General features: G+C 75.3%; 43 protein-coding genes and 1 other RNA gene (2 of these 44 running past the window's edge). 13 read left to right on the forward strand and 31 right to left on the reverse strand.

Annotated elements, in window-relative coordinates; genetic code table 11:
- The 8 genes from LPA54_RS13540 to LPA54_RS13575 all read right to left on the reverse strand — a co-directional run.
- A protein-coding gene (locus tag LPA54_RS13540) for a DUF6571 family protein (RefSeq protein ID WP_228977182.1) crosses the window boundary here: on the reverse strand, positions 1 to 404 show its 5' portion. It extends 1,741 nt beyond the left edge of the window; 404 of the gene's 2,145 nt are visible here — the first part of the coding sequence; it begins with the start codon at positions 402 to 404; its stop codon lies beyond the left edge, outside the window.
- Positions 405 to 412: 8 nt separating this feature from the next.
- Entirely contained in the window at positions 413 to 835 is a 423-nt protein-coding gene (locus tag LPA54_RS13545) for a hypothetical protein (RefSeq protein WP_228977184.1), read from the reverse strand.
- 184 nt (positions 836 to 1,019) lie between these two features.
- Positions 1,020 to 3,326, reverse strand: coding sequence for a xanthine dehydrogenase family protein molybdopterin-binding subunit (locus LPA54_RS13550; protein ID WP_228977187.1), 2,307 nt, complete (start codon positions 3,324 to 3,326; stop codon positions 1,020 to 1,022).
- On the reverse strand, positions 3,323 to 4,939 hold the full coding sequence (locus LPA54_RS13555) for a 2Fe-2S iron-sulfur cluster-binding protein (RefSeq protein WP_228977189.1): 1,617 nt from the start codon (positions 4,937 to 4,939) through the stop codon (positions 3,323 to 3,325). The genes LPA54_RS13550 and LPA54_RS13555 overlap by 4 nt, the downstream gene beginning before the upstream one ends.
- Positions 4,936 to 5,829: a xanthine dehydrogenase family protein subunit M gene (locus LPA54_RS13560; RefSeq protein WP_228977191.1), complete on the reverse strand. Its 894-nt coding sequence runs from the start codon at positions 5,827 to 5,829 to the stop codon at positions 4,936 to 4,938. The genes LPA54_RS13555 and LPA54_RS13560 overlap by 4 nt, the downstream gene beginning before the upstream one ends.
- A 506-nt stretch (positions 5,830 to 6,335) precedes the next feature.
- Positions 6,336 to 8,039 (reverse strand): beta-N-acetylhexosaminidase, encoded by a 1,704-nt coding sequence (locus tag LPA54_RS13565; protein WP_228977193.1) that lies wholly within the window; start codon positions 8,037 to 8,039, stop codon positions 6,336 to 6,338.
- A gap of 243 nt (positions 8,040 to 8,282) precedes the next feature.
- Entirely contained in the window at positions 8,283 to 8,579 is a 297-nt protein-coding gene (locus tag LPA54_RS13570) for a DUF3039 domain-containing protein (protein ID WP_228977194.1), read from the reverse strand.
- A gap of 30 nt (positions 8,580 to 8,609) precedes the next feature.
- Positions 8,610 to 9,170 carry a YqgE/AlgH family protein gene (locus LPA54_RS13575; RefSeq protein WP_228977199.1) on the reverse strand — a complete coding sequence of 187 codons (561 nt, stop codon included), beginning with the start codon at positions 9,168 to 9,170 and terminating at the stop codon, positions 8,610 to 8,612.
- A 387-nt stretch (positions 9,171 to 9,557) separates the two neighbouring features.
- On the opposite strand from LPA54_RS13575, the gene murA reads away from it, so the two are divergent.
- Positions 9,558 to 10,898, forward strand: a complete 1,341-nt coding sequence (murA, locus tag LPA54_RS13580; protein ID WP_228977200.1) for a UDP-N-acetylglucosamine 1-carboxyvinyltransferase — start codon at positions 9,558 to 9,560, stop codon at positions 10,896 to 10,898.
- 481 nt (positions 10,899 to 11,379) lie between these two features.
- Here murA and LPA54_RS13585 read toward each other — a convergent pair whose 3' ends face one another.
- From LPA54_RS13585 to LPA54_RS13625, 9 genes are all read right to left on the reverse strand, one after another.
- Entirely contained in the window at positions 11,380 to 11,661 is a 282-nt protein-coding gene (locus LPA54_RS13585; RefSeq protein ID WP_058944816.1) for an HU family DNA-binding protein, read from the reverse strand.
- A gap of 355 nt (positions 11,662 to 12,016) precedes the next feature.
- Entirely contained in the window at positions 12,017 to 13,441 is a 1,425-nt protein-coding gene (locus tag LPA54_RS13590; RefSeq protein WP_228977202.1) for an NAD-dependent malic enzyme, read from the reverse strand.
- 375 nt (positions 13,442 to 13,816) lie between these two features.
- A complete protein-coding gene (locus tag LPA54_RS13595; protein ID WP_228977204.1) occupies positions 13,817 to 16,105 on the reverse strand; it encodes a UvrD-helicase domain-containing protein in 2,289 nt (762 codons plus the stop codon).
- Positions 16,106 to 16,196: 91 nt separating this feature from the next.
- Positions 16,197 to 16,991, reverse strand: a complete 795-nt coding sequence (locus tag LPA54_RS13600; RefSeq protein ID WP_228977205.1) for an anti-sigma factor — start codon at positions 16,989 to 16,991, stop codon at positions 16,197 to 16,199.
- The gene (locus tag LPA54_RS13605) at positions 16,988 to 17,623 is read right to left on the reverse strand and encodes a sigma-70 family RNA polymerase sigma factor (RefSeq protein ID WP_228977207.1); all 636 of its coding nucleotides are present in this window, start codon (positions 17,621 to 17,623) and stop codon (positions 16,988 to 16,990) included. Before LPA54_RS13605 ends, LPA54_RS13600 begins: the two co-directional genes overlap by 4 nt.
- A 26-nt stretch (positions 17,624 to 17,649) precedes the next feature.
- The gene (locus tag LPA54_RS13610) at positions 17,650 to 18,240 is read right to left on the reverse strand and encodes an ABATE domain-containing protein (RefSeq protein ID WP_228977294.1); all 591 of its coding nucleotides are present in this window, start codon (positions 18,238 to 18,240) and stop codon (positions 17,650 to 17,652) included.
- A 398-nt stretch (positions 18,241 to 18,638) separates the two neighbouring features.
- Positions 18,639 to 19,907, reverse strand: coding sequence for a uroporphyrinogen-III synthase (locus LPA54_RS13615; RefSeq protein ID WP_228977209.1), 1,269 nt, complete (start codon positions 19,905 to 19,907; stop codon positions 18,639 to 18,641).
- A 75-nt stretch (positions 19,908 to 19,982) separates the two neighbouring features.
- Positions 19,983 to 21,437 carry a NarK/NasA family nitrate transporter gene (locus LPA54_RS13620; RefSeq protein WP_228977210.1) on the reverse strand — a complete coding sequence of 485 codons (1,455 nt, stop codon included), beginning with the start codon at positions 21,435 to 21,437 and terminating at the stop codon, positions 19,983 to 19,985.
- Between the two features lie 138 nt (positions 21,438 to 21,575).
- A complete protein-coding gene (locus LPA54_RS13625; protein ID WP_228977211.1) occupies positions 21,576 to 22,544 on the reverse strand; it encodes a LysR family transcriptional regulator in 969 nt (322 codons plus the stop codon).
- 85 nt (positions 22,545 to 22,629) lie between these two features.
- Here LPA54_RS13625 and LPA54_RS13630 point away from each other — a divergent pair, with 85 nt between their 5' ends.
- Positions 22,630 to 24,012, forward strand: a complete 1,383-nt coding sequence (locus LPA54_RS13630; RefSeq protein WP_228977212.1) for an MFS transporter — start codon at positions 22,630 to 22,632, stop codon at positions 24,010 to 24,012.
- A complete protein-coding gene (locus LPA54_RS13635; RefSeq protein ID WP_228977213.1) occupies positions 23,984 to 24,472 on the forward strand; it encodes a GNAT family N-acetyltransferase in 489 nt (162 codons plus the stop codon). Before LPA54_RS13630 ends, LPA54_RS13635 begins: the two co-directional genes overlap by 29 nt.
- Positions 24,473 to 24,656: 184 nt before the next feature.
- Here the strand turns inward: LPA54_RS13635 and ssrA are convergent.
- The 5 genes from ssrA to ftsE form a co-directional block, all read right to left on the reverse strand.
- Positions 24,657 to 25,027, reverse strand: a transfer-messenger RNA (tmRNA) gene (gene ssrA / locus LPA54_RS13640).
- Between the two features lie 97 nt (positions 25,028 to 25,124).
- Entirely contained in the window at positions 25,125 to 25,604 is a 480-nt protein-coding gene (gene smpB / locus LPA54_RS13645; RefSeq protein WP_228977220.1) for an SsrA-binding protein SmpB, read from the reverse strand.
- An 18-nt stretch (positions 25,605 to 25,622) separates the two neighbouring features.
- Positions 25,623 to 26,873, reverse strand: a complete 1,251-nt coding sequence (locus LPA54_RS13650; RefSeq protein WP_228977223.1) for a S41 family peptidase — start codon at positions 26,871 to 26,873, stop codon at positions 25,623 to 25,625.
- A 69-nt stretch (positions 26,874 to 26,942) separates the two neighbouring features.
- Positions 26,943 to 27,860: a permease-like cell division protein FtsX gene (gene ftsX, locus LPA54_RS13655; RefSeq protein ID WP_228977225.1), complete on the reverse strand. Its 918-nt coding sequence runs from the start codon at positions 27,858 to 27,860 to the stop codon at positions 26,943 to 26,945.
- 72 nt (positions 27,861 to 27,932) lie between these two features.
- Positions 27,933 to 28,622: a cell division ATP-binding protein FtsE gene (ftsE, locus tag LPA54_RS13660; protein ID WP_058945500.1), complete on the reverse strand. Its 690-nt coding sequence runs from the start codon at positions 28,620 to 28,622 to the stop codon at positions 27,933 to 27,935.
- A 276-nt stretch (positions 28,623 to 28,898) separates the two neighbouring features.
- Here ftsE and LPA54_RS13665 point away from each other — a divergent pair, with 276 nt between their 5' ends.
- Positions 28,899 to 29,093 (forward strand): hypothetical protein, encoded by a 195-nt coding sequence (locus LPA54_RS13665; RefSeq protein WP_228977227.1) that lies wholly within the window; start codon positions 28,899 to 28,901, stop codon positions 29,091 to 29,093.
- A 209-nt stretch (positions 29,094 to 29,302) separates the two neighbouring features.
- Here the strand turns inward: LPA54_RS13665 and LPA54_RS13670 are convergent, their stop codons facing one another.
- The 4 genes from LPA54_RS13670 to LPA54_RS13685 form a co-directional block, all read right to left on the reverse strand.
- Positions 29,303 to 30,322 (reverse strand): hypothetical protein, encoded by a 1,020-nt coding sequence (locus LPA54_RS13670; protein WP_228977229.1) that lies wholly within the window; start codon positions 30,320 to 30,322, stop codon positions 29,303 to 29,305.
- A 441-nt stretch (positions 30,323 to 30,763) separates the two neighbouring features.
- A complete protein-coding gene (gene prfB / locus LPA54_RS13675; RefSeq protein WP_228977234.1) occupies positions 30,764 to 31,870 on the reverse strand; it encodes a peptide chain release factor 2 in 1,107 nt (368 codons plus the stop codon).
- A 127-nt stretch (positions 31,871 to 31,997) separates the two neighbouring features.
- Positions 31,998 to 33,257 carry a serine/threonine-protein kinase gene (locus tag LPA54_RS13680; RefSeq protein WP_228977235.1) on the reverse strand — a complete coding sequence of 420 codons (1,260 nt, stop codon included), beginning with the start codon at positions 33,255 to 33,257 and terminating at the stop codon, positions 31,998 to 32,000.
- A gap of 123 nt (positions 33,258 to 33,380) precedes the next feature.
- Positions 33,381 to 35,114 carry a serine/threonine-protein kinase gene (locus LPA54_RS13685; protein ID WP_228977296.1) on the reverse strand — a complete coding sequence of 578 codons (1,734 nt, stop codon included), beginning with the start codon at positions 35,112 to 35,114 and terminating at the stop codon, positions 33,381 to 33,383.
- Between the two features lie 416 nt (positions 35,115 to 35,530).
- On the opposite strand from LPA54_RS13685, the gene LPA54_RS13690 reads away from it, so the two are divergent.
- The 6 genes from LPA54_RS13690 (at position 35,531) to LPA54_RS13715 (ending at position 47,176) form a co-directional block, all read left to right on the forward strand.
- On the forward strand, positions 35,531 to 39,250 hold the full coding sequence (locus tag LPA54_RS13690) for an FHA domain-containing protein (protein WP_228977236.1): 3,720 nt from the start codon (positions 35,531 to 35,533) through the stop codon (positions 39,248 to 39,250).
- An 836-nt stretch (positions 39,251 to 40,086) separates the two neighbouring features.
- The gene (locus LPA54_RS13695; protein WP_228977237.1) at positions 40,087 to 41,463 is read left to right on the forward strand and encodes an ABC transporter substrate-binding protein; all 1,377 of its coding nucleotides are present in this window, start codon (positions 40,087 to 40,089) and stop codon (positions 41,461 to 41,463) included.
- A gap of 4 nt (positions 41,464 to 41,467) precedes the next feature.
- A complete protein-coding gene (locus LPA54_RS13700; RefSeq protein ID WP_228977238.1) occupies positions 41,468 to 42,853 on the forward strand; it encodes a carbohydrate ABC transporter permease in 1,386 nt (461 codons plus the stop codon).
- Between the two features lie 79 nt (positions 42,854 to 42,932).
- Complete coding sequence (locus LPA54_RS13705; protein ID WP_228977239.1) at positions 42,933 to 43,865, forward strand: carbohydrate ABC transporter permease; 933 nt, start codon at positions 42,933 to 42,935, stop codon at positions 43,863 to 43,865.
- A 145-nt stretch (positions 43,866 to 44,010) separates the two neighbouring features.
- On the forward strand, positions 44,011 to 44,682 hold the full coding sequence (locus LPA54_RS13710) for a hypothetical protein (RefSeq protein ID WP_228977241.1): 672 nt from the start codon (positions 44,011 to 44,013) through the stop codon (positions 44,680 to 44,682).
- A gap of 226 nt (positions 44,683 to 44,908) precedes the next feature.
- Positions 44,909 to 47,176 carry a bifunctional glycosyltransferase family 2 protein/CDP-glycerol:glycerophosphate glycerophosphotransferase gene (locus LPA54_RS13715; RefSeq protein ID WP_228977242.1) on the forward strand — a complete coding sequence of 756 codons (2,268 nt, stop codon included), beginning with the start codon at positions 44,909 to 44,911 and terminating at the stop codon, positions 47,174 to 47,176.
- Between the two features lie 113 nt (positions 47,177 to 47,289).
- On the opposite strand, the gene LPA54_RS13720 is transcribed toward LPA54_RS13715, so the two are convergent.
- From LPA54_RS13720 to LPA54_RS13735, 4 genes are all read right to left on the reverse strand, one after another.
- Positions 47,290 to 48,933, reverse strand: coding sequence for a glycosyltransferase family 2 protein (locus tag LPA54_RS13720; RefSeq protein WP_228977244.1), 1,644 nt, complete (start codon positions 48,931 to 48,933; stop codon positions 47,290 to 47,292).
- Positions 48,930 to 51,170: a CDP-glycerol glycerophosphotransferase family protein gene (locus LPA54_RS13725; protein WP_228977246.1), complete on the reverse strand. Its 2,241-nt coding sequence runs from the start codon at positions 51,168 to 51,170 to the stop codon at positions 48,930 to 48,932. Before LPA54_RS13725 ends, LPA54_RS13720 begins: the two co-directional genes overlap by 4 nt.
- A 117-nt stretch (positions 51,171 to 51,287) precedes the next feature.
- A complete protein-coding gene (locus LPA54_RS42855) occupies positions 51,288 to 52,826 on the reverse strand; it encodes a bifunctional glycosyltransferase/class I SAM-dependent methyltransferase (RefSeq protein WP_228977248.1) in 1,539 nt (512 codons plus the stop codon).
- Positions 52,823 to 54,109, reverse strand: a complete 1,287-nt coding sequence (locus tag LPA54_RS13735) for a glycosyltransferase family 39 protein (RefSeq protein WP_228977250.1) — start codon at positions 54,107 to 54,109, stop codon at positions 52,823 to 52,825. The genes LPA54_RS42855 and LPA54_RS13735 overlap by 4 nt, the downstream gene beginning before the upstream one ends.
- A gap of 247 nt (positions 54,110 to 54,356) precedes the next feature.
- Between LPA54_RS13735 and LPA54_RS13740 the strand changes: the two genes are divergently transcribed.
- From LPA54_RS13740 to rfbD, 3 genes are read left to right on the forward strand one after another with little or no spacing between them, the layout of a single operon-like run.
- Positions 54,357 to 55,427 (forward strand): glucose-1-phosphate thymidylyltransferase, encoded by a 1,071-nt coding sequence (locus LPA54_RS13740; RefSeq protein ID WP_228977252.1) that lies wholly within the window; start codon positions 54,357 to 54,359, stop codon positions 55,425 to 55,427.
- Complete coding sequence (gene rfbB, locus LPA54_RS13745) at positions 55,424 to 56,410, forward strand: dTDP-glucose 4,6-dehydratase (protein WP_228977255.1); 987 nt, start codon at positions 55,424 to 55,426, stop codon at positions 56,408 to 56,410. Before LPA54_RS13740 ends, rfbB begins: the two co-directional genes overlap by 4 nt.
- On the forward strand, positions 56,407 to 57,306 hold the full coding sequence (gene rfbD, locus LPA54_RS13750) for a dTDP-4-dehydrorhamnose reductase (protein ID WP_228977298.1): 900 nt from the start codon (positions 56,407 to 56,409) through the stop codon (positions 57,304 to 57,306). The genes rfbB and rfbD overlap by 4 nt, the downstream gene beginning before the upstream one ends.
- Here rfbD and LPA54_RS13755 read toward each other — a convergent pair.
- Positions 57,287 to 57,671: the 3' portion of a dTDP-4-dehydrorhamnose 3,5-epimerase family protein gene (locus LPA54_RS13755; RefSeq protein WP_228977256.1), read on the reverse strand. The gene runs 227 nt beyond the window's last position; the window shows 385 of its 612 coding nt (coding positions 228-612); its start codon lies off the right edge, out of view — the gene reads right to left on this strand; the stop codon is at positions 57,287 to 57,289. The two genes, rfbD and LPA54_RS13755, sit on opposite strands and share 20 nt — an antisense overlap.

The raw sequence follows: 57,671 nt of genomic DNA on the forward strand, positions 1-57,671 counted from the left end.
GGTTGGTGGCGGACGCTGTGCGCCGTGGCGGCGTCGACCTTGCTGAAGTCGTACGTCGCGACACCGCCTTCGGAGACCTTCATGCCGGCGGCGACGGCGTCGGCCACGGCCGACTTCAACCGTGCCTGCAGCCGTACGAAGGTGCCATGGGCGTCGCGGAGGAGGGATTCCACGGCGCGGGCCTGCTTCTGCGCCGCCGCGTACTCCCGGCTCGTCACTCCCAGCGGCTGGAGGGAGGCGTCGGCGCTCAGCCCGCGCCACTCGGTCCCGACGGAAAGGCTCCGCACCCCCTCGTCGAAGGTGTCCGCCAGCGGCTTGTACTTGGCCGCAGTCGTCTTCCAGCTGTCGGCGGCGCTGGTGAGGACGGAGAAGTCCATGTCCAGGATCTGCTGGTAGGTCGGCACGGCTCCCCCTACAGACCCGAGATGTTGGACTGCGGTCGCCGCAGGCCGTGTCCGACGTCGAGGTCGGTGCCCAGCAGTTGGGTGGCCGCGTTGCGCAACTGGGTCTTGTTCGTCACCAGTCGTCCCACGAGGCGGTTGACCTGGTCCTCCCACTTCTCGTGTGCCTTCTGCAGGCCGGCGGCCGTGTCCCAGCCGGCGAAGGCCCGCGCGGCGGCGCCCATCGCCTCGTCCACGGTGTCCCCCGCCTCACGCGTGGGCTTCTCCAACCGCGTCTCGATCGTGTCGGCGAACGCCCGCTTCCTCGCCGGCGCGGACTTCAGGTCCGCCGTACCGCCGCCTCCCGCCTCGGGCGGCAGTCGGTTGAGCCTCATGCCGGTCCGCCGCTCCGCCGCTGCCTGCTTGAGACCGCCCCACTCGTCCTCGAACGACACGTCCGCCCCCTTTGATCCACTGCGGCCTTCCACCCTAGATGTTCCGTGAGCCGCCAGCCGCAGGGCTGCCCGCCCACCGGCGCGGTGTCGCGGCGTGGATGACCGGAACCGCGCGGCCACCGGCCGGATCCGTGCGTGCCGACGGGGGGGCGACCGCGGTGGGCGCGGGTGCCGTGTGCCGGGGCTACGGGGTGGTGACCACCGCGGACTGGGGGCGGATGGGGAGGCGGTTGACCGGGCGGCCCGTGGCGGCGCGGACCGCGGAGGCGATGGCCGCCGGGGACGTCACCACCGGGACCGCGCTCGCGGCCTTCGCGCCGAACGGGGCGACCACGTCGCGTTCCTCGACCAGTCGGACGATGTGGATGTCCGGGGTGTCGAGAGCCGTGGGGAGGGCGTACCCCGTGAGGTCGGGGTGGCGGACCAGGCCACGCGGGGTGCGGAGGTTCTCGGTGAGGGCCGCGCCCAGGCCCTGGGTGACGCCGGCCTCGATGCGGGTGGCGAGCTGCGCCGGGTTGAGGACGCGGCCCACGTCCTGGGCGACGGCCAGTTCGACGACGCGGACGGAGCCCAGCTCCACGTCGACGTCGACGACCGCGCGGATCGCGCAGAACGCCAGGCCCACGAACGCGTCGCCCTGCCCGGCCTCGTCGAGCGGTTCCGTCGGGTGGGGGCGGCACTGGGCGGTGGCCCACAGCTCCTTGCCCTCCAGCGCCTCGGCGACCGTCGTCGACAGGACGCCGTCGTACGAGGTGATCTTGCCGTCGGCGATCTGGAGGAGCTCCGTCGACATGCCGAACTTGTGGGCGAGGGGCTGGAGGAGCTGGGTGCGGACCATCTTGGCGGCCCGTTCCACCGCCCCGCCCGACACCCAGGTGTGCCGGCCGTGCGTGGCGGGGCCCGCCGGGGGCTGGTCGGTGTCCACGGGCGCGACCTGCACGTCCTCCACGCCCAGGACGTCCTGGACGATCTGGCGGGCGAGGGTCGTGAAGCCCTGGCCGGTCTCGACCGCCGCGCACAGCACCGTCGCCACGCCGCCTTGGACCTTGACCGTCGCGGTGGACACCTCGTCGGTGCCCTCGGCGCCCAGCATGTGCACCATGCCGAGGGCGTAGCCGACGCCGCGCCGCACCGCGCTGGGTTCGCCGGCGCCCTCGGGGCCGCCGGGCAGGAGCCAGTCCTCCTCGGCGGTGTCCATGGGCAGCGGGGGCAGGGGGTACTCGCGTACGGCTTCGAGGAGTTCGGCCACGGGCGCCGGGCAGGTGACGGTCTGGCCGGTGGGCAGGAGGTCGCCGGTGGCGAGGACGTTGCGCAGGCGCAGTTCCGCCGGGTCGAGGCCGAGCTTCGCCGCGAGCTTGTCCATCTGGCCCTCGTACGCCGCGCACACCTGCAGGGCGCCCTCGCCGCGGACGTGGCCGGAGGGCGGGTTGTTCGTACGGACCACCCACCCCTCGACGAAGGCGTGCGGCACGACGTACGGGCCGCAGGCGAAGGCGACGGCCGCGGCGAGCGTCTCGGCGGACGAGTCGGCGTAGGCGCCGCCGTCGAGGAGGATCTGCGCCTCCACCTTCACCAGTCGGCCGTCGGCGTCCGCGTGGTGGCGGTAGCGCAGCAGCGTGGGGTGGCGGTGGGCGTGGCCCAGGAACGACTCCTCGCGGGTGGCGGCCAGCTTCACCGGCGCGCCCGTGCGCAGGGCGAGCAGGCCGAGCGGGATCTGGAAGCCGGGGTCCTCGCGGTCGCCGGTCGCGCCGGGGACGCCCGTGACGACGAGCTTGACCCGGTCCGGCGGCAGGCCGAAGCAGGCGGCGGCGAGGTCCCGGTCGGTGTGCGGGTCGGTGGAGGCGGTGTAGATCTCCACGCCGCCGTCCGGGCGGGGCACGGCGAGGCCCGCTTCGGCGCCGATGGGCGCGGGGTCCTGCCGGCCGATGCGGTACAGCCCCTCCACGATGACCTCGCCCGTCGCGTCGGGGTCGCCGTAGCGGAGGGGGATGTGCCGGATGAGGTTGCCGTCGGGGTGCAGGGGCGGCGCGGAGAACGCCTGCTCGGGGTCGGTGACCGGGTCCAGCACCTCGTAGTCGACGATGATCGCCGCGGCGGCCAGGCGCGCGGTGTCGGGGTGGTCCGCGGCGACCGCCGCGATGGCCTCGCCGTGGTGGCGGACGAGGTCGGCGGCGAAGACGGGACGGTCGGCGACGGTCCGGCCGTACGCGGTGTCGCCGGGCACGTCGGCGTGGGTGACGACGGCGCGCACGCCGGGCATGGCCGCGGCGGCGGACGTGTCGATCGACCTGATGCGGGCGTGGGCGTGCGGCGAGCGGAGGATCGCCGCCCACAGCAGGCCCTCGGCCCACAGGTCCGCGGCGTAGGGGAAGGTGCCCTCCGTCTTGGCGCGGGCGTCGGTCGGCGTCAGGGACGTGCCGAGACCCTGGCGGGGCTGCTCCTGCGGGGGGGCGTCGACCGCCGGGATGGCGGTGGCCGCGTCGTTGCTCACGCCGTTCCTCCGTCGTGCGCGTGGGGGAGCTGGTGCGGGATGCGGACCTCGCGGTGGGGCTCGTCGGTGCCGCCTGCGGAGCCGCCGGTCCGGGGGGCTGCCTGGCGCTCGGCGACGACCTCCCGTACGGCCCGGAGGGCGCCCTGGTAGCCGGTGCAGCGGCACAGGTTGCCGGAGAGGGCCCGGCGGGCCTCCACGTCGCTGGGCGCGTGGTTGCCCTCCAGCAGGTCGTGCACGGTCATGGCCATGCCCGGGATGCAGAAGCCGCACTGGACGGCGCCGCAGCGGGCGAGGGCACGCTGCACGTCGGAGGGCTCGCCGCCGGCGGCCAGGCCCTCGACGGTGCGGACCTCGCTGCCCGCGGCGGTCGCGGCGGGCACCAGGCAGGAGGCGACGAGCCGCCCGTCGACCTGGACGTTGCACGCGCCGCACTCGCCCTGCGAGCAGCCGTCCTTGGCGCCGGCGAGGCCGAGGCGCTCGCGCAGGACGTACAGCAGGGACTCGCCGATCCACGCGTCGGTGACGGGGCGGTCGGCGCCGTTGACGCGCAGGACGTACGAGACGTGCGGGTGCTCGTCGCCGGGCGCGACGGGGACGGGCTGGGCCTCGGTCGCCGCTGCCGGGGCCGCGTCGGGGGCCGCGTCGGGCCGGTCGTCGGGGGCCGCGTCGGGGCGGTCGTCGGGGGCGGTGCCGGGGTCGGTGGGGCCGTCGGGGGCGGGGGCTTCGGTGCTCGTGGAGCCGGGGTCGGCTGCCTCGGCCGGGGGCTCCGCGGCGGCGGCCCCGGCGGTCGGCGCCGGGGCGGTGGCCGGGGTCGGCTCGGTGGCGTCGCTGCCGGCGGCGGCGTGGTCCGGTGCGGCGTGGTCGGGCAGGGGGTGCCCGGGTGCGTTGAGGTCCGGCGCGGCGTGGTCGGATGCGGCGTGCTCGGATGCGGCGTGGTCGGGCTGCCCCGGCGCCTGTCCGGCGGGCGCGGTCCCGTCCGGGTGCGGTTCCGGCGCGGCGGGGTCCTGCGGGCCGTGGCCGGTGCCGTGGTCGGTGCCGTGGCCGGTGCCGTGGTCGGGGAGGTAGGCGGTGCCGTGGTCCGTCGCGTGGTCGGTGCCGTACGCGGTGCCGTAGTCGGTGCCGTACGCGTACCCGGCTTCCGGTGCCGGCCCCTGCGGCGGCGCGGCCGGGTCCTCCGCGGGCTCCGGGCGGGCGGGGACCGCCCAGGGCGCCGCGGCGCCGCCGGGCAGCGTCGCCGGGGCGGTGCCGTCGGCCCAGGCGGGCAGCGGCCGGTCGCCGCCCTGGCTCTGCGGCGTCCCAACGTGGTACTCGCCGGACTCCTCGGGCAGGTCACCGCGGGCGACGGGCACGGCCCACTGGCCGGTCGGCTCGGAACCGCCGGTCGGCGCGGGGTCGGCGGGCAGGGCGTCGTGGAAGTTCCACTGCGCCGTGGCGTGCGGGTCGGGGATGTGCGGCGGTACGTAACCGTGTCCGGGGGCCTCCAGCGGGACGCCGTCCAGGCCCACGTCGGGCGGGAGGTGGACGAAGGCGGTGGCGTCGCCGTCGTACTCCCCCTGCGGGGTCGGCTGCCAGCCGCCCCGCTGCTCCGGGTTCCCCGTCTCGTCGGTGGTCACGACAGCGCCCTCCCCAGTGCTCGTCGGGCCAGCACGGAGACCGTGCGGCGCAGTTGCAGTACGGCGGGCGGCAGCGGGGGCGGCGCCTCGCCGTCGGCGGCCGGCGGCTGGTCCGGGACGCACGCGGCCGCGACGTACTCGCCGAACGCCACCAGGGCCTCCGGCGTCAGCCCCCGCTCGCCGTCCCAGTCGACGAGCGAGGCGATCCAGTGCTCCGCCTCCAGCGGCCGCAGCGGCATCGGGGCGATCGCGCCGACCGCGCAGCGCACCGCGCGGCGCGCCGGGTCGAGGACGACCGCGACCGAGGCGAGGGCCCGGCCCGGTCCGGTCCGGCCGGTCGCCTTGAGGAAGACCTGCGGGGCGTGCAGCAGCGGGACGCGGACGAAGGCGACGAGCTCGCCGGGCTGGAGCATCTCGCGGCCGGCGAGGAGGTGCGAGACGGGCACCTCGCGGCCGCCGGCGGGGCCCGCGACGACGAGGTCGGCCTCCAGGGCGGCCAGGACGGGCAGGGAGTCGCCGGTCGGCGCGGCGGTGACGACGTTGCCGCCGAGGGTGCCCGCGTTGCGGATCTGCGGCGGTCCGGCCGCGCGCGCGGCCGCGGCCAGGGCGGGGATGAGCGCGGCGAAGTCGGGGCGGCCCATGCGGGCGTGGGTGAGGCCGGCGCCGAGGAGGGCGTGGCCGTCCTGGTACTGCCAGCCGCGCAGCTCGTTGATGCGGCCGAGGCCGACGAGCCCGGCGGGGCGCAGCCGGCCCTTGTTGACGGCGGCCATCAGGTCGGTGCCGCCCGCGACGGGCACGGCGGCGGGCATGGCGGTGAGTGCCGCCACGGCCTCGTCGAGCGAGGTCGGCAGCGTGACGGAGTGCGCCGTCCGCGGTGCGTGCGTGGTCAACCCAGCTGCCCCTTCCCGGTGTCCCGGCTGTCCCGGCTGTCCCGCCTGTGTTGCCGTACCGTACGTGCTCACAGCCCGGACGTGGAAACTGTGGCACATCTTCGGGGACGACCGGCGCGAGGGTCCGCGAAGGACGGATCCGCCCGCGACCTCCCGTGACCTCCCGGGACCGCGCGGATGGTGCGGTTTGCCCGCTTTTCGAGCGCGGGGGGGTGGCCAGCCCCGCAACCTCCGCGCGCGGATGGCTCCTGACGGACTCTCACCGGTCGGGTGGCGGGTGCGGTGGGGGGCCGTTTCCGGACACGTGGGTCGTACCGCCACCGCGGTGGTGGGTGCGGCGGGGCCGCTCGGGCTCACCTCCTCGGGGTCGGCGGGCTCGGGTCCCGGTCGAGGGCACCCGGCCTTCCCCGCCGACCCCTGCGGGGGCGAACCCGCCCGACCCCGCCTCCCGTCCCCGGACGCGTGCGGGTCGTGGCGGGCGGCCGGGCGCGGTCCGGCTCCCGGCGTCACACGTTCGGGGGCGCCCCCTCGATCGGGCGTCCGACCACCCCGGGGCGCCGCTGCCAGGGCGCCGGCCCCCCGGGCGGGCGGTAGGCGACGCCGAGCGCGTCGAGGCGCCGGTAGTGGGTGGCCATGCGCCGGGTGAAGTCGGGGAAGTCCCGGTCGGCGGGCGCGGGGAGGGTCGCGGTCCAGACGGCCTCGGCGAAGGCGGCGAGCCGGGGGAAGGTCTGGTAGTCGACGCGGGATCGGCTGTCGAGGACCTCGGTCCAGACGTTGGCCTGCGCGCCGAGGACGTGCGCGGCCGCGTCGGCGGGCAGGCCGGGCGGCAGCGGGTCGAAGCGGTACACGTCCTCCAGGGTGCGGACGTACCCGATGGGCACGGGCTCGTCGGGGCCGGCGTCCTGGCGGTGGTCCAGGTACACGTGCTGCTCGGGACACATGACGACGTCGTGGCCGGCCCGCGCGGCGGCCACCCCGCCCGCGTACCCGCGCCAGGAGGAGACGGCGGCGCCGGCGGAGAGACCGGTGGGCAGCGCGCCGGGCGGCGCCGCGGCCGGGTACGGGTGGGCCGGGCCGCCCTCCAGGATCTCGTCCCAGCCGATGAGGCGCCGGCCGCACGCGGCGAGCCACCGGTCGAAGTGCCGGACGAACCACGCCTGGAGGCCGTCCTCGTCGCCCACGCCGAGTTCCGCGACGCGGGCCCGCGCGGCGGGGGACGCCCGCCACTGCCCCTTGGGGCACTCGTCGCCGCCGACGTGGACGAACGGGGAGGTGGCGGCCGGGAAGAGGTCGAGGACCTCCTCCAGCACGCCCTCGTAGAAGCGGAGGGTCTCCTCGGTGGGGGCGAGGACGTGCGGGCTGACGCCCCAGGTGTCCCACACGCCGAGGGCCGAGGTGTCGACGACGTCGGTGTTGCCCAGGTGCGGGTAGGCGGCGATGGCCGCCTGCGAGTGGCCGGGCAGGTCGATCTCGGGGACGACGCGGACGTGCCGGTCGGCGGCGTACGCGGCGATCTCGCGGAGGTCGTCCCGCGTGTAGAAGCCGCCGTGCGGGGTGTCGTCCCACAGGGGTGAGGCGCGGTGCCCGCGCTTCGTGCGGGGGCGCCAGGCGCCGACCTCGGTGAGGCGGGGGTGGCGGCGGATCTCCACGCGCCAGCCCTGGTCGTCGGTGAGGTGGAGGTGGAGGACGTTGAGCTTGTGCGCGGCGAGGAGGTCGATCTGGCGCAGCACGTCGTCCTTGGGCAGGAAGTGCCGGGCCACGTCGAGGAGGAGTCCGCGCCAGGCGAAGCGCGGCCGGTCCTCGATCCGCGTGGCGGCGACGCGGGGGGACGTGCCGGGGCGCACGGGGGCGCGACGGAAGGCGTCGGGGCCGAGGAGCTGGCGGAGGGTCTGGGCGCCCCAGAAGACGCCGGCCGGGTCGCCGCCGGTGATGTCGACGGACCCGTCGGCCGTGGTGGTGAGCCGGTACGCCTCGGGGCCGAGGCCCGGGTCGAGTCGGAGGGCCACGACGCCGCCCGGGTCGGGGGCGCCGTCCGGGCCGGGGGGCGCGGGGGGCAGGGGGAGGCCGAAGGCGGCGCCGAGGGTCGCGCGCAGCCAGCGCTCGGTGGTCCCGGTCCCCGGCGCGGCGGCGAGCACGGTGGAGGCGTCGAGCACGGCGTCGGCGCGGTCCGGGTGGCGGGTGTGGGAGGCGGGTGCCGGAATGAGGTCCATCACGTCGACCCTCCAGGGCGTTGCATCGTGTGCAACGGACGTTTCGCAGCGGACAACCGGCTGGAGCCTAGGCCGGGCCGCCGACCGAGGACAAGGTCGCGGACATGCGAAGGGCCCCCGGGGCGGCCGCGCACACGTGGTGCGCCGCCGCTCTTCCGGGGGCCCCGCACGGCTCCGGCGGAGGCGGGTGGACCGGTGGGCTCGAAGGCCGAGGTCCGCGGGCCGTCGCCCGCGGACCGCAGGCTACTTCTTGTCCTTGCCGCCGCCCTTGCCCTTGTCCTTGTCGCCGCCCGCGCCCATGGACTCGTAGATCTCCTTGCACATGGGGCAGACGGGGTACTTCTTCGGGTCCCGGCCCGGTACCCACACCTTGCCGCAGAGCGCCACGACGGGAGTGCCGTCGAGGGCACTCGCCATGATCTTGTCCTTCTGGACGTAGTGGGCGTAGCGCTCGTGGTCGCCGTCGCCGTGCGACACCTGCGGTGTCGGCTCTACGAGGGTCCCCGTACCTGCCCCGCGCTCGGGCTCGAGAGTGCTCATAACAGCCAAGGGTACTCACCCGGCGGGGCTTCAGTTCAGGCTCGGGTCGTCCGGATACGTCGCGATCATGGCGAGTTCGCTGCGCTGGCGGCGCAGCACCGCGCGCCAGAGGCCCTCGGGGTTCGGGGAGGACACGTCGCCCGGTTCGGACTCGACCACGAACCAGGCGCCGTCGCCCAGCTCGTCCTCCAGCTGGCCGGGCCCCCACCCCGCGTACCCGGCGAAGATCCGCAGGGAGCCGAGCGCGGGCCCGAGCAGCTCGGGCGGGGTCTCCAGGTCGACCAGGCCGATCGCGCCGTGGACGCGGCGCCAGCCGAGCGGACCCTCGTCGCCGGGGATCACGGCGAGGCCGAGCGCCGCGTCGAGCGAGACGGGGCCGCCCTGGAACACCACGCCCGGCTCGCCGGCGAGGTCCGCCCAGGGCTCCAGGATGTCCCCGACGCCGACCGGCGTGGGCCGGTTGAGGACCACGCCGAGCGAGCCCTCGTCGTCGTGGTCGAGCAGCAGCACCACCGCACGCTCGAAGTTCGGGTCGGCCAGGGCGGGGGTGGCGACGAGCAGCCGCCCCGCGAGCGAGGACACCTCGGTCATGCCAGACATGATCCCGCATGCGGGCCGCCCGCGGGGCGCGGGCGGGCCGGTCGGCCGAAGGGGTGTGGCGCCCGGGGGTGCGCGGGGAGTGGCTCCCGGAGCGCGTGGGGGGTGCCGGGGACGTGCCGCCCGGAGCGCGGGGCGGGGTGCCGGGTACCTGAGGGAAGGCGTCCGGACACGGTCCGTACGCGGCTCGGGACACAAACGGACGGTGACCGTCCGCAAGGCCCGGAGAACACAGGGTGTTGTGGCGAATTCATTACACGCTCCTCCGCTCCCCACCCTTACGGGGCAGGGGTGGAAGCGCCTTACCCTTTTCCCTGGCCCTTGCCCGACCCACCCCCGCGCTCCGCCCGGGGGCACACTCCCGACCGGAACGCGAGATACATGACCGGCACAGACGATGTACTGCTTGTCCACGGCGGAACCCCGCTGGAGGGCGAGATCCGCGTCCGCGGCGCGAAGAACCTCGTGCCCAAGGCGATGGTCGCCGCACTGCTCGGCAGCGGGCCGAGCCGGCTGCGCAATGTGCCCGACATCCGTGACGTCCGGGTGGTCCGCGGCCTGCTCCAGCTGCACGGCGTGACCGTGCGCCCCGGTGAGGAGCCGGGCGAGCTGGTGATGGACCCGACGCACGTGGAGTCCGCGAACGTCGCCGACATCGACGCCCACGCGGGTTCCTCCCGCATCCCGATCCTCTTCTGCGGCCCGCTGCTGCACCGGCTCGGCCACGCCTTCATCCCGGGGCTGGGCGGCTGCGACATCGGCGGACGGCCCATCGACTTCCACTTCGAGGTGCTCCGGCAGTTCGGCGCGAAGATCGAGAAGCGCGACGACGGCCAGTACCTGGAGGCGCCGCGGCGGCTGCGCGGCACGAAGATCCGGCTGCCGTACCCGTCGGTGGGCGCGACCGAGCAGGTCCTGCTGACGGCGGTCCTCGCGGAGGGTGTGACGGAGCTCTCCAACGCGGCCGTCGAGCCCGAGATCGAGGACCTCATCTGCGTCCTGCAGAAGATGGGCGCCATCATCGCGATGGACACCGACCGGACGATCCGGATCACCGGTGTCGACAAGCTCGGCGGCTACACCCACCGCGCCCTGTCGGACCGCCTGGAGGCGGCGTCGTGGGCGTCCGCCGCGCTGGCGACCGAGGGCGACATCTACGTGCGCGGCGCGCAGCAGCGCTCGATGATGACCTTCCTCAACACCTACCGGAAGGTGGGTGGCGCCTTCGAGATCGACGACGAGGGCATCCGCTTCTGGCACCCGGGCGGCCGGCTGAAGTCCATCGCGCTGGAGACGGACGTGCACCCCGGCTTCCAGACGGACTGGCAGCAGCCGCTGGTGGTCGCCCTGACGCAGGCCACGGGCCTGTCGATCGTCCACGAGACGGTGTACGAGTCGCGGCTGGGCTTCACCTCCGCGCTCAACCAGATGGGCGCCCACATCCAGCTGTACCGCGAGTGCCTGGGCGGTTCCGACTGCCGCTTCGGCCAGCGCAACTTCCTCCACTCCGCGGTCGTCTCGGGCCCCACGAAGCTGCAGGGCGCCGACCTGGTCATCCCGGACCTGCGCGGTGGCTTCTCGTACCTGATCGCCGCCCTGGCGGCACAGGGCACGTCCCGGGTGCACGGCATCGAGCTGATCAACCGCGGCTACGAGAACTTCATGCAGAAGCTGGTGGAGTTGGGCGCGAAGGTCGAGCTGCCGGGCGCCACCACCGTCTGACCGGCCACTGCCCGGGCCCCCGGCCGGGGTCCGGGGGTCGCCCCCGGGCCGGCACAGCATGCAGAAGCCGGTGGAGTTGGGCGCGAAGGTCGAGCTGCCGGGCGCCACGACCGTCTGACCGGCCACTGCCCGGTCCCCCGGCCGGGGGTCCGGGGGTCGCCCCCGGGCCGGCACAGCATGCAGAAGCCGGTGGAGTCGGGCGCGAAGGTCGAGCTGCCGGGCGCCACCACCGTCTGACCGGCCACTGCCCGGGCCCCCGGCCGGGGGTCCGGGGTGGCGGTGGGCGGTGGGGCATCCGGCGCCCGCCGGGCGGTGTCTGAGTGGACGTCACCTCGCACGTACGACGACGGCCCCCCGTGATCCACGGGGGGCCGTCGTCGTGGTGCGGTGCCGGCACGGGCCCTGGGAGGGCCGTACGCGGGCGAACGGAAGGGCGGTCACCCTCCGCAGGGTGACCGCCCTTTCCACACGCCTGGGGGCCTTACTTGCCCTTCGCGGCTTCCTTGAGCTTCGAGCCCGCGGAGACCTTCACGCTGTAACCGGCCGGGATGTCGATCGGCTCGCCGGTCTGGGGGTTACGAGCGGTGCGAGCGGCACGGTGGGTGCGCTCGAAGGTCAGGAAGCCGGGGATGGTGACCTTCTCGTCGCCCTTGGCGACGACCTCACCGATGGTCTCGGCGAGCGCGGCCAGCACGGCGTCGGCGTCCTTGCGGGTCACCTCGGCGCGGTCGGCCAGGGCGGCCACCAGCTCACTGCGGTTCATGTTGTTACTCCCGTGTTCTTCTTGCCTGTGAGGCGTGAGATCGAAGCCGATGCTGCCAGGGCCCTAGGACAGTGCTCGGACCCGGGTCTGCCGTCAGACCCTCGCGCCCGAATACGCATCCTGCCCCCACCAGCGGCGGGAAAGCCAATCCGGCACCCTCCGGAGTCACACGAAGAGCGCCACAGCCCGGTCCCGGTGACGTCCGCGCGGCCGTGCAACCGGCCGCGCGGAGACGTCTCGGAGACCTGCCGGCGACGAAGCGCCACCCTACGGGCGGGGGCGGACGCCCGCGCTCCGCGACGCGCCGGGGGCGGCACGGGGTGCGTTGCGCCACACCGTGCCGCCCGCCGGGGCGTCAGGCGGAGGGCTGGTCCGCCTGGGCCGCCTTCGCGGCGTTGCGTACGGCACCGGCCACGGCGCCCGCGACCTTGTCGTTGAAGACCGACGGGACGATGTAGTTGGCGTTGAGCTCCCCGTCGGTGACGACGTCGGCCAGCGCGGTCGCCGCCGCGAGCATCATGTCGGTGTTGACCGTACGCGACTGGGCGTCCAGCAGGCCGCGGAACACTCCCGGGAAGACCAGCACGTTGTTGATCTGGTTGGGGAAGTCGGAGCGGCCGGTGGCCACCACGGCGGCGGTCTGGCGGGCGATCGCCGGGTCGACCTCGGGGTCCGGGTTCGCGAGCGCGAACACGATCGCGTCGCCGGCCATGGCGGCGACGTCGTCACCGTCGAGGACGTTCGGCGCGGAGACGCCGATGAAGACGTCCGCGCCGACCACGGCCTCCTTCAGGGTGCCGGTGACGCCCTCGGGGTTGGTGTTGTCGGCGATCCAGCGCAGCGGCGACTCGGGGGCGGCGTCGACGAGGTCCTCGCGGCCCGCGTGGACGACGCCGTGGATGTCGGCGACGACGGCGTGCTTGACGCCCGCGGCGATGAGCAGCTTGAGGATGGCCGTGCCGGCGGCGCCGGCGCCCGACATGACGACCCGTACGTCCCCGATGGCCTTGCCGACGACGCGCAGGGCGTTGGTGAGGGCGGCGAGCACGACGATCGCGGTGCCGTGCTGGTCGTCGTGGAAGACCGGGATGTCGAGGGCCTCGCGGAGCCGGGCCTCGATCTCGAAGCAGCGCGGCGCGGAGATGTCCTCCAGGTTGATGCCGGCGAAGCCCGGGGCGATGGCCTTGACGATCTCGACGATGGCGTCGCTGTCCTGGGTGTCCAGGCAGATCGGCCAGGCGTCGATGCCGGCGAACCGCTTGAACAGCGCCGCCTTGCCCTCCATGACGGGCAGCGCGGCCTTCGGGCCGATGTTGCCGAGGCCGAGGACGGCGGAGCCGTCCGTCACGACCGCGACGGAGTTGCGCTTGATGGTGAGGCGGCGGGCGTCCTCGGGGTTCTCGGCGATGGCCATGCAGACGCGGGCGACGCCCGGCGTGTAGACCATGGACAGGTCGTCGCGGTTGCGGATGGGGTGCTTCGACGCCATCTCGATCTTGCCGCCGAGGTGCATCAGGAACGTGCGGTCCGAGACCTTGCCGAGGACGACGCCCTCGATGCCGCGGAGCTTGCCGACGATCTCGTCGGCGTGCGCGGTGGAGGTCGCCGCGATGGTCACGTCGATCCGCAGCTTCTCGTGGCCGGAGGCGGTCACGTCGAGGCCGGTGACGGAGCCTCCGGAGGACTCCACGGCCGTGGTGAGCTGGGAGACCGCGGTTCCGCTCGCGGGCACCTCCAGCCGGACCGTCATCGAGTACGAGACGCTGGGCGCCGTTGCCATGGCCGACTTCCTCTGCTTTCCCTAGCTTCGTTGCTACCCCCGGCGCGGCGGTGGCCGCGTGGGGGCCCTCCGATGGTCGCACCTACCTGCGAGTAGCAGGTAATACGGTCTTTTTGTTTTCGGAAACTGTTTTCCACCATACGAGAGAACGCGAGCAAAAAGGAAGCGGGTCCACGCCATCACCTCGGATGACGTGGACCCGCTTCCCACGTTGACGACACCGGCCCGCCATGCTCGCCTCGCGGCAAGTGGTCGCTCGTAGCGACTAAGGTTGGGCCCGGGGGCTTGGATCGAGCCGGTGCCGTATCCAGGCTAACAAACCCCTCCGGCAAGCGATTCCCACACCGCCGGATCCACCCCCGAACGGCCCCCCGCTCAGTCGCGCAGGAGGTCCGGCACCCCCGCCGCGTCCGGCTCGTCCCGGCGGCCCGAGACGACCGTGAGCTGCTGCGTGGCCCGCGTCAGCGCCACGTACAGCACCCGCAGCCCGGCCGGGGACTCGTCGGCGATCTCGGCTGGCGAGACGACGACCGTCGCGTCGTACTCCAGGCCCTTGGCCTCCAGGCTGCCCAGCGCCACCACGCGGTCGCCGAGCCCGGCCAGCCAGCCCGCGGCCTGCTCGCGCCGGCTCATGGCGACGACGACGCCCACGGTGCCGTCCACGCGCTCCAGCAGGCGGCGCGCCTCGTCCCGGACCACCTCACCCGGCTCCCGGTCGCCGACGGCCGTGAAGCGCGGCTCCAGGCCCGTGGAGCGGACCGCGCGCGGCGACTCGGCGCCCGGCATCGCCAGGGCCAGGACGCGGGCGGCCAGCTCGGCGATCTCGGCAGGGTTGCGGTAGTTGACCGTGAGGGTGAAGCGGCGGCGCGGGCGGCGGCCCAGGGCCTCGTCGCGCGCCTCGGCGGCCTCGTCCGGAGCCGACCACGACGACTGCGCCGGGTCGCCGACCACCGTCCACGTCGCGTGCCGGCCGCGGCGGCCGACCATCCGCCACTGCATGGGCGTGAGGTCCTGCGCCTCGTCCACGATGACGTGGGCGTACTCGGTGCGCTCCTGCGCCAGCCGCTCGGCCCGCTCGCGCTGCGTCTCCTGCCGTACCGGCATCAGCTCCTCCAGGCCGGTGAGCTGGTCCAGGGGGTCCAGCTCGCGTCTGCGGCGCGGCCGGGCCGGGGCGCCCAGGAGGGTGTGGAGCTCGTCCAGGAGGGCCACGTCGTGCACGGAGTACCCCTCGCGGCGCAGCGAGCGGGCCACCCGGCGCACCTCGCCCGGGTTGAGGACGCGGCGCGCCCAGCGGCCGAGCCGCTTCTCGTCGGCCATGGCGGAGAGCACGGCGCGGGGGGTGAGCTCGGGCCACCAGGCGTCGAGGAAGCCGGTGAAGGAGTCCTCGGTCGTGACGTCCTCGTCGAAGGACGAGCGCAGCTCGGCGGCGAGCTCCGGGTCGGCGTGCCGGGTGCCGGCGCCGGTCTTCGCGTACAGGGCGTCGAGGAGGAGCCGGCGGGCGCGCGGGCGCAGCAGGTTCACCGGCGCGGTGCCGCCGAGGGCGTCGTGCCGGATGCGGGCGAGCTCGTCGGCCTCCAGCTCGACGCGCCGCCCGAAGGCGACGACGCGCAGCCGGTCCGGGGCGTCGCCGAGCTCCAGGGCGCCGCGGGCGGCCCTGCGCAGGACCTGGAGCATCCGCGAGGAGCCCTTGGCGCGGGCGACGGCCGGTTCGTCGTACGCGGTGGCCTCCACGCCGTCGACGAGGCTGCCGACGGCGCGGACGGCGACCTGGCCCTCCTCGCCGAGGGACGGCAGGACGCCCTCGGTGTACGCGACGAGCAGCGGCGTCGGCGAGACGACGAGGATGCCGCCGGCGTAGCGGCGGCGGTCCTGGTACAGCAGGTACGCGGCGCGGTGCAGGGCGACGGCGGTCTTGCCGGTGCCGGGGCCGCCCTCGACGTACGTCACGGACGCCGCGGGGGCCCGGATGACCAGGTCCTGCTCGGCCTGGATGGACGCGACGATGTCGCGCATGGTGTGGCCGCGGGCCCGGCCCAGCGCGGCCATCAGGGCGCCGTCGCCGACCACCGCCAGCTCGGCGCCGCCGAGGGTCGCCGTCAGCTCCGGGCGCATCAGGTCGTCCTCCACGCCGAGGACCCGGCGGCCCTTGGAGCGGATGACGCGGCGGCGCACCACGCGGCCGGGGTCGACGGGCGTGGCCCGGTAGAACGGCGCGGCGGCCGGGGCGCGCCAGTCGATGACGAGCGGGCTGTAGTCGGTGTCGAGGACGCCGATGCGGCCGATGTGGAGCGTCTCGGCGATCTCCGCGGTGGCGTCCGGGCGCACGGCGTCGTCGGCGGGCTCGACGGAGGTGTAGGCGCCGTCGGGGCCCTTCTTGCCGTCCTTGCCGCGCAGCAGGTCGATGCGGCCGAAGAGGAAGTCCTCGAACTCGCTGTTCAGACGGTTGAGGTGGACCCCCGCCCGGAACACCTGGGCGTCGCGCTCGGCGAGGGCGCCGGGCGTGCCGACCTGCCCCTGCCGAGCCGCGTCGTGCATGAGGAACTCCGCCTCGTGGATCTTCTCCTCGAGGCGGCGGTACACCTGGTCCAGGTGGTCCTGCTCGACACCGATCTCGCGGTCCCGAATCGTGTCGACGACCACACGGTCGGCTTCCTGCGCGGCCACCAGGGGCCCCCTTCTGACGTGCACTGGGCAGCCGTCGAGGGTACGCCACGGGGGCCGCGATGTCAGGCGGGCCGTCCCGGTCGGACGCGTCCTACGTCGGGATCGTGACCAGGCTGCGTCCGTCGAAGGTGCGCACCTCGAACCGGTCGATGGCGCCCGGGGCCATGGCGGCGGCGCCGTGGACGTACAGCGGCTTCCTCGCCGTCTCGTTCGGGCTGTCCGCGATGCCGTACCCCCATTTCGGGACGGACCAGGACGAGACGATCTCCTCCTCGCCCGCCTTGGAGACGGCGACGAGGCGGCACTTCAGCGGCCCGGTGACGTTGCGCAGCTCCAGCATGGCGTCCGTGCCCCAGCCCTTCCCCTCCATGCCGACGGTGGCGCTGACCCGGGTCGTCGCGTCGGTCGCCGAGACCTTCCGCGCCAGCCCGGAGAAGACGTCCTCCGCCGCGACGCGCGTGGTGGTCGGCGCGTCGCCGGACAGGGCGCCCACGGCGAGCGCCGGCCCGCCGATCACCAGCACCGCGACGGCCGCGACGAGGTAGCGCGCCTTGCGGTGGCGGCGGGCGCGGTGCACGGACACCTCGTCGACGAGCCGGCTCAGCAGCGGCGGGCCGGGCGGGCCGGCCGGCGCGAAGGGCGCGGGCGGCGGCGGGGGCGGCGCGGTCACCGGCCGCTCGGCCGGGCCGGGCCCCTCCGCCAGGAGCGCCAGCATCGGCGGCATGCCGGCCAGCTCGTCCAGGCGGGCCGCGCACACTCCGCAGCCCGCGAGGTGGGCCTCGAAGGCGGTGGCGTCGGTGTCGTCGAGCACCCCCAGCACGTACGCGCCGACGGCGTCGTGCACGGACCCCTCGGCGTACTCCTCGCCGTAGCCGTGCGTCGTCATGCCGACACCCCCCTCTCCTCCAGTGCCAGCTTCATCGACCGCAGTGCGTAGAACACCCGGGACCGCACGGTCCCGCTCGGTATCCCCAGGGTCTGCGCGGCCTCGTTGACCGTACGCCCCTTGAAGTACGTCTCGATGAGGACTTCCCGATGGGCGGGGGTCAAATCGTCGAGTGCGTCCGACAACGTCATCAGCCACAGCGCCTTGTCGATCTCGTCCTCCGCGGGCATGACCTCCAGCGGCGACGGATCGACCTCCTGCGGCCGGGCCTGCCGGCTGCGGTGGCCGTCGATGACGATGCGCCGGGCGACCGTCACCAGCCAGGGTCGGACGGAGCCGGTGGCCCGGTTGAGCTGACCGGCGTTCTTCCAGGCACGGATGAGCGTCTCCTGCACCACGTCCTCCGCGCGCTGGCGGTCGCCGGCGACGAGGCGCAGCACGTAGGCGAGCAGGGGTCCGGCGTGCTCGGTGTAGAGCGACCGCATCAACTCCTCGTCGGGAGCGGGCGGGTTGGCGCGCGGAGCCTCCGCGCGGTGCCGGGCCCGACGCGCCCCACGGCGGTCATCGGCCACGGCGGCATCCTTGCGCACCCGAACCTCCCGGTCGAGACCCTTCCGACTCCTTGCCCCCATGACTACGGAGCGGGGAGCCGAACGTCTCAACGGCGCCGGGATTTTCCTCCGGAGGGTTCGGCGGTGCGGACGGCGCGCGCCCGGTGGCGGGCGACGCGCTCGCGGTTGCCGCACATCTCGCTGGAGCACCACCGGCGGCGCCCGCCGCGGGAGGTGTCCAGGTAGACGCGGTGGCAGTGGTCGCCCTCGCACTGGCGGATCAGGGCGCGCGCCTCGGGGTCGGTCAGGAGGTCGACGGCGTCGCGCGCGACGGTGGCGACGAGCGGGGCGCAGCGCGGGGCGCCTCCCAGGGCCCGTACGAGCCGGCCGTCGGGGCCGCGCACGGCGCGGGGGGCGGGGGGCGCGGCGGCGGCCGCGAGGGCGTTGAGCCGGTCCAGTGCCGCGGGCACGTCGGGGGTGTGGGCGCCCAGCTCGGCGCGGACCAGGACGCCGATGTGGACGCGGAGTTCGGCGAAGCGCTCCACCCAGTCGTCGTCCACGGCGGTGAGCGGCGTGCCGGGCGGTACGAGTCCGCAGCCCAGCAGCCAGCGGGCCAGCCGCCCGGGGTCGGTGGGTGGCTCGGCCAGTAAGGCCAGGCAGCGCCGCCCGGGATCGAACCGCCGTTCGTCGCCGTCCATGTGCCAGTCACCGCCTCGGGTCACCGCGGAGCCGTCCGTCGTCCGCCGTCCGTCCCCAGGGTGCCCGTCGATGCCGCGCCCGGGAAGGCCGCGCGCGGCATCCGCCCGCCGCGGGGCCGGGCCGGGGGCGAGGGCGGGCGGGGTACGCGGCCCGGGGCGTCCGGTATCCGAACGGGCGGCGCCCGTCGGGGCGTCCGGCCGCGCGCGGGCGGCCGGGGCGGGGGCTTCCGGGCCGCGCGCGGGCGGCCCGGGCGGGGGCAGCCTGGCGGGGGTCGCGGCGGGGCCGTGTCGGGGCCTGGCGGGGGCCGTGTCGGGGCCGTGGCGGCAGATTCGTCGCGGGCCTGCGTCGGGGCCCGGTCGGGACCGCGTCGTGGCTCGGGGCCGGCGCCCCCGGCCGGTCACCGCTCGGCGTCGCCGCCCGCCGCCGCGTCCGCGCCCGCGCCGGTGCCCACCGTCGGGTCCGTGCCCACCGTCGGGTCCGTACCCGCCGTCGGGTCCGTGCCCGCGTCCGTGCCCGCCGTCGGGTCCGTGCCCGCGTCCGCGTCCGCCGTCGGGTCGAGGGCCAGGCGGTAGCCGCGCTTGACCACCGTCTGGATCAGCTTCGGCGCGCCCAGCGCGGAGCGCAGTCGGGCCATGGCGGTCTCCACGGCGTGCTCGTCGCGGCCCGCGCCGGGCAGGGCCCGCAGCAGCTCCGCGCGGGAGACGACCCAGCCGGGGCGGCGGGCCAAGGCGTTCAGCAGCGACATGCCGGCGGGCGGCACCGGCCGCAGCGCGCCGTCCACCAGGACCGCGTGGCCGCGGATCTCGACGCGGCGGCCGGCCACGGGCAGGGTCCGCGCCCTGGCCGGCAGCTCCTGGCACAGCAGCTGGACCAGCGGGCCGAGCCGGAAGCGTTCGGGCTGGTGGGTGTCCACGCCGTGGCTCTGCAGCGGTACGGCGGTGACCGGGCCGACGCACGCGGGCAGCACGTCGTGGCGCAGCGCGTCGAGCAGCTCGGCCCGCAGTCCCCGGCCGTGGGCGCGGGCCAGCAGGGACGCGGCGGCGGGAGCGCTGGTGAACGTCACGGCGTCCAGCGACCGCGCCAGGGTCGCGTCGAGGAGCCGGTCCAGGGGGGCCGGGTCCTCCGGCGGCATCCACCGGTACACCGGAACGACGACCACGTCCGCGCCGGCGTCCTCCAGGGCCTCCACGAAGCCCGGCAGCGGTTCGCCGTGGAGCTGGAGGGCGATGCGGCGGTCGGCGACGCCCTGGTCGAGGAGGCGGTCGAGGACCTCGGCCATGGACTCGCCAGCCGGCGACCACTCCTCGGTCAGCCCCGCGGCCCGTACGGCGCCCTTCACCTTGGGGCCGCGGGCGAGGACCCGTACGCCCCGCAGGCACGCGACGAGCTCCTCCCCCTGCCCCCAGCCGTCGGCGGCCTCCAGCCAGCCGCGGAAGCCGATGGCGGTGGTCGCGACGACGGTGTCCGGGGGGTCGGCGACGAGGGCCTTCGTCGCCTCCAGGAGTTCCGCGTCGTCGGCGAGCGGCACGATGCGCAGCGCGGGGGCGTGGAGTACCGCCGCCCCCCGGCGCTGCAGCAGCGCGCCCAGTTCGTCCGCGCGGCGGGCCGCGGTGACGCCGACCGTGAAGCCCGCGAGGGGGCCGTGCTCCTGCTGCTGCTCGTGCATGGGGCCCGAGCCTGACAAGGGTGCGTGACAGTCGGGGTTCGCCGAGGTTTCCCCGCCGTTACGGACCATGTGCGCTCACACCTCCGAGTAGCCGAACCGGCGCCGCGCCGGGCCGTCGCCGGCCGCGGCGTCCACCGCGTCCGCGGCGTCCACCGCGTCCACCGGGCCGCCCGTGCCGGCCGGGAGGACCGGGAGGGCCGCCGTGACAGCCGGGGCGGTGGTGCCGCCCGCCGGGTCGGCCGCCGGCTTGCGAAGGTACACCGCCCACGTCACCGCGATGCAGGCGCCGTAGAAGACGAGGAAGGCGACGAAGGCGGACGTGCCGGTCCCGGCGGTCTGGAAGGACTGGCGGAAGGCGAGGTTGATGCCCAGTCCGCCGACGGCCCCGATCGCGCCGATCAGGCCCATGGAGGCGCCGGAGATGCGGCGCCCGTACGCGTCGGCCTCCTCGCCCGCCAGGCCGGCGGCGTGCGCCTTCGCCTTGAAGATCGCCGGGATCATCTTGAACGTCGAGCCGTTCCCGAGGCCGCTGAGGACGAACAGGGAGGTGAAGCCGACGAGGAAGACCGCGAACGACTCGGCGAGCGAGGCGAGCACGACGACACCGGTCGCGGCGGCCATCGCCGCGAAGGTGCCGAGGGTGATGCGGGCACCGCCGTACCGGTCGGCCAGGGAGCCGCCGACGGGCCGGATCAGGGAGCCGAGGAGCGGGCCGACGAACGTGAGCGACGCGGCCTCCAGCGGGGTCCGCCCGAACTGGGTCTGCAGGACCAGTCCGAAGGCGAAGCTGTAGCCGATGAACGAGCCGAAGGTGCCGACGTAGAGGAACGCCATGATCCAGGTGTGGGCGTCGCGGGCGGCCTCCTTCACCGCGCCGGTGTCGTTCCGCACCGGGGCGAGGTTGTCCATGAAGAGCGCGGCGCAGACCGCCGCGACGACGATCAGCGGCAGGTAGAGGCCGAGGACGATCCTCGGGTGGGCGGCACCGGCCGTGCCGATGACGGCGAGGCCGACCAGCTGCACGACGGGGACGCCGATGTTGCCGCCGCCGGCGTTGAGCCCGAGGGCCCAGCCCTTGCGGTGGAGGGGGAAGAACGCGTTGATGTTCGTCATGGAGGAGGCGAAGTTGCCGCCGCCGACCCCGGTGAGCGCGGCCACGAGGACGAAGGTCGTGTACGACGTGCCGGGCTCCATCACCGCGTAGGCGGCGCCCGTCGGCAGCAGGAGCAGCAGCGCGCCGGCCACCGTCCAGTTCCGCCCGCCGAAGCGGGCGACGGCGAAGGAGTACGGGACGCGGATGACCGCGCCGACGAGCGTGGCGACCCCGATGAGGAAGAACTTGCCGGCCGGGTCGATGCCGTACTCGGGTCCCATGAACAGCACCATCACGGACCACAGGGTCCACACGGAGAAGCCGATGTGCTCGCAGACCACGGAGAAGAGCAGGTTGCGGCGGGCGACGCGCTCGCCCTTCTCCCGCCAGAAGACCTCGTCCTCCGGGTCCCACTCCTGGATCCACCGTCCGCCCATCGCGCACCTCCGCTGTGTCGGTCCCTGAACGCCGTCCGGGGCCGACGCTAGGCAGGGCGCGTTTCGGCCCGGTCATCGAAGGTGACCGGCCGGAAACCTTGCTCTCACCGGGGGCGGGGGCGCGGTGTGAGCGCCGGCTCAGCCGGTGGGGCGCATGAGGGCGGCGTCGGCGTCGGGGAGCCAGGCCCCGTCCGGGACGACCAGCCACTCCTCCGCGGCGGCGAGCTCGCCGGCGGCGGTGCGCAGCGCGTCGAGGCCGGGGTGCTTCAGCCCCCTGCGCCACACCATCGCCACGGGTGACAGCGGTACGGGCCGTACCAGCGGCCGGCGGACGGTGTCCGGCATGGCCTGGAAGTCCACCACGGCCAGCACCGGCGTGCGGCCCTTGGCCATGACGCGGCGGAACTCCTCCACGCCGACGGCCAGCGGGGCGGGCGGGGCGACGCGCACCCCGTGGCCGGCGAAGAGCAGCGCGGCGAGGTCGGTCCACTCGCGGGTGCGCGGGTTGCCCGCCCCGGCGTACAGCGCCTCCCCGGCGAGCGCGGACAGCTCGACCTCGTCCCGGTCGGCGAGGGGGTGGTCGGCCGGGAGGATCACCGCCATCCGCTCGTACCGCACGGGCTGCCAGGCGAGCCGGGCGCGGACGGCCGGGTCGAGGCCGGCGACGCGGCCGAAGGAGACGTCGAGGCGGCCGGCGAGGATCTCGGCGGCCGCGCCGGTCAGGCCGCTCTCGTAGCGGGCCATCAGCTCGCAGTCGGGCGCGAGCCGCCGGGCGCGCTCCAGGACCCGGCCGGTGCAGATGGCGGGCGTGTTGAGGTCCACGAGCAGGGGGCGGGGGCCGGTGTCGGTGAAGGCGGCGGCGAGGTCGTCGTACGCGGCGAGGACGGCCTCGGCGTACGGCCGCAGGCGCTCGCCCGCGGGGGTGAGCGCGACCTGCCGGGTCGTGCGGACGAACAGCTCCGTGCCGAGGTCCCGCTCCAGGCGCCGGATGTCCCGGCTGAGCGCCTGCTGGGCGACGTAGAGGCGGGCGGCGGCGCGGGTGAAGTGCAGCTCGTCGGCGACGGCGGTGAACGCGCGCAGGAGCCGGGGATCGATGTCGGGGACCACGCCCGGGAACCTACAACACAGGTGCGTCAATCGCCGCTGATCAGGTGTTGGACCCCGGGCGGGGGCGGCACGGAGGGTGGTGGCCATGCCCCCGTACCCGACGAAGGCCGCGCCCGTGCCGGCCGTGGCCCCCGGCTCCCTCGTCCTCGCCCCCCGCTACGGCGGGCCTGACCCCGCGCCCCGCCCGCCCGGCGGCGGGCCCCGTCCGGGGCGCCGGCCCCGCCCGCCCGGCCCCGGGCGGCGGCGCGTCCGCAACCCGTACGCCCGGCTCTTCGACCGGCCGGGCACGCGCGCGTTCACCGCGGGGAACCTCGTCGCCCGGATCCCGATGGGCATGTTCACCGTCAGCGCGGTCATCATGATCGCCGAGACGCGGGGCTCGTACGCGCTGGCCGGTGCCGTCACCGCGACCGGGCTGGCCGCGACGGCGGTCGTCGCGCCGTTCACGGCCCGACTCGTCGACCGGTACGGGCAGGCGCGCGTCGCCGTCCCCGCCACCCTGCTCGCCGTGCTCGGCTCGCTCGCCCTGCTGCTGTGCGTCCGTCACCAGGCGCCGGCCTGGACGCTGTTCGCCGCGTACGCCGCGACGGCGACCACCCCGAACACCGGCGGCATGTCCCGCGCCCGCTGGGCCCACCTGTACCGGGACGACCCGGAGGCGGCGCACACCGCGAACGCCTTCGAGCAGGCCGTGGACGAGCTGTGCTTCGTCCTGGGCCCGGTGCTCGCCGCGTTCCTGTGCGCGGCGCTCTTCCCGGAGGCGGGCACCCTCGTGGGGGCGGTCCTGCTCCTCACCGGCGTGCTGCTGTTCACCGCGCAGCGCGCCACCGAACCGCCGGCCGCCCCGCGCCGGGCCGGGCACCGCGCCCGCTCCCCGCTGCGCACGGCCGGGATGCCGGCGCTGCTGGTGGTCTTCCTGGCGACGGGCGCGGTCTTCGGCTCCCTGGAGATCGTGACGCTGGCGTTCGTGGACGGCCCGGTGGCGGGCCCGGTCATGGCGCTCCAGGCGTTCGGCTCGTTCCTGGCGGGCCTCGCGTACGGCTCCGCGCGCCCGGCCGCGGACCCGGCCCGGCGGCTGCGCGTCTGCCTGGCGGCGATGACCGCCCTGATGGCGGGCCCGCTGCTCGCCTCCGGGACGGGCTCGCTGCCCGCCCTGGCGGGCGCGCTGCTGCTGGCGGGGATGGCGACGGCGCCGACGCTGGTGACGGGCACGACGCTGGTGCAGCGCCTGACCCCGGCCGGGCAGCTGAACGAGGGCATGACCCTCGCGGTGACCGCCCTGCTCGGCGGCGTCTCGGCCGGCGCGGCGGCGGGCGGCTGGCTCGTGGAGCACGCGGGCCCCGGCACGGCGTACGCCCTGCCGGTGGCGGCGGCGGCCCTGGCGCTGTGCCTGGCGGTGGCGGGCCGGCCCCGCCGGCCGCTGCCGTATGCTCCGGCGCATGCTGAGGGTGGAACGACTGCGGGCTGACCACGCGCCCGCGCTGCTGGATTTCGAGCGGGAGAACCGCGCCTGGTTCACCCGCTCGATACCGGACCGGGGCGACGCGTACTTCACGGAGTTCGACGACCGGCACCGCACGCTCCTCGCCGAGCAGGAGGCCGGCCTGCGCCACTTCCACGTCGTCCTGGACGGCGACGGGGAGCTGGTCGGCCGGGTCAACCTCGTCTGCGTCGAGCAGGGCGCGGCCGAACTCGGCTACCGCGTCGCCGAGCGGGCGGCGGGCCGGGGCGTGGCGTCGGCGGCGGTCGCCGAGGTGTGCCGGCTCGCGGCCCGGGCGTACGGCCTGGCGGAGCTGCGGGCGGTGACGACCCTCGACAACCCGGCCTCCCGCGCGGTGCTGGAGCGCAACGGCTTCGAGACCGTCGGCACCCTGACCCTCACCGGCCGCCCGGGCCTGCGCTACCGCCGCCTCCTCACCCCGCCCTGACCCCCGCGGCCACCCGCCGGGCCACGGCGGGCCCGACGGGCCGGACCGGGCTCGGTCGGGCCGGACCGGGCTCGGTCGGGCCGGACCGGGCTCGGTCGGGCCGGACCGGGCTCGGTCGGGCCGGACCGGGGTACGACAGAGGCCCGGCCGCCTGATGGCTGCCGGGCCTCTGCCCACATGGGATGAGTGGAGATGGCGGGAATCGAACCCGCGTCCAACGGTGCGGAACCAGGGCTTCTCCGTGTGCAGTCCGCTGCGCTTTTCTCGGCCCCGGAGATCACGCGGACAAGTCTCCGACGGGCTCAGTCACTGTTTGGTTTCCCTCTACGCCCCGTGACCGGGCCTAGAGGTTTAGTTCCCTAGCTGATGCCAGGATCCGGGTCGGGAACAGCCCCGGGCTGACACTTCGCAAGCTCGCTACTCAGGCAGCGAGGGCGAAGGAATCGCGCTTGGTGTTGGCGATTATTGGTTGCGACATATGGTTTACGAGATCATTGCCGCTTCCTCGACACGCTTCCCCTGCTTCGACAGCCGCTGTCGAAACCGATCATCCCCATGTTGATTTTTCAATGTGCGCCCGCCAGGCGGGGCAGGTGCCATCGTACGTGACCAACGCACGACGATGCCAGCGCATTCCCGCCCGGGCGTCGGATCAGGCGCGCTGGCGGCGGCGGACCGCCGACACGGCCCGGTCGGTCTCGCGCCGGTCCTGCTTCTCCCGCAGCGTCTGCCGCTTGTCGTACTCCTTCTTGCCGCGGGCGAGCGCGATCTCGACCTTGGCCCGGCCGTCCTTGAAGTACAGCGCCAGGGGCACGATCGTGTGGCCCGTCTCCTGCGACTTCGACTCCAGCTTGTCGATCTCGGCCCGGTGCAGGAGCAGCTTCCGCTTGCGCCGCGCGGTGTGGTTGGTCCAGGTGCCCTGGCTGTACTCCGGCACGTGCACGTTGTGCAGCCACGCCTCGTGCGCGTCGATCTGCACGAAGCCGTCCACGAGCGAGGCCCGCCCCTGGCGCAGCGACTTCACCTCGGTGCCGGTCAGGACCAGACCGCACTCGTAGGTGTCCATGATGTGGTAGTCGTGCCGCGCCTTCTTGTTCTGCGCGATCATCTTGCGCCCTGTTTCCTTAGCCATAGTGCGGTCATTTTCGCACTAGGACCCCGCCCCGAGGCCACTCAATACCGTGCGGGCCCGCTCCACGGTGCCGGTCGGCGCCGGCACGTCGGGGATGAGGCCCCGCCCGTCGACGCGGGCGCCGGCCGGGGTGCGGTAGTGGCCGACGGTGAGTTCGGCGACCGACCCGTCGGGGAGCCGGCTCGGCATCTGCACGGAGCCCTTGCCGAAGGTGCGCGAGCCCACGGTGACGGCCCGGCCGCGGTCCTTCAGGGCCCCGGTGAGCAGCTCGGCGGCGCTCATCGTGCCGCCGTCGACGAGCGCGACGAGGGGCCGGGAGGTGTCGCCGCCCGGCTCGGCGTACAGGGCGTTCTCCGTGCCGTGCACGTCGTACGTGGCGACGAGGCCGCCGTCGAGGAAGGCCGACGCGGCGGCGACCGCCTCGGTGACGAGCCCGCCGCCGTTGCCGCGCAGGTCGAGCAGGATCCCGGCGCCCTCGGGCGCGGCGTCGACGGCCCGGCGGACGAGGTCGCCGCTGCCGCGGGTGAAGGCGGTGACGCGGATGACGACGGCGTCGCCGAGCCGCCGCACGGTGACCGGCTCGGTGGCGAGCCGGGCCCGGCGCAGGGTCGCGGTCCAGGCGCGCGCGCCGCGCTGGAGGTCGAGGACGACGGCGGTGCCCGCTCCGGCGCCCGCGGCCTCGCCGTCGGGGCCGTCGCCGCGCAGCAGGGCGACCACGTCGGCGGCGGTGCGCCCGCGCACGGCGCGGCCGTCGACGGCGCGGATCCGGTCCCCGGGGCGCAGCCCGGCCCGGGCCGCGGGGCCGCCGGGCTGTACCCGGTCCACCTCGACGTGCCCCTCGGCGGTACGGCGCGCCCACAGCCCGACGCCCGTGTACGAGCCGTCCAGGGCGCGCTGGAACTCCTCGTACTCGCGCTTGTCGTACACGGCGCCCCAGCGGTCCCCGCTGCGGCTGACGACCTCCTGGGCGGCCTCGGTGCCCGACTTGCCGTCGGCGGCCGCCTCGGCGGCGGCGCGGGCCACCTCGTCGCGCACGGTGCCGCCGCGCCGTGCGGCGGGCACGTCCCGGCCGGTCCCGGCGGGCACCCGTACGGCGGCACCGGCGTGGGCGGAACCTCCGGTGGCGGGGCGCGGCCCCTCGGCGTCGTCGCACGGGAGGGAGTCGGTGGCCGCGGCCGTCGCGAGGACGGTGGCGAAGAGCACGGTCAGGGCCGCCCCGCGCCGGACGCGGCGGGGCCGGCGCGCGGACTCGGGACCCGGCAGCGACATGCCGCCCACTTTAGGGGGTGGGCACGGCGCCGTACGTGGACCTCGCCCGCACGGCGCCAGGGGCGCTCGTCACACCTTCAGGTACTTGCGCAGCGCGACGGCGGCGGCCAGCGAGGGCATGAGCAGGCCGATGACCAGCACCAGCGGGAGGACGGAGAACACCGCGTCCCAGCCGATGAACTGGACCAGCGGCATCTGCTCGGCGAGGGAGAGCCCCGCGTCGATCAGGAAGTACCGGCCGACGAGCAGCAGGCCGCAGGCGACCAGGCCGCCGAGGAGGCCGGCGAAGGCGGCCTCCATGATGAACGGCATCTGGATGTAGAAGCTCGACGCGCCCACCAGCCGCATGATGCCCGTCTCGCGGCGCCGGCTGAACGCCGAGACGCGCACCGTGTTGACGATCAGCATCAGCGCGATGAGCAGCATCAGGCCCATGACGACGAGGGCGGCGACGTTCATGCCGCGCATCATGTTGAAGAGGTTCTCCAGGATGCCCCGCTGGTCCTGCACCGAGTGGACGCCGGCCCGGCCGGCGAACGCGGTGGCGACGACCTCGTACTTCTCCGGGTCCTTCAGCTTGACCCGGAACGACTCCTGCATCTGGTCCGGCGTGATCACGCTGGCGATGGCGGTGTCACCGTACTGCTCCCGGTAGTGCCGGTACGCCTCCTCCGCCGTCTCGTGGTGCACGGACTCCACGAGGTCCAGCTTCTTCAGGTCGGACTCGATCTGCTCCTTCTGCTGGGCGGTGACCGCCCCCTTGGAGCAGGTCTCCGACACCTCGGCGTCGTTCTTGTTGCAGAGGTAGACGGTGACGTTGACCTTGTCGTACCAGAAGTCCTTCATCGCGTTGACCTGCTGGCCCATGAGCACGGCGCCGCCGAACAGGGCCAGCGACAGGGCCACGGAGACGATGACGGCGAAGGTCATCGTGAGGTTGCGACGGAGGCCGACACCGATCTCCGAGAGTACGAACTGGGCGCGCATCGGGTGCGTTGAGCCTTTCCTTGCCGTGCGTGAGGACTGCCGCCGCGGACCGCCGCCGCCGGCGGCCGCCGGTCAGTGCTGGTAGCCGTAGACGCCGCGGGCCTGGTCGCGGACGAGCCGGCCCTTGTCGAGCTCGATGACGCGCTTGCGCATCTGGTCGACGATGTTCTGGTCGTGCGTCGCCATGATGACGGTCGTGCCCGTGCGGTTGATCTTGTCGAGCAGCTTCATGATGCCGACCGAGGTCTGCGGGTCGAGGTTGCCGGTCGGCTCGTCCGCGATCAGCAGCATCGGCCGGTTGACGAACGCGCGGGCGATGGCCACGCGCTGCTGCTCACCGCCGGACAGCTCGCCGGGCATCCGGTCCTCCTTGCCCGCGAGGCCGACCAGCCCGAGGACCTGGGGGACGGCCTTGCGGATCTCGCCTCGCGGCTTGCCGATGACCTCCTGCGCGAACGCGACGTTCTGCGCGACGGTCTTGTTCGGCAGCAGGCGGAAGTCCTGGAAGACGGTGCCCAGCTGGCGGCGCATGTGCGGCACCTTCCAGTTGGACAGCCGGGCCAGGTCCTTGCCGAGGACGTGCACCGTTCCCGTGCTGGCGCGCTCCTCGCGCAGGACCAGCCGCAGGAAGGTGGACTTCCCGGAGCCGGAGGATCCCACCAGGAAGACGAACTCGCCCTTCTCGATCTCCAGGGAGACGTCTCGGAGAGCGGCGTGGTTCTGCTTCGGGTAGGACTTGGAGACGTTGTCGAATCGGATCACGGGTGCACCCACGGTCGGCCGGGAGGAGTAGGTGAGCGTGACCATACGCGAACCGGGATGCCCCGTGCAGTCACCGCCCGGCCTTGCCCGGTTTGTCCGATCCTGCCGGTGGTGGTACGGCGCCCTGACCGGCGGGGACGTGAGGGCGCGCGCCTAAAATCGCGGGACCTGGCACAGTGGTGGGGGGAACGGACGCGTTTCCCTGAGCGTTGTGCGGAGAGAACCGCGTGGACATTCCGCGTCCGGCGGCTCCGCCACGCGGGAGGAGGAGAGCGCATGACCTACGACCGACTGGTGTGCGCCAACTGCGCGGCGCCCGTGAGCGAGGGTCGCTGCCCCGTGTGCCGGGCGAACCGCCAACGCATGCAGCAGAGCCCCTGGGGCGCCCTGAGCCCCGCCGCCCTGCTGACGCTCCTCCTGCTCCTGGTGGCGGCCGCGGCGGCGCTGGCGGTGGCCCACCAGCCCGCCTAGCCGGCGGCGAGGCGGCACGCAGACGGACGGCGAAGGGCCCGGACGACCGTGGAGACGGTCGTCCGGGCCCTTCCGCTTGCCCGGCGGGGGCCGGCCGGTGGACCCGTGGGCCCGCGCCGGCCGGCCGGGCCTTGGTCGGTGCCTCAGGCGGTGGTGCGTGGTGCCTCAGGCGCCCGGCCGTGGCGCCTCGGGCGAGGGTGCGCGGTGCCTCAGGCGACGGTGCGGCCGCCGGCGACCAGGCGCGGCAGCAGACGGAAGCCGACACCGCCGGCGATCATCGTCGCGGCGCCGAGCAGCAGGAACGTGGTCTCGCCGGCGCCGGTCTCGGCCAGCTCCTCCTTGGCCTCGCCCTGCTGCACCGGCTGGGAGCCGGCGTTGTTGGTGTCGGGGTTGTTGGTGTCGGCGCACTCGGCACCGTCGACGGTCACGGAGCAGCCGGCGTCCCCGCCGGTGGTACCGCCGTTGCCGCCGGTGGCGGCGGAGCCGGTGGTGCCGCCGTTGCCGCCGGTGGTGCCGCCGCTGCCCCCGGTGGTGGCGGAGCCGGTGGTGCCGGTGGAGCCCTCACCGCCGGTCGTGCCGGTGGAGCCGGTCGTACCGGTCGTACCGGTGGAGCCGGTCGTGCCGGTGGAGCCGGTCGTGCCGGTGGAGCCGCCGGTGGTACCGGTCGTGCCACCGTTGCCGCCGGTGGTACCCGTGGTGCCCGTGGTGCCGGTCTCGCCGGTGCTGCCGGTCGAACCGGTGGAGCCGGTCGAACCCGTGCCGCCCGTCGTACCGGTGGAGCCGGTGGTGCCGGTGGTGCCGGTCTCGCCCGTGCTGCCGGTGGTGCCCGTCGTGCCCGTGGTGCCGGTCTCGCCGGTGCTGCCCGTCGAACCGGTGGAGCCGGTCGTACCGGTGGTGCCGGTCTCGCCCGTCGACCCCGTCTCACCGGTGCTGCCGGTCGTGCCGGTCGTACCGGTGGTGCCGGTGGTGCCGGTGGTGCCGGTGGTGCCCGTCGTACCGGTCTCGCCGGTGCTGCCGGTCGTGCCGGTCGTGCCCGTCTCGCCGGTGCTGCCGCCCGTGGTGGAGTCGTCACAGGTGGGGTCGATCGGCGGGCACTCGTTGCCGATCGAGATTCCGAGGTCGATTTCCGTGGTGGCTTGCGCAACCCCGGCGGCCGTCAGGGACGCACCCGCGGCGATCACCGCACCGGCGGCTATCCGCGCGACCCTGACCCGCATCTTGTTCGTCATAAAGCTGCTACCCCCAGTAGCCGATCTCGTCAGTAGGGCAGCGCGCTCAGGGGCAACGGACGCTGGGGGCTTCGTGCCGTTCCCCCGGTCACACGCGCCCCGGACATGCGCATGCCGCGCGTCAGCTTTCCCAGTTTTCGATGCACCGTCAAGCTCGTTGCGCACGCGATGTCCGGAATGGGCGACCTTGCCTGAGGTGCGGGGATGCAACTGTGACGTAACCCGTGAGACCGGCCCTCACAAGGGCGGTTGGCATGTCGACAAAGCGAGACGGCACGCTGGCGACCCCTTGCGACAGCGAATCGCCAACGCCGGCCCGCCGCCGGCCCTGTCGCGACGGCGCCGCTGAGGAGACGTCAGGGGCCGGTGCCCGGACGGGTACACGGCGACGGCGCCGCTCCCCGGAAGGGGCGGCGCCGTCGTGCGGTGGTGCTGGGGGGCTTACTTCTCCTGCTGCTTGCGCCAGCGGATGCCCGCCTCCAGGAAGGCGTCGATCTCGCCGTCGAGCACGGCCTGCGGGTTGCCGACCTCGTGCTCGGTGCGCAGGTCCTTGACCATCTGGTACGGGTGCAGGACGTAGGAGCGCATCTGGTTGCCCCAGGAGCTGCCGCCGTCGCCCTTCAGGGCGTCCATCTTGGCGCGGTCCTCCTGGCGCTGGCGCTCCAGCAGGCGGGCCTGGAGGACGCGCATCGCGGACGCCTTGTTCTGGATCTGCGACTTCTCGTTCTGGCAGGAGACGACCACCCCGGTGGGGATGTGCGTGATGCGGACCGCGGAGTCCGTGGTGTTGACGGACTGGCCGCCGGGGCCGGAGGACCGGTACACGTCGATGCGGAGCTCGTTCTCCGGGATGTCGATGTGGTCGGTCTGCTCGACGACCGGGAGCACCTCGACGCCCGCGAAGGACGTCTGGCGGCGGCCCTGGTTGTCGAAGGGGGAGATGCGGACCAGGCGGTGCGTGCCCTGCTCGACGGAGAGCGTGCCGTACGCGTACGGGGCGTGCACCACGAAGGTGGTCGACTTGATGCCGGCCTCCTCCGCGTACGACGTCTCGTAGATCTCCGTCTTGTAGTCGTGCCGCTCGGCCCAGCGCAGGTACATGCGCTGGAGGCGCTCGGCGAAGTCGGAGGCGTCGACGCCGCCGGCCTCGGCGCGGATGGTGACGAGGGCCTCGCGCTCGTCGTACTCGCCGGAGAGGAGGGTGCGCACCTCCATCTCGTCGAGGGCCTTGCGGACATCGGTCAGCTCGGACTCGGCCTCGGCGAGGGTGTCCTGGTCGTCCTCGGCCTCGGCGAGCTCGAAGAGCACCGCGAGGTCGTCGATCCGGCTGCGCAGGCTCTCCGCCTTGCGCACCTCCGCCTGGAGGTGCGACAACCTGCTGGTGATCTTCTGCGCCGCCTCGGGGTCGTCCCAGAGGGACGGCGCGGCCGCCTGCTCCTCGAGCACGGCGATGTCCGCCCTCATCTTGTCGAGGTCGAGGACCGCCTCGATGGACCCCATGGTCGAGGTGAGGGACTTGAGCTCTTCGGATACGTCGACGACTGCCACGGGTCCAGCGTAACGGCTGCCCGCGGCAGCCCCCTCCCCCCAGGGCGGGCTGGGCGCCCCCCACCCGCCCGGCGGGCCCCTCCCCCGGGGGCGGCGCGGAGCGCTCCCGGGGGCGCTGGGGCCGAGGTCAGGGCTGTGCGGGGGCCGGGTCGGGAACGGTCTCCGGGGCGGAGCGCGGGGCATCCTGCGGCGGGGCCTCCGTGTCGTCGCCCGCCGCCGCGAACCAGCCCCCGACACCGACGGCGGCGGCCAGGGCGACGCCGGCGACCGAGATGACCAGACGGCGCCTGCGGACGGCCGAGGGCTTGTTGCGGGCCGAGCCGGGGCGGCGCTGGCCGGGCGCCCGGGGGGCGCGGGCGGTGCCGAGCGGGCCGCCGGAGAGCTCGTCGGGCCCGGGGACGCGCATCGACGTGTGGGTGTCGCGGCTGGAGTCCGTGGCCGAGCCGGGCACGAGGGGGACGGCGGACCTGCGCGGGCCGTTGGGGACGGTCGGGTACGGGTCGTCCTCGTACGGCTCCGACGCGGACTCCGCGCCCGGCTCGTCCACGTCGAGCGGCGGCATGTCCGCGACGAGCGGGGCGAGGTCGTGGAGGCGGGCGGCGAGCTCGGAGGCGCGCAGCCGGGAGGCGGGCGCCTTCGCCAGGCACTGGACGACCAGCTGCCACAGCTCGTCGGGGATGCCGGGGAGCGGGACGACCGTCTCGGTGACGTGGCGGCGCAGGACGGCGCCGGGGTGGCCGCCGCCGAACGGCGTGAAGCCGGCCAGCAGCTCGTACAGGACGGTGGCGAGGGCGTAGATGTCGACGGCCGCGCGGGGCGGCAGGCCCTCGACGATCTCGGGGGCGAGGTAGTCGGGCGTGCCGATGATGCGGTTGGAGCGGGTGCGGCGCGGGGTGTCGATGAGCTTGGCGACGCCGAAGTCCGTCAGCAGGGCGGGGTGGGCGCCGCCCGGCCCGAGGGGCCCCTCCATGTCGAGGAGGATGTTCTCGGGCTTCACGTCGCGGTGGACGACGCCGGCGGCGTGCGCGACGGCGAGGCCCTCGGCGACGTCGGCGACGATCGCGACGGCGGCGGCCGGGGCGAGCCGGCGCTCCCGGTCGAGGCGGCTGCGCAGGTCGGTGCCGCGCACGAGGTCCATGACGAGGGCGAGGTCGTTGCCGTCGACGACCAGGTCGCGCACGGCGACCACGCGGGGGTGTTCGAGCCCGAGCAGGGCGGTGCGCTCCTGGACGAAGCGCCCGACGAGCTCCTGGTCCGATGCCAGGTCCTCGCGGAGCAGCTTGATGGCGACGGGCCCCTCGGGACCCTCGCCGAGCCACACCGTGCCGGCGCTGCCCCGCCCCAGGATCTGGTGAGCCGTGTACCGGCTGCCGATTTTCCGTGCCAAGACTGCTCCCTCAGCGGCTGGCGTTCCCGACCAAGTTACGCGGGTGCGGGGGCCGGTATTCACGCCGGAGGGGAAATCACCCCTCCGAAGTCGACAAAGCGACTCGGCAGCCGTCGTCGCCGGTCATGGCGCGGGGGTGCCCGACCCGCCGCCGCTCGCGCTGCCGAGCCCGGAGATCCAGTCGCTGACGGAGGAGATCGCGTCGCCGATGGCCTCCCAGTACCCCTTGCCCTGGGCGATCCAGTCCTGGAGCGGTGTGAGCTCCCAGATGAGCCAGCCGGCCACGACGAACAGCACGATCGTGAACAGGCACCCCTTGAGGCAGCCGAGACCCGGGATGCGCATGGGGTTGGCGCTGCGCTGCCGGGGCGCCCGCGGGGCGGGCGGCGGCGGCTGGGGCGCCTGCGGCTGCGGGGCGTACTGCTGCCTGGGCCGGGGCGCGGGCGGACGCTGCCGGCGCTGCGGCGGCTGCGGTTGGGGCTGCGGGGGCTGAGGGGCGTACGGCTGGGGCTGCTGCCCGTACGGCTGCGGCGGGTGCGGCTGCTGCCCGTACTGCTGGTGCTGCTGGTGCTGCCGGCGCTGCGGCGGCTGCTGCGGCGGGGGCGGCTGCTGGGGCCTGCGCTGGGGGCGGCGGCGCAACGGGTCCTCGTCGGGGTCCAGGTACTGCACCTGGGTCTGGTCGTTGCGGTCGCGGGCGGCGCGCAGCTGCGTCTGCCACGGGTGCGGCTCCTCGGGCTGCCCCTGCGGCACGGGCGGCATGACCGCCGTCGGGTCGGCGGCGTCGCCGGGCCGGCCGGGGCCGGGGCCCGTCGACGGCAGGACGCTGGTGGCGGCGGCCGGGTCGTACGCGGGCGCCCCGGGAGCGCCCCCGGTGTTCGGCAGGACCTGGGTGGCGTCGGAGGCGCCGGGGACCGGCGGCGCGGGCGTCTCCGGCACGGGCGCTGGCGCCGGGTCGGGCGCGAGCAGCGCGCCGACGCCGTCCGCCGCCTCGATCTCGGCGACCGAGGCGTGCACCCCGATGCCGCCCGCGACGGTGCGCAGGGCGCGCGCGAGGTTGACGGCGCTGGGCCGGCGGTCCGGGTCCTTGCTCAGGCAGCGCTCGATGACCGTCCACAGCGGGGCGGGCACCGTGGAGGGGCGGCGGGGCTCCTCGCTGAGGTGGCGGTGCAGGACCTCCAGGGCCGTGCCGCCCGCGAACGGGGGACGGCCGGTGACCAGCTCGTACAGCATGATCCCGGCGCCGTAGACGTCCACGGCGGAGGTCTGCGGGCGGCCCTCGGCAGACTCGGGCGCCACGTAGGCCGGGGTGCCGACGAACTCGTGGGTGCGGGTGAGGCCCGGGGAGTCGGCGAGGCGCGCGATGCCGAAGTCGGTGAGCATCGGGTGCATCCGCCCGTCCACCTCGGCGAGCAGGACGTTGGCGGGCTTCAGGTCGCGGTGGACGACCCCGTCGGCGTGGCTGGCGGCCAGCGCGTCGGCGACCTGCGCCATGAGCAGGGCGGCGGCGACCGGGGTCAGGGGGCCGTTCTCCCGGATGTACCGGTGCAGGTCCGGACCGTCGACGAGGTCCATGACCAGGGCCAGGAGGTCGCCCTCCACCACCAGGTCCCGGGTGCGCACGATGTTGGGATGGGTCAGGCGCAGGAGGACGGAGCGCTCCCGCAGGAACCGCATCACGACGTCCGCGTCGTTCGCGAGCTCCTCCTTGAGGACCTTGATCGCGACGGTCTCCCCGGGCTGCCCCGGCACGGCCGCCTCGGCGCCCGCCGTCTCCCTCTGGCGGGCGCGCCAGACGGTGCCCGTGGCGCCGCGTCCGAGCGGCTGCTCGAGCAGGTACTTGCTGCCGACTGGCCGCACGGTCATGCGCTCCCTGCGATCGTGGTCCCGAAGCTTGCGTCCGGCCCACTCTAGTGCCGTTCCGCCGCCTTCGAATTTCGGTCGATTGTCCTTCGAACATCCCCCTTCCGGGGGTGATGGCAGGGAAGACGTGCGGCCCGCGCCGCCGGTTGCCTGGCGCTCACATGATCCCAAGACGGGCGCAAGCAGGCGTTTCGCCGATCGGCCGCGAAAATTCAAGATCATTCACTGCCGGGGCGCGGGCACGGTGTCGGTGGCAGGTGCGAGGATGCACCTGCACGGCGCACCGCGGGGTCGGGAGCCCCGCGGGCCGTGTCGACCTGTACCGGACGACGCGTCCGCGCGCGGGCGGGGGGAGATCGAGGCCCTGTCCCCCTGCTGCCGGGCGCGCCGCGCAGAAGGGACCGCTGACGGCGATGCAGATCCGGCTGACCGTCCTCGCGGCGCCGCCCGGCGGGCAGACCGCACGGCGCGCCTGCGACGTGCTCGTCACCGCCCCCGCGGGCACCGCGCTGGCCGCCGTTGCGTCCGGCCTCGCCTCCGCCGTCGCCGGGCCGGACGGCGCGGCGGGCACGGGGCCCGTCGTGCTGTACGCCGGGCGGGACCGGCTCGACCTCCAGCGCAGCGCGCTGGGTGAACCGCCCCTGGTGGACGGCGCGGTCCTGGCGCTCCAGGTGCCCGCGGAGGACGCGGTGGCCCCGGATGACGCGGCGGCCCGTCTGCACGTGGTGGCGGGGCCGGACGCGGGCGGGGTGCACCTGCTCCATCCGGGTGATGTCCGCGTGGGGAGGTCCGCCGACGCCGACGTCCCGCTGGACGACCCCGACGTGTCCCGGCTGCACTGCGTGGTGCGGGTGGGTGACGACGGCCGGGTGGCCGTCGCGGACCTGGGTTCGACGAACGGCACGACCCTGGACGGCAAGCCCGTCGGCGACCGGCCGGTGCGGCTCGTCCCGGGGGCGCTGCTGCGGGTGGGTGAGTCGGTGCTGCGGCTCGTCGTGGGCGGCGCCGGCGCGTCCGGGCCGGCGGCGGAGGCGGGCGCACGGGACGGCCGGGGCGGTGCGCCCGGTGGCGGGCCGGGGCCGGCCGCGGTGCCGGACGGCGAGGGGCACGTACGGGTGACGCTGCCGGCCCGCGCGGCGGGGCCCGGGGAGACGGGTGACGGCGGCGCGGGCGGCTCCGGGGCCGCGGCGGGCGGGCCCGCCGCGCGGTCCGTGGCCGCCGGGGGCGGCGGCGGGTACGGGGGCCCGGGCGGCTCCGGGGCGCCGGCCGACGGCGGGGCGACGACGGTGGCGGGTCCCGGCGCGGGTACGGGCCCCGGCACGGGTACGGGTACGGGTACGGGCCCCGGCGCGGGTACGGGCCCCGGTGTCGGCGCCGGGTACGACGTCCCGGCCGCCTCCTCCGGTGCGGCGGGCGGGTACGGCGGCGCCGGGGCGGTGCCCGGGGCACGGCGGCCGTACGACGGACTGGCGCGGGACCAGGAGTTCACGCCCGGCGCGGTACCCCCCGAGGGCGCGGCGCCGCACGGCCGGGCCGCGGCGCCCGGCGGCGCGCGGGCCACGCCCGGGCAGGCCACGCCCGCGCGGGGCACGGCACTGCCCGGCGAGCCGCAGCGCCGGCGGGGCATAGGGGCGTGGGCGCGTCGCCTGGCGGGCGGCCGCGCGGACGGCGACACCGGCCGCGCGGACGCGTCCGGTGCGGGGGCCGTCCCCGGCGGGGCGGGCGCCGTGCCGCACGGGCGGTCCGCCGAGGCGTGGCCGGACCCGGCCGCCGTGCTGCTGACCGCCCTCGGGCCGGGCCCCCGGGTGTGGGAGCGGGCACCCGGCCACCCCGAGTCGCTCGTGGTGCGGCTGGGCAGCACCGACCGGGCGGAGCTGGCGGCCGTCCCGGTGACCGTGGGGCTGCGCGAGGCCGGTTCGCTCGGCCTCGCCGGGCCGCGCGCCCGGCTTCTCGGCCTGACGCGCTCGGTCGTGGCGCAGCTGGCCGCCCTGCACGCCCCCGCCGACCTGGAGATCGTGCTGATCAGCGCGGACCGGGCGCGGCCCGTGGAGGAGCGCAGGCGCGACTGGTCCTGGCTGGGCTGGCTGCCGCACGTACGGCCGGCGCACGGGCAGGACTGCCGGTTGCTGCTGGCGTACGACCGCGACCAGGCCGAGGCACGCGCCGCCGAGCTGACCCGGCGCCTGGACGACGGGCTCCTCGGGACCGGCTGGGCCGACGCCGACGCCCGGACGGTCGCGGAGGCGGCGGAGCGGTTCGACCGCGCCCACGCCGCGGGCGGCGCCCAGGCCCCCGGGCCGTACACCGTGGTGGTCGTCGACGGCGACCCGGGCACGGCGGCGCTGCGCGAGACGACGGCGCGGCTCGCCGGGGCGGGCGCGGCGGCCGGCGTCCACCTGGTCTGCCTGGCCGAGACGGCGCCCGCGTCGGCGGTGTTCCCGGTCGCCGCCGCGTACGAGACGGCGTGCGCCGCGTCCCTCCCCTTCCGGGAGTGCGGCGCGGTGGGGCTGCTGACGGGTGACGTGGCGACGGCGCTGCGCGTGCTGCGCGCGGCGGCCGGGCACCCGGTGGGCCACGGCACGGTGGCGACGGTCGACGCCGTCTCCGGGGCGTGGGCCGAGCGGTTCGCGCGGTCCCTGGCGCCGCTGCGGGCGGAGGGCCCCGCCCCGCGCGGCCGGGCCGCGGCGGCGGCGCTGCCGCGGTCGTCGCGCCTGCTCGACGAGTTGGAGCTGGCCCGGGCCACGCCCGCGTCGCTGATGGCCCGCTGGGCGTCGGCCCCGGAAGGTACGGCGGTGCTGGGCACCGGCCCGCGCGGACCGGTGCTGGTGGACCTGGCGGCCGAGGGGCCGCACCTGCTCGTCGAGGGCCCGGCGGGCAGCGGCCGTACGGAGCTGCTGCGCACGGTCGCCGCCTCGCTGGCGGCGGCGTCCCGCCCCGACCGGCTGGGGCTGCTGCTGGTGGACGGCGCGGGCGGGGAGCGCGGCGACGGCCTCGGCCCGTGCACGGACCTGCCGCACGTCACGGAGCACCTGGTCGCCTCCGACCCGGTGCGGATGCGGGCGTTCGCGCAGGCGCTCGGCGCGGAGCTGAAGCGCCGGGCCGAGCTGCTCGGGCACGAGGACCTCATGGACCGCCCCACCCACCACGAGGGCCGACCGGGCGAGCGGCCCGGCCCGCGCACGGCCCCCGCCCCACATCCCGGACACGCCCCGCTCCCCGGACACGCCGCAGACCCCGGACCCGCCGGGCACGCCGGAGACCCCGGGCACGCCGGACAGCCGGCTCTGCCCGGACAGCAAGGTCTGCCAGGACAGTCGGCGCGGACCGGACAGCCGCGGGAGGCCGGACAGCCGCGGGAGGCCCGACGGTCGGGGCGGCACACCGTTCCGCCGGGGCACACCGGGCCGGCAGGGCAAGCCGTTCCGCCGGGGCACACCGGGCCGGCGGCGACGCCCGGACGGCAGCCGGGCGACCCGGCGCTCCCCGAACAGCGCGGCGCGGAGGCGCGGCCACCGGCGGGCGGCCCGCCCCGGTCGCGCGCCGCGGGACAGCCGCTCGACCGGACCGGGGGCGAGGCGCCCGCGCCGCTCCCCCGCCTCGTCGTGCTGGTCGACGACTACGACGCCCTGGTCGCCCCGGCGCTGGGCAGCCCGGGCCGGCCGGCGGCGGGGTCGGTCGTACGGGCCCTGGAGGCGGTGGCGCGGGACGGCGAGCGGCTCGGCGTCCACCTGGTGGCGTCCTCGGCGAGCCCCGAGCGCACCGCCGACACGGAGCTGGCGCGCCGGGCGAGGCTGCGGGTGGTGCTGGACGCGCCGCCCGTGGCGCCCGGGCCGGACGACCCGGCCCCCGGCCGGGGGCGGCTCGGCCACCCCGACGGGCGGGTGACGCCGTTCCAGGCGGGCCGGGTCACCGGCCGCATCCCCCGCACGGCGACGCTGCGGCCCACGGTCGTGCCGCTGGAGTGGGAGCGCATGGGCGACCCGCCGGCCCGCCGCCCCGTGCGGGAGCTCGGCAACGGCCCGACGGACCTGGCCCTGCTGGCCAGCGCGCTGGACCGGGCCGCCCGCTCGGTCGACGCGCTCCCCCTGCCGCCGCTCGTCCCCACCTCCGGCACCGCCCCCACCGCACGGTGACACGGGCGCGGACCCGGCAGCCGTGAGCCGGCTGCCGGGGTCCGCCTTCGGCAGCGCGCCGCAGCCCGCCCCCGGCCGGAGCAGCGGGGCGCGCACCGACCAGGCGCGCGCCGGCAGCGGTCAGCAGCATGCGCCGGCGTACCAGGCGTCGGTGAGGATGCTCGCGCGGCCGAGCTCGTGTCCGCCCGGCCCGGAACGGCCCGACCGCGGGCCCCCGCTCCACCCGGCCTCCTCCATCCGGAACTGCACCCGGGAGGAGGGGTCGCAGTGCTTGCAGTACGCGATGATCCCGAAGAAGTCGGTGTCGTCCGCGGTCCAGGGACGTCACGGAGGCCGGGCCGCCGATGCTCGTCCGCTTGCTGCCGGCCGCGGCGCTCCCCGTCATGAGCCCGCCGGGCGCCCGAGGCCGCACCCGGCGACGCCGTTGCGGTGCCACTGCCGGCCGTTCTCGTGGACAGCCCCAGCGGTGGAACTCCTTGTCGGCCTCGTGTCCGAGGAGCAGCGCGTCGCGGCCACCCGGTGGACCCCGGCTCGAAGCTCCCTCGCCGTCAGGCGCCGGCCGTCACCCCGGGGATCTTGTCGAACTTCCTCGAAGTGTCCGGCCGTCCGGCCGTCCCCCGGCCGGCGTGCCGCCGCCGGACGGCCGCACCGGCGGCCCGCGGGCCCAGATGAGCGGGAGGAAGCCCTGGCGTCGGAGGGACCGGCCGCCGCGCTGACGGGACGTCACGAGCCCATCACGATCGACGAGTAGAGGCGGAAGGCGGTATTGCGGGCCCCCGGTACCCGGCGTAGACCAGATCACGAAGGACGACGCACACGGGAGAGACGGGGCAGTGATGCGGACAACTGCGCGTATGCGCAAGGCCGTCGCGGTCGTCGCCGCCACGGGGGCCCTCGCCCTCACGATGGCGGGCTGCGGCGGGGACGGCGGGGGCGGAGGCGGCCCGTCCGGGGGCGCGAGCGCCACGGGGCCGGCGGAGACGGTGCGGTTGCCGAAGCTGGACGGCCAGACGCTCCAGGTCGTCGCGGTGTGGACGGGGCCGGAGCAGGAGGCGTTCACCAAGGTCCTGAAGGAGTTCGAGAAGCGCACCGGCGCGCGCGTCTCGTACGTGCCGACGCAGGACGCGATGCTCAACTACATCGGCACGAAGATCGCCGGTGGCGCGCCGCCCGACGTGGCGATGCTCCAGCAGGTGGGCGCCCTGCACCAGGCGGTCGAGCGGGGCTGGGCCAAGCCGGCGAACGCCGCGACGAAGGCGCAGCTCACCCGGAACTACTCCCGTGGCTGGCAGGACCTCGGCGCGGTCGGCGGCACCCAGTACGGCGTGTACTTCAAGACCGCCAACAAGTCCCTGATCTGGTACAACGCCGCCGTCTTCGACAACGCGGGCGCCTCCGAGCCGAAGACGTGGAAGGAGTTCCTCACCACCGCCGAGACGATCTCCGCCTCCGGCGTGACGCCCGTGTCGATCGGCGGCGCGGACGGCTGGACGCTCACCGACTGGTTCGAGAACGTCTACCTGTCGCAGGCCGGGCCGGAGAAGTACGACGAGCTGGCGAAGCACCGGATCAAGTGGACCGACCCGTCCGTGACCCGGGCGCTCGAAACGCTCGCCGAGCTGTTCGGCAGGCCGGAGCTGATCGCGGGCGGCGCGGCCGGGGCGCTGCAGACGGAGTTCCCCGCCTCGGTGACGCAGACGTTCACCGGCGGGGACGCGCCCAAGGCGGCCATGGTCTTCGAGGGCGACTTCGTGTCGATCAACATCGCCCAGACGGAGGCGAAGCTCGGTACGGACGCGAAGGTGTTCCCCTTCCCGGCCGTCGGCGACGGCGAGGCGCCCGTCGTCACGGGCGGGGACGTCGCGGTCGCGCTGACGGCCAAGCCGGCCGCGCAGGCGCTGCTGACCTTCCTCGCCTCCCCCGACGCGGCGGCGATCTGGGCGGGCGAGGGGGGCTTCCTGTCGCCGAACAAGTCGCTGGACGCGGCCGCCTACCCCAACGACGTGCAGCGGTCCATCGCGAAGGCGCTGATCGCCGCCGGCGACGACTTCCGCTTCGACATGTCGGACCAGATGCCGCAGTCCTTCGGCGGCACGCCCGGCAAGGGCGAGTGGAAGGCCCTCCAGGACTTCCTGAAGAACCCGAAGGACATCGCGGGCACGCAGGCGCGGCTGGAGGCCGACGCGGCCAAGGCGTACAAGAGCGGGGGCTGACGCCGTGGCCGCCGTTCCCCCGCCCGGCACCGCTCCCCCGCCCGGCGGCGCCCCCGCCGCGCCCGCCGGCCCGTCCGGCGCGCCGCGGCGGGGCTCCCGCAAGGGCGTCGCCGGGACCCGCGGTCTCGTCGCGGCGGGCTTCCTGCTCCCCGCGCTGGTGCTACTGGGCGCCCTCGTGGTCTACCCGATCGGGTACTCGGTCCAGCGGTCCTTCTTCGACCGGTCCGGCGCGGGCTTCGCCGGCCTGGACAACTACGTCGAGATCTTCACCGACGACACCATCCTGACGGCCGTGCGCAACAACGTGGTCTGGGTCGTCGTCGCCCCGGCCGTGGCCACGGCGCTCGGCCTCATCTTCGCCGTCCTCACCGAACGGGTCCGCTGGGGCACGGCGTTCAAGCTGGTCGTCTTCATGCCGATGGCCATCTCGATGCTCGCCGCGGGGATCATCTTCCGCCTCGTGTACGAGCAGGACCCGGACCGGGGCGTGGCGAACGCGGTGTGGGTCGGCGTCCACGACACGTTCGCCGAGTCCGCCGGCTACCCCAAGGCGCGGCCGCTCCCGGTCCACCCGCTGGAGGCGGCGGGCGGCGGCGCCTTCGTCACGAAGGAGCCGGTACGGGCCGGGACGCCCGCGCTGCTGCCGCTGGTCGGCGTGGCGCCCGCGAAGATGCCGGACGACGCCCGCCCGGCACGCGACCCCGCCCCCGAGCCCGGGAAGGTGACCGGTACGGCGTGGCTGGACTTCACGCGCGGTGGCGGGGGCACGGCGAACACCGTCGACCCGCGGGAGCTGGGGCTGAAGGGGCTGGCGGTCGAGGCGGTGAAGGACGGCCGGGTGGTCGCCACGGCGAAGGCGGCGGCCGACGGCTCGTTCACCCTGCCCGCGGCGGCGGACGGCGCGCTGCTGCGCCTGCCGGAGTCCAACTTCCGGGAGCCGTACAACGGCGTCGACTGGCTGGGCCCGACGCTCGTCACGCCCGCCGTCATCGGCAGCTACGTCTGGATGTGGGCCGGCTTCGCGATGGTCCTCATCGCGGCGGGCCTCGCCGGGCTGCCGCGCGAACTGCTGGAGGCGGCCCGCGTGGACGGTGCCAACGAGTGGCAGGTGTTCCGCCGCGTGACGGTGCCGCTGCTCGCGCCGGTGCTCGCGGTCGTGCTGGTCACGCTGATGATCAACGTGTTGAAGATCTTCGACCTGGTCTTCATCATCGCGCCGGGCTCCGTGCAGGACGACGCCAACGTCCTGGCGCTCCAGCTGTACCGCTCGTCCTTCGGCACCGACGCCCACCTGGGCGTGGGCAGCGCCATCTCGGTGCTCCTGCTGCTGTCGGTGATCCCGGTGATGTACTTCAACGTCCGGCGCATCCGGAGGGAGACGCGGCGATGACCCACTCCTGCCGGGGGCCCGGGGGCCGCCCCCCGGAACAGCACAGCAACGTCCGGCGCATCCGGAGGGAGACGCGGCGATGACGACTCAAGACGCCCCGGCGCCACCGCCCGCGCCGGACGTGGCCGCTCGGCCCGCGCCGGAAGCCGCGCCGCCGCCCGCTCCGGGGGTGGCCGCGCGGATCGTGTCGCGGGTGGCCGGTGGGGCCGTGCAGGTGTTCCTGCTGGTCGTGGCCCTGTTCTGGCTGATGCCGACGGTCGGGCTGCTCCTGTCGTCGCTGCGTTCGCCCTCGGACATCAACGCCAGCGGCTGGTGGAAGGCACTCACCGCGCCGGCGCAGCTGACCGCCGACAACTACGCGGCGATCCTCCGCAACGAGACGATCACCGACTCGCTCCTCTCCACCGCGATGATCACCGTCCCGGCGACCGTGCTGGTCGTGCTGATCGGCTCGTTCGCCGGGTACGCCTTCGCGTGGATGGAGTTCCCGGGCCGGGACTGGTGGTTCCTCGCGGTGGTGGGGCTGCTCGTGGTGCCGGTGCAGGTGGCGCTGGTGCCCGTGTCGAAGCTCTTCGGCGAGGTCGGCATCTTCGAGACGACGCTCGGCGTGGTGCTGTTCCACACGGCGTTCGGGCTGCCCTTCGCCATCTTCCTGCTGCGCAACTTCTTCGCGGAGATCCCGCGGGAGCTGCTGGAGGCGGCCCGCCTCGACGGGGCGGGCGAGATCCGGCTGTTCGCCCGGGTGGTGCTGCCGCTGGGCGGTCCGGCGATCGCGTCGCTCGGCATCTTCCAGTTCCTGTGGGTCTGGAACGACATGCTGATCGCGTTGATCTTCGCGGACTCGGAGTCGCCGCCGATCACGGTCGCGCTCCAGCAGCAGGTCCGCCAGTTCGGCAACAACATCGACGTGCTCGCGCCGGGCGCGTTCGTGTCGATGGTGATCCCCCTGGCGGTGTTCTTCGCGTTCCAGCGGCAGTTCGTGTCGGGGGTGATGGCCGGCGCGGTGAAGTGACGGCGCTGTGGAGTGACGGCGCTGTGGAGTGACCGCACGCCGCGGCCCGCCCGGCGCCGGAACCGCGCGCCGGAACCGCGCGCCGGGCGCCGCACGTCCCCACCTCCGTACGCGCCACCCCTGTCGGACGCGAAGGAGTCGGACCATGGTCACGCGAGGCGGAGCGGCGGACGCGGGGCGCGGGAGTTCCGGGTGCCTGGCGTTCGTGGTCGTGGTCGCCGTGATGCTCGGCCTCGGGTACGGGGCGTCGAAGCTCTTCGGTGACGACGGGGGCGGCTCCTCCGCGTCCCCGTCGTCCGCGTCCCCGTCCGCGTCGGGCGCCGGCGGCCCGAGCGGGTCGTGGGACGTGGGCGACTGCGGCGGGCCCGACCCGGACGACCGCCCCGACGGCTACCGGGCGTTCGACTGCGGCGACCCGGGGGCGACGTTCAGCGCGCTGAAGGTCATGCCGGCGAGCTTCCTGCCCGGCTCCGTGCAGTGCCCGGCCGGGACGGACCTGATCATCCGGGTGAGCGTCTCGTACGGCAGCGACCCCGACAAGGGCGGCGGCATCCCCACCAAGACCGTCTGCGGCCGCAACCTCTCCGGCGACCACCCGGGCGACGCGGGGGCCGGCGGGGGGCAGCTGGTGAAGGGCGACTGCGTGACGTCCACCGCGCAGGAGGTGGCCTGCGCCTCCGGCGGGTCCGGCGCGTACCGGGTGCTGGACCTCGTCGAGGGCAAGGAGAACTGCCCGCCCGGCACGACCGAGCCGATGGAGCTGACCATGGCGCTGGGCCGGCCGTACGACGTCATCTGCGCCGCCCCCCGCACCTGAGCCGCCACCCCGGGCCCGCCGGTACCGGGCCGCCGAGCCTCCACGGTGAGGGGTGACGCCCGGAGTGGCGCCGGCGGCGCGCGGCTGACGCCCGGTCAAGGGCCGTACCGGGGGCCGCCACCCGTCCTTCGGGCCGCGGGCCGGTGATCGCGGGGGCGGCGCCGGGGGCGTCCCCCGGATGCCACGCGCCGCGTAACCCGGTCGGTCCATCGGGCGTTCCCGGGCCATGCCCCGGTTCAGCGTGATCGTCCCCGCGTACAACGTCCAGTCCTACCTGCACGCGTGCCTGGAGTCGGTGCTCTCCCAGTCGTTCGAGGACTTCGAGCTCATCGCCGTCGACGACTGCTCGCCCGACGGGAGCGGCGCCGTCATCGACGAGTTCGCCGCCCGGGACCGGCGCGTCCTCGCCCTCCACCTGCCCGAACACCGGGGGCTCGGGCCCGCCCGCAACGCCGGCCTCGACCGGGCCACCGGCGACTACGTGCTCTTCCTCGACGGCGACGACACCCTCGTGCCGGGCGCGTTCCGGGCGATCGCCGACCGGCTGAAGGAGACCGGCTCGCCGGAGGTCCTCGTCTACGACTACGCCCGCACCTACTGGTCGGGGGAGACGGTCGGCCACGAGTTCCGCCGGCACCTCGCCGAGTCCGGTCCCGTGCCGTTCACCCTCGACGACCGGCCGGGGCTGCTGCACGTCCTGATGGTGGTGTGGAACAAGGCGTACAAGCGCGAGTTCCTGGACCGGGAGGGGTTCCGCTTCTTCCCCGGCTTCTACGAGGACGCGCCGTGGACCTACCCCGTGCTGATGACCGCGCGGTCCCTGGCCACCCTGGACCGCGTCTGCGTCCACTACCGGCAGCGGCGCACCGGGAGCATCCTGCGCACCACCTCCCGGCGGCACTTCGAGATCTTCGACCAGTACGACCGGCTGTTCGCGTTCCTCGACGAGCGGCCGGACCTGGAGCGCTGGCGGGCGGCGCTGTTCCGGCGCATGGCCGACCACTTCACGTCCGTGTTCACCGCGCGCGGCCGGCTGCCCCGCGGCACCCGCGCCGCGTTCTTCCGCCGCGCCCGCGCCCACTACCGGCGCTACCGCACGCCCGGCCCCCCGCCGAAGGCCACCACGCGCCTGCGGCACGCGCTGGTCCGACTGGGGGCGCACCGCGCGTTCCGGGCGATCACCGCCGCGCGCGCCGTGCGGGCCCGCGCCACGCCGCGCGGCCGGGCCGTGCTGCGGGGGCTGCGCGCGGCGCTCCTCCAGGTCCACTACCGCGTCCAGCTGCTGCTGCCGGTGCGGCCGGGGCACGCCGTGTTCAGCGCGTACTGGAACCGGGGGTACGCCTGCTCCCCCGCCGCCCTCGAGCAGCGGGTGCGGGAGCTGGTGCCGGGGGTGCGCACGGCGTGGGTGTGCGCGCCGGAGTACGCCCACACCGTGCCGCCGGGCCCGCGCCCGCTGCGGCCCGGCACCGCCGCCTACTGGACGGCGCTGGCCCGCTCCCGGTACCTGGTGAGCAACGTCAACCTCGACCGGCGGCTGGTGAAGCGGCGCGGCCAGGTGCTGGTGCAGACCCAGCACGGCACGCCGCTCAAGCACATGGGCCTCGACCTGCTGCACCGGCCGGCGGCCGGCGGCTCGATGGACTTCGCCGAGCTGCTGCGGTCCGTCGACAAGTGGGACTACCTGGTGTCGGGCAACCGGCACACCACGACGGTGTTCGAGCGGGTCTACCCGGCGGCGTACCGGACGCTGGAGTACGGCACGCCGCGCACCGACGTGTTCCAGCGGGCCACCGCCGAGGACGTCGCCGCCCTGCGCGCGGCGCTCGGCGTCCCCGAGGGCCACACGGCGGTCCTGTACGCGCCGACGCACCGCGACTACGCCACGCCGCAGCCGCGCCTGCTGGACCTGGAGCGGGTGGTGACGGCGCTCGGGCCGCGCTTCACAATCCTCGCCCGCAGCCACCCGACCCACGGCGACCCCGGCCCGTTCCCCGAGCACCCGCGGATCGTCGACGTGTCGGCGCACCCCTCGGTGGAGGAGCTGTGCCTGGCCTCCGACGCGCTCGTCACGGACTACTCGTCGATCATGTTCGACTACGCGGCGCTCGACCGGCCGATCGTGGTCCACACGGAGGACTGGGAGGCGTACCAGGCGGCCCGGGGGACCTACTTCGACCTGCGGGACTGCCCGCCCGGCGCGATCGCCCGCTGCGAGGACGAGCTGATCGACATCTTCGCGACCGGCCACTGGCGGGGTTCGCGCTCGGCGCAGTTGCGGGCCGCGTTCCGGGCGCGGTTCTGCCCGTACGACGACGGGCACGCGGCGGAGCGCGTGGTGCGGCACGTCTTCCTCGGCGAGGCCCCGGAGGCGCTGCCGCCGGTCGTCCCGCCCGGGGAGCGGCGGCCCGCGCCCGCGCCGGGGGTGCCGGCCGGCGCGGGCGGTCCGCTGGTGCCGCAGCGGACGGGGACCGCCGGGTCGCCGGCGCTCCCCTGACGCCCAAAGCACCGCGCCCCGCGCCCCGCGCCCCGGGAGTGTCCGGTGTGCGGGGCGGGCCGCCTCCCGCGCCGGGAGCACCCGGCGCGCGGGGCGTCGTACGCGGCCGGCCGTCAGCCGGGGAGGAGGGCCCGGGCCGCGCGGCGTACCGGGCCGCGCTGCGCGACGGGGCCGAGCAGCCGCGCGACCAGGCCGCGCGGCTCCCAGCGGATCTGCAGGCGGCCCGCGCCGCGTCCCTCCGGCTCCACCGTGACGCGGTGGTTGCCCGGCCCCGGGACCGTGAACGGCGGGAAGTCGAGCGGCGCCAGCAGGACGCCCGTGTGCGACCCGCCGTCCTGCGCGAGCTCCAGCACCGGGTGGCGCACGCCCCGGAAGCCGTACGGGGGCAGGGCCAGGGCCGCGAGGTCCAGGCGCAGGCGGCCCTCGAACACGCCCCGGCCCGCCGGGTCCAGGCGCAGCGCCGCCGTGGTGCGGCGCCCGGCCGGGGAGAGGTGGACGCGGGCGGCGACCGGGGCGAGCGGCAGGCGCCCGCCCGGGTCGTGGGTGCGCACCGCGAGGTCGGCGGTGGCGCCGGGCCCCGGCGTGACGCTCAGGATCTCGTGGCGGAAGAGGGCCGCGTGGAACGGGCAGCCGGCGGGGTCGGCGTCGGTCAGGTCCAGGTCCCGGCGGGCCTCCTCCGTCGCGGGGACCTCGCCGCCCCAGTACACGCGTCCGCCGGCCGTGGTGACCCGGCGGGGGCCCGCCCCGTGGGCCAGGCCCCGGGCGGCGCGGCGGGCCTCCTCGTAGCGGCCCTCCCGGAGCAGCCCCACCACGGCCCGGTCGACCCGCCCGAGCCGGGCGAACGCCGCCGGGGCGAGACCGGTGACGTACGGGACGACCTCCGCGGCGAAGTCGGCGAGCCAGGCGGTGTCCCGGTGGGGCAGGTCCCCCGCGTAGAGGCGCAGGTCGTGCGCGAGGAACTTGTGGTCCTTCTCCTCGCGCAGCGGGGAGCCGGCCGGGGCGCCGTGCGCGGCGAGGAACGCGTCGATGCGCCGGGCGATCTCGACGCGGTCGCGGACGTTGGCGATGAGGTGGCGGCGGTTGGAGAGGGTCGCCGCGTCGGCGGGGGCGTGCGGGGCGTAGTACCAGCGGTAGACGGGCTCGGTGATGATCCGGAAGGCGCGGGCGAGGGTGTACGCCTGGGCGGAGAAGAGCTGGTCCTCGTAGTGCAGGCCCTCGGGGAAGCGCAGGGCGTGCCGGTCGAGGAACTCCCGGCGGTACAGCTTGTTCGTGGACAGCGGCTCGAACAGCAGCCGCGGTTCCTCGGCGAGGCCGCGGACGGTGCGGCGGCGGTCGAAGAGCGAGGGCATCCACCTGCCGCGCGCGCCGGTGTCGGTGCGGACGCGTTCGACGGCGCCCATCGTGAAGTCGACGTCGTCCTCGTCGTGCGCGGCGAGGAGCAGCTCGACGGCCCTCGGGGGCAGTTCGTCGTCGCTGTCGAGGAACATGACGAACGGGGCGCGGGCCACGTCCAGGGCGCGGTTGCGGGGGGCGGAGCAGCCGCCGCTGTTGCGTTCCAGGCGCAGCACGCGGATGCGGCGGTCGCGCTCGGCGAGCTCGGCGGCGACCTTCGGGGTGTCGTCGGTGGAGTGGTCGTCGCTGACGATGATCTCGACGGCGCGGTGGGTCTGGTCGCGCACGGAGGCCACGGCGCGCGGCAGGCGCGCCGCGTCGTCGTGGACGATGACGATCACCGCGACCATGGGGGTGGTGGTCATCGGCGGGTGGCCTCCTGCGGGGTCGGGGCGGGGGTGCGGCGGTCCAGGGGCAGGACGGGCGGCAGGCTCTCCTCGCCCTCGCCGAGGAAGACGCGGCGCACGACGCGCTCGGCGGCGCGCCCGTCGTCGTACTGGCAGAACCGCAGCCGGAAGTCGTGGCGGAGCTTCGCGGCGGGCTCGCCGGCCCAGTCGTCGGGGTCGAGGAGGATCCGGGTGAGGTCGGCCTGGGAGCGGGCGACGGGGCCGGGCGGTTCGGCCGTCAGGTCGAAGCAGACGCCGCGGGTGGCGGTGTACACGTCCCAGTCGTCGGCGTGGACGACGATCGGCCGGTCGAGGTTGGCGTAGTCGAACATGATCGACGAGTAGTCGGTGACGAGGGCGTCGGCGGCGAGGAGGAGCCGTTCGACGGGTTCGTAGCGGGTGACGTCGAGGACCCGCGGGTGGCGGGGGACGACGCGCGGCCCGTCGGCGTGGAAGTAGTGGCCGCGGACGAGGAGGACCGTGTCGTCGCCGAGCCGGTCCGCGAGGAGGGCGAGGTCCAGGCGGGGGCGCCAGCGGTCCTCGTGGTCGCGGTGGGTGGGGGCGTAGAGCAGGGCGCGGGCGCCGGGGGCGATGCCGAGGGCGGCGCGGGCGGCGCGGACGTCGGCGGCGGTCGCCCGGTACAGCACGTCGTTGCGGGGGTAGCCGTAGGCGAGGGTGCGGTAGCCGGAGGGGTAGGCGCGCTGCCAGGTCTCGGTGGAGTGGGCGTTGGCGGAGAGGCTGTAGTCCCAGCGGTCGACGCGGGCGAGGAGCGCCTCGAAGTCCACGCCTCGGGCGACGGCGGGGTGGCCCACCTGGTCGACGCCCATCGTCTTGAGCGGGGTGCCGTGGTGGGTCTGGAGGTGGACGGCCCCGCGGCGCTTGACGACCCGGTCGGGGAAGTTGACGTTGTTGACCAGGTACTTGGCGCGGGCGAGGACGTCCCAGGCGCGGGCGGTGCCGTTGACGGCGTGGTCGGTGCCGGGCGGCAGCAGCGGGACGCGGTCGGGTTCGACGAGCCAGACCTGCCGGATGTCGGGGGCCAGCTCGGCGAGCTCGGCGGCGACGGCGGCGGGGTTGCAGTGGACGCCGCGGCCCCAGTAGGCGGAGAAGACGGCGAGGTCCTCGTCGACGGGGCGGCGCAGGGCCCGCCGGTAGCGGAGCCGGCCGCGCAGGTCGGCGGCCCGGCGCAGGTGGCGGGCGCCCGTGGCGCGCAGGGCGCGGTGGCCGTCGTCGGCGAGTGACAGCAGCCGGTGGCACAGGTGCGCGTGGTGGCCGAGGACGGCGTGGCGGACGCCGTCGGCGCCGGGCGGGCGGCGGTGGCCCTCGGGGCGGAGGCGGGCGGTCTGGTCGGCGGCGCGGCGGAAGTACGCGGCGGCGTCGGCGGCGGTGAGCCCGTCGCGGCGGGCGAGGACGGCGAGGTGGTCGTCGACCATGCGGTCGTAGAGCCGGGCCCGGACCGCGGCCGGGGCGGCTACGGCGGCGGCGAGCCGGTGCAGCCGCTCGTACGGGGCGAACACCGAGAACAGCCGGTCCGGGCCGGCGGCGCGCAGCTGCGCCGGCCGCTCCTCGCGGTGGACGACCGCGGGCGTGTCGCAGCAGGCGACGCGCCGGGCGAGGAGCAGCACGGCGTACGCCAGGTAGGGCTCTTCGGGCTCGTCGCCGTCGAGGAGTTCGGGGTGGGCGGTGAGCAGGCCGGCGCGGATCAGGCGGTTGCCGGTCAGCGGCGCCACGTCGAGCAGGTCGGGGCGCCGGGCGAGGGTGGTGGCGGGGGCGCCGTGGCCGCGGGTGAGGGCGGGGGCGTCGCCGCCGGGCAGGGCGTCGTCCCACCAGGTGGCCCGGTGGTGGTCGCAGAGCAGCACGTCGGGCGGCTCGGGCTGGCGGGCGAGCCGGTCGGCGAGCGCCTCGGCGGCGCCGGCGGGCAGCCGGTCGGAGGGGCGCAGGAAGTGCAGGTAGGCGCCGCTCGCCGCGCGGGCGGCGGCGGCGCGGGCGTGGACGGCGGGGGCGTGCGCGGCGACGGGGACGACGGTGACGCGCGGGTCGCGCAGGGCGTGGGCCTCGGCGAGCGCGCGGGCGGCGGGGTCGTCGCCGGTGCCGCCCTCGGGGGCGGCCACGACGACGTCGAGCCCGGGGTACGCCTGCCCGGTGACGCTGTCCAGGCAGGCGCGCAGGTGGGGCAGCGGGCCCCGGCCGGACACGATGACGCTGAGCTTGATCATGGGGACGGGCGGTCCTTGGTCGGGAGGCGGTGGGGGCGGTTCGGTCGGCGGGGCGGGGGCCGGTGCGGTGGGGGGCGCGAGGGCCGGTGGGGTGGGCGTGGTGTGGGGCGCGGGCGCTCAGACGGCGACGCGGTCGACGGGCCGGTCGACCGGGACGAACTGCCGGTTGAGGATGTCCTGGACGGGCACGTGCTGCCCGGCGACGACCGTGCGCGCCGCGTGCGGGGTGAGCTGGGCGACGTACTGGTAGCCGAAGAGGGTGGGTCGCAGCCGGGTCAGGCCCCTGGACAGCAGGCCGAGGACCCGGGCGAGCGGCCCGCCGCCGAGGACGGACCAGAAAGGGGCGCCGGTCGCGGTGAGGGACAGTTCGTCGTACCCGGCGGAGCGCAGGGTGCGGCGGAGGCTGGCCCGGCTGAAGAACCGCAGGTGGGTGACGTCGAGGATGCCGCGCCTGTCGTAGTCGAACAGGCCGAGGGCGATCCGCAGCCGCGCGTACCAGTGGCCGATGTTCGGCACCGACAGCAGGACGAGGCCCTCGGGGCGCAGGACGTCCTGGAGCTGGGTGAGGAGCCGTTCGGGCCGGGAGAGGTGCTCGATGACGTCGCCCGCGACGACGTAGTCGTAGCCGTCGCCGACCTCCTCGGGCAGGCCCTGCTCCAGGTCGGCGAGGAGGAAGCGGGAGCAGCGGTCGCGCACGCCGTCGACCTCGACGGCGTCGATGCCGGTGACCTGGTGGCCGAGGGCTTCGAGGCGTTCGGCGAAGAGCCCGCCGGAGCAGCCGACGTCGAGGACGCGGCCGGGCGGCAGGTCCCGCAGGCGGTCGAGGAGGAGGGCGTGCGAGGAGCCGTCGCCCTCCTTGAAGGCGTAGCCGGCGGGCTGGGGGATCCACTCGCAGGTGCCGAAGCCCTTCTTCGCGAGCCGGTACGACAGGACGTCCTTGACGACGTCCTTGGCGTAGCGCAGCCCGTCGACGTAGCAGACCTCGTCGCCGTAGTGGGTGGGGATGGGGATCTCGTGGATGCGCAGGCCGGCGTCGGCGAACTGGACGATGATCTGCGTGTCGAAGTCGAAGCCGTCGCTGTTGTGGGCGAGGGGCAGCCGGTCGAGGGCGTCGACGCGGTAGGCGCGGTAGCCGGAGTGGAACTCGCTCAGGTCGGTGCCGAGCAGCCCGTTCTCGACGCGGGTCAGGACGCGGTTGCCGACCCACTTGTACAGCGGCATGCCGCCGCGCAGGGCGTCGCGCGGGTGCATCATGCGCGAGCCGAACACGGCGTCGGCCTCGCCGCTCTCCAGGGGGGCGACGAGCTGCGGGAGGAGTTCGGGGGCGTACTGGCCGTCGCCGTGGAGGAGGACGACGATGTCCAGGCCGCGGCGGGCGGCGAGGGCGTACCCGGCCTTCTGGTTTCCGCCGTAGCCGAGGTTCTTGGTGTGCCGCATGACGACGGTGGGCGGGTGGCCGGGCCGCTGGGACCAGCGGCGGCCGGCGGCGAAGGTGGCGTCCTGGCTGGCGTCGTCGAGGACGAGGATCTCGGCGATCCTCGGGCGGAACTCCTCCGGGATCCGGTCGAGGGTCCTCTCCAGGGTGGACTCCGCGTTGTACGCCACCACCAGGATGCCGATGCGGGGCGTGCGGCTGGGGCTCTGGCCTTCCGTCACGGGTGCTTCTCCACTCTTGCGGGGCGGGCGGTCTGGTCGGGGGCGGCGGCCGGGTGGTGCGGCCCCGGCGGCGCGGCGGCCGCGGGATGGTCGGCGGGGCCGGGCCGCGGTTCGGTGCGCGGGCGGGCGATGTCGAGGGGCCCGGCGGTGAGGATCCGGTGGACGCCGAGGGCGACGGAGAGGCCGAGCAGGACCCAGCCGAGCGCGCCGAAGGCCATCTCGGTCTGCGTCCAGTGGACGGGGCGCTGCAGGGAGTAGACGGAGGTGGTGACGCCGCCGACGACGAGGCCGTAGGCGAGGCCGGGCCACAGGCCGATGACGAACAGCGCGGCGGCGGGCCAGGCGAGGTACTGCACCCCGGAGGCCGTGCTGAGCAGCAGCAGCGTGCCGAGGGTCGTGGCGACGGCGACGGGCGTGTCGGCGGGGCGGCGCCAGGCGAGCCAGGCGCCGAGGGTGACGATCGCGGCGACGACGAGGTAGTGGCCGGGGCCGCGGACGAGGGCGATGTACGGCTCGGGGACCTCCGCCCAGCGGGCGAACTGCACGACGCCCCAGAAGCTGAAGTTGCCGCCCGCGTACTCGAGGACGTTGGCCTTCAGCCCGGCCGGCACGGTCGCGATGACGGGCCCCCACACGGCGAGGAACAGCGCCGCGAAGCCGGCCGTGAAGCGGACGAAGGCGGGGCGGCCGACCCGCCAGGCGGCGACGAACAGCAGCGGGACGACCACGACGGGCACGAACTTGACGCTGATGCACAGGGCCGCCGCGACCCCGGCCGTGGCGAACCGGGCCCGGTCGGCGAGCAGCCAGGCGGCGGCGAGGGCGAACATGACGGCGACGGAGTCGGTGTTCCCGTGGTAACCGGACGTGCCGAAGAGGACCGGGCACAGGGCAGCGCCGAGGGCGCACGCCGTGGCCGTCCGCAGGGTTCTCCTGCGCCGTACGACCTCGAACACGAGGAGGACGGTGAGAAAGTCCGCGAGACACGCCGGGAAACGGATCATCGGGGCGAACGGAACGCCGATCCCCATGAGTTTCTCCATGGCGAGGAGCATCCAGCTCGCCAGCGGCGGATGGTTGTAGACCGGCAGGTGCGGGAGGGGCTCGGCGTAGATGCGCACGGGTCCCGCCAGGGCGATGGCACGCGCGAATCCATAGAAGAACCGCACGTCAGCGGGGCCTTGGGTGGCTGCGGCGAGCGCCATCTTGGAGAGGAACGCGAGCGCCGCGACCCCCAGGACGACGATCCGGGCTTTCCTCGCGTCCCAGGACAGAGACGACATTCGTCCGTACATGGTTGACGAACGTAGCAACGCACCGGGGACGAGCGAAGCACCGATTAACACACTTAATCCGCGGCGAAGTTCCCGGGCGCCTGTCATGGCCTCGCGGGTGAATTGCCGAATCACACGTATGGCCCATGATCCGACGTAATTCGTGGCGTTCAACTGTCGTTCACAGCCTGCCCCTTGTCCGCGCGCTTTCGCGTGTCGGTCCCGGTCACCTTCCAGATCAGGTCAGGTTGAGTCAGTGAAAGCACTCGTACTCTCGGGCGGCGCCGGTACCCGGCTCCGCCCGATCACCCACACGTCGGCCAAACAGCTCGTGCCGGTCGCCAACAAGCCCGTCCTCTTCTACGGCCTGGAGTCGATCGCCGCGGCGGGGGTCCGGGAGGTCGGCATCATCGTCGGCGACACCACCGAGCGGGAGATCCGCGCGGCGGTCGGCGACGGGTCGCGGTTCGGCCTCGACGTCACGTACATCCCGCAGCACGCCCCGCTCGGCCTCGCGCACGCCGTGCTCATCGCCCGCGACTTCCTCGGCGAGGACGACTTCGTGATGTACCTCGGCGACAACTTCGTCGTCGGCGGCATCACCGACCTGGTGGAGGAGTTCCGGGCGCGCCGGCCGGACGCGCAGATCCTGCTGACGAAGGTCGCCGACCCGCGGGCGTTCGGCGTGGCCGAGCTGGACGCGGACGGCCGGGTGGCGCGGCTGGAGGAGAAGCCCGTCGACCCGCGCAGCGACCTCGCCCTGGTCGGCGTGTACCTGTTCTCCCCGGCGGTGCACGAGGCGGTGCGGGCCATCAAGCCCTCGGCCCGCGGCGAGCTGGAGATCACCGACGCGCTCCAGTGGCTGATCGACGAGCGCCGGACCGTGAAGTCGACCATCGTCTCCGGCTACTGGAAGGACACCGGGAACGTGGCGGACATGCTGGAGGTGAACCGGTCGGTGCTGGAGCTGCTGACCCCGCTCAACGAGGGCTCGGTCGACACGGCCACCGAGATCATCGGCCGGGTGCAGATCGGCCCCGGCGCCACCGTGCGCGGCTCGCGGATCGTCGGCCCCGTCGTCATCGGGGCGGGCACGGTGGTGGAGAACTCCTACATCGGCCCGTCCACGTCCATCGCGGAGGACTGCCGGGTGACCGACAGCGAGATCGAGTACTCCATCGTGCTCAGCGGCTCCTCGCTGCTCGGCGTGGGGCGCGTCGAGGCGTCCCTGATCGGCCGTAACGTCGAGATCACCCCGGCCCCGCCCATCCCGGCCGCCCACCGCCTGGTGCTCGGCGATCACAGCAAGGTGCAGATCTCAGCATGAACACCGTGACGCGCATCCTGGTCACCGGCGGCGCCGGCTTCATCGGCTCCCACTACGTGCGCACCCTCCTGGCCGACCCGGCCGCCCCGGTCGAGGTCACCGTCCTCGACGCCCTGACCTACGCCGGGAACCCGGCCAACCTCGACCCGGTCCGCGCCGACCGCCGCTTCGCCTTCGTGCACGGCGACGTCTGCGACGCGGAGCTGGTCGGCAAGGTGCTCTCCGAACACGACGAGGTCGTCCACTTCGCCGCCGAGTCGCACGTGGACCGGTCCATCGCCGGCGCCGCCCCGTTCGTCCGGACCAACGTGCTCGGCACGCAGACGCTCCTCGACGCGGCGCTGCGCGGCGGCGTCCGCACGTTCGTGCAGGTCTCCACCGACGAGGTGTACGGGTCTATCGACACGGGCGCCTGGACCGAGGACGCCCCGCTGCTGCCGAACTCGCCGTACGCGGCGTCGAAGGCCTCCGCCGACCTGCTGGCGCTGGCGTACCACCGCACGCACGGCCTGGACGTGCGGGTGACGCGCTGCTCCAACAACTACGGTCCGAACCAGCACCCCGAGAAGGCCGTCCCGCTCTTCGTCACCCGGCTCCTCACCGGCGGCCGGGTGCCGCTCTACGGGGACGGCTCCCACGTGCGGGACTGGCTCCACGTCGGCGACCACGTCGCCGGGGTGGAGCTGGTCCGGCGGGGCGGCCGGCCCGGCGAGGTGTACCACATCGGCGGCGGCACGGAGCTGACCAACCGCCAGCTGGTCGACTTCCTGCTGGCGGCCTGCGGCGCCGACTGGTCGCGCGTCGACCACGTCGCCGACCGCAAGGGCCACGACCGGCGGTACGCGCTGGACGACACCAAGACCCGCGCCGAGCTGGGGTACCGGCCCCGCACGGACCTGGCGACGGGCCTGGCGGCGACGGTCGCCTGGTACCGCGAGAACCGCTCGTGGTGGGAGCCGCCGACGGGGCGGGCCGCGCGATGAGGCGGGTGCGGAGGCGGTGGCTGGTCACCGGCGCGGGCGGGCTGCTCGGCCGGGACGTCGTCGCCCGGCTCGGCGCCCGCGCCGTCGGCCTGGACCGGCGCGCGCTGGACGTCACCGACCCGGTGGCGGTGCGGGCGGCGCTCACGGCGCACCGGCCGGCGGTGGTGGTCAACTGCGCGGCGTGGACGGCCGTCGACGAGGCGGAGGCGCGGGAGCGGGAGGCGCTGCTGGTCAACGGCACGGCGGCCCGGTACCTCGCGGAGACCTGCGCCGAGCTGGGGTGCGTCCTGCTGCACGTGTCGACCGACTACGTCTTCGGCGGCGACGCGTGCGTCCCGTACGCCGAGGGCGCCCTGCCCGGCCCGCGCACCGCGTACGGGCGGACGAAGCTGGTCGGCGAGCGGGCCGTGCTGGAACTGCTGCCGGAGCGCGGGTACGTGGTGCGCACGGCGTGGCTGTACGGGGCGCAGGGCGGCAACTTCGTCCGCACGATGATCGGCGCGGAGGCGGCGCGGGAGACCGTCGACGTGGTCGACGACCAGCGCGGCCAGCCGACGTGGACCGTCGACCTGGCCGACCGGCTGCGGGCGCTGGGCCGGGCCGCGCTGGCCGGCCGGGCGCCCGCGGGCGTCTACCACGGCACGAACGGCGGCGACGGCACGTGGTGCGAGCTGGCGCGCGAGACGTACCGGCTGCTGGGCAGCGACCCGGAGCGGGTCCGGGCGACGTCCAGCGCGGCCTTCCCCCGCCCGGCGGCGCGCCCCGCGTACAGCGTGCTGGGGCACGACCGGTGGCACGCGGCGGGGCTGGAGCCGCCGCGTGCCTGGCGGGAGGCGCTGGCGGAGGCGTTCCCCGCGCTGGTCGCCGCCGGTCGGGTCAGTGCCGGGCGAAGGTGACGCCGCGCAGCGCCTGGTACCAGTGCCGGCAGTCCTCGTAGGACGGCAGCAGGCCCCCGCGCTCCGCCTCGGCGAGCGTGGGGGCCGCGGCGTCCCGGGGGGAGAGGAGGGGCGTGAGCCCGGCGGGCCAGTCGATGCCGAGCGCCGGGTCGAGGGGGTGGACGGCGTGCTCGCGGGCGGGGGCGTAGCCGCGTGAGCAGAGGTAGACGACGGTGGCGTCGTCGGTGAGGGCCATGAAGGCGTGCCCGAGCCCCTCGGCCAGGTACAGCGCGCGCCGCCGGCGGTCGTCGAGCCGGACGGCCTCCCAGGCCCGGTAGGTGGGCGAGCCGGTGCGCAGGTCGACGACGACGTCGAGCACGGCGCCG

Origin of the sequence: Streptomyces sp. DH12, from assembly GCF_020873895.1 — a bacterium.
GTDB lineage: Bacteria > Actinomycetota > Actinomycetes > Streptomycetales > Streptomycetaceae > Streptomyces.

What these genes read in the sequence shown, in the direction of transcription:
- LPA54_RS13565 (WP_228977193.1), bottom strand. Translation starts at nt 8,039, where the DNA reads ATGGACCTCATTCCGGCACCCGCCTCCCACACCCGCCACCCGGACCGC.
- LPA54_RS13570 (WP_228977194.1), bottom strand. Translation starts at nt 8,579, where the DNA reads ATGAGCACTCTCGAGCCCGAGCGCGGGGCAGGTACGGGGACCCTCGTA.
- LPA54_RS13575 (WP_228977199.1), bottom strand. Translation starts at nt 9,170, where the DNA reads ATGACCGAGGTGTCCTCGCTCGCGGGGCGGCTGCTCGTCGCCACCCCC.
- murA (WP_228977200.1), top strand. Translation starts at nt 9,558, where the DNA reads ATGACCGGCACAGACGATGTACTGCTTGTCCACGGCGGAACCCCGCTG.
- LPA54_RS13585 (WP_058944816.1), bottom strand. Translation starts at nt 11,661, where the DNA reads ATGAACCGCAGTGAGCTGGTGGCCGCCCTGGCCGACCGCGCCGAGGTG.
- LPA54_RS13590 (WP_228977202.1), bottom strand. Translation starts at nt 13,441, where the DNA reads ATGGCAACGGCGCCCAGCGTCTCGTACTCGATGACGGTCCGGCTGGAG.
- LPA54_RS13600 (WP_228977205.1), bottom strand. Translation starts at nt 16,991, where the DNA reads ATGACGACGCACGGCTACGGCGAGGAGTACGCCGAGGGGTCCGTGCAC.
- LPA54_RS13605 (WP_228977207.1), bottom strand. Translation starts at nt 17,623, where the DNA reads ATGGGGGCAAGGAGTCGGAAGGGTCTCGACCGGGAGGTTCGGGTGCGC.
- LPA54_RS13610 (WP_228977294.1), bottom strand. Translation starts at nt 18,240, where the DNA reads ATGGACGGCGACGAACGGCGGTTCGATCCCGGGCGGCGCTGCCTGGCC.
- LPA54_RS13615 (WP_228977209.1), bottom strand. Translation starts at nt 19,907, where the DNA reads ATGCACGAGCAGCAGCAGGAGCACGGCCCCCTCGCGGGCTTCACGGTC.
- LPA54_RS13620 (WP_228977210.1), bottom strand. Translation starts at nt 21,437, where the DNA reads ATGGGCGGACGGTGGATCCAGGAGTGGGACCCGGAGGACGAGGTCTTC.
- LPA54_RS13630 (WP_228977212.1), top strand. Translation starts at nt 22,630, where the DNA reads ATGCCCCCGTACCCGACGAAGGCCGCGCCCGTGCCGGCCGTGGCCCCC.
- LPA54_RS13635 (WP_228977213.1), top strand. Translation starts at nt 23,984, where the DNA reads ATGCTGAGGGTGGAACGACTGCGGGCTGACCACGCGCCCGCGCTGCTG.
- smpB (WP_228977220.1), bottom strand. Translation starts at nt 25,604, where the DNA reads ATGGCTAAGGAAACAGGGCGCAAGATGATCGCGCAGAACAAGAAGGCG.
- LPA54_RS13650 (WP_228977223.1), bottom strand. Translation starts at nt 26,873, where the DNA reads ATGTCGCTGCCGGGTCCCGAGTCCGCGCGCCGGCCCCGCCGCGTCCGG.
- ftsX (WP_228977225.1), bottom strand. Translation starts at nt 27,860, where the DNA reads ATGCGCGCCCAGTTCGTACTCTCGGAGATCGGTGTCGGCCTCCGTCGC.
- LPA54_RS13665 (WP_228977227.1), top strand. Translation starts at nt 28,899, where the DNA reads ATGACCTACGACCGACTGGTGTGCGCCAACTGCGCGGCGCCCGTGAGC.
- LPA54_RS13670 (WP_228977229.1), bottom strand. Translation starts at nt 30,322, where the DNA reads ATGACGAACAAGATGCGGGTCAGGGTCGCGCGGATAGCCGCCGGTGCG.
- LPA54_RS13690 (WP_228977236.1), top strand. Translation starts at nt 35,531, where the DNA reads ATGCAGATCCGGCTGACCGTCCTCGCGGCGCCGCCCGGCGGGCAGACC.
- LPA54_RS13695 (WP_228977237.1), top strand. Translation starts at nt 40,087, where the DNA reads ATGCGGACAACTGCGCGTATGCGCAAGGCCGTCGCGGTCGTCGCCGCC.
- LPA54_RS13705 (WP_228977239.1), top strand. Translation starts at nt 42,933, where the DNA reads ATGACGACTCAAGACGCCCCGGCGCCACCGCCCGCGCCGGACGTGGCC.
- LPA54_RS13710 (WP_228977241.1), top strand. Translation starts at nt 44,011, where the DNA reads ATGGTCACGCGAGGCGGAGCGGCGGACGCGGGGCGCGGGAGTTCCGGG.
- LPA54_RS13715 (WP_228977242.1), top strand. Translation starts at nt 44,909, where the DNA reads ATGCCCCGGTTCAGCGTGATCGTCCCCGCGTACAACGTCCAGTCCTAC.
- LPA54_RS13720 (WP_228977244.1), bottom strand. Translation starts at nt 48,933, where the DNA reads ATGACCACCACCCCCATGGTCGCGGTGATCGTCATCGTCCACGACGAC.
- LPA54_RS13725 (WP_228977246.1), bottom strand. Translation starts at nt 51,170, where the DNA reads ATGATCAAGCTCAGCGTCATCGTGTCCGGCCGGGGCCCGCTGCCCCAC.
- LPA54_RS13735 (WP_228977250.1), bottom strand. Translation starts at nt 54,109, where the DNA reads ATGTCGTCTCTGTCCTGGGACGCGAGGAAAGCCCGGATCGTCGTCCTG.
- rfbB (WP_228977255.1), top strand. Translation starts at nt 55,424, where the DNA reads ATGAACACCGTGACGCGCATCCTGGTCACCGGCGGCGCCGGCTTCATC.
- rfbD (WP_228977298.1), top strand. Translation starts at nt 56,407, where the DNA reads ATGAGGCGGGTGCGGAGGCGGTGGCTGGTCACCGGCGCGGGCGGGCTG.